General features: G+C 62.5%; 60 protein-coding genes (2 of these 60 cut by a window edge). 23 read left to right on the top strand and 37 right to left on the bottom strand.

Annotation, left to right across the window (positions count from 1 at the left end; translation table 11 throughout):
- The 3 genes in view from ileS to ACSMXM_RS08210 are tightly spaced (each overlapping or abutting the next) and all read left to right on the top strand, a layout consistent with a single transcriptional unit that may run on beyond the window.
- Positions 1-171, top strand: partial view of an isoleucine--tRNA ligase gene (gene ileS / locus ACSMXM_RS08200; RefSeq protein ID WP_460315427.1) — the final stretch only. 2,643 nt of this gene lie to the left of the window's left edge; the window shows 171 of its 2,814 coding nt (coding positions 2,644-2,814); the start codon falls outside the window, past its left edge; it ends in the stop codon at positions 169-171.
- Entirely contained in the window at positions 168-662 is a 495-nt protein-coding gene (lspA, locus tag ACSMXM_RS08205; protein WP_460315428.1) for a signal peptidase II, read from the top strand. The genes ileS and lspA overlap by 4 nt, the downstream gene beginning before the upstream one ends.
- Complete coding sequence (locus tag ACSMXM_RS08210; RefSeq protein WP_460315429.1) at positions 655-1,089, top strand: DUF3035 domain-containing protein; 435 nt, start codon at positions 655-657, stop codon at positions 1,087-1,089. The genes lspA and ACSMXM_RS08210 overlap by 8 nt, the downstream gene beginning before the upstream one ends.
- A 49-nt stretch (positions 1,090-1,138) precedes the next feature.
- Here the strand turns inward: ACSMXM_RS08210 and ACSMXM_RS08215 are convergent, their stop codons facing one another.
- Both ACSMXM_RS08215 and ACSMXM_RS08220 read right to left on the bottom strand, forming a co-directional pair.
- Positions 1,139-2,788 carry a helicase HerA-like domain-containing protein gene (locus ACSMXM_RS08215; RefSeq protein ID WP_460315431.1) on the bottom strand — a complete coding sequence of 550 codons (1,650 nt, stop codon included), beginning with the start codon at positions 2,786-2,788 and terminating at the stop codon, positions 1,139-1,141.
- 98 nt (positions 2,789-2,886) lie between these two features.
- Complete coding sequence (locus tag ACSMXM_RS08220; protein WP_460315433.1) at positions 2,887-3,600, bottom strand: class I SAM-dependent methyltransferase; 714 nt, start codon at positions 3,598-3,600, stop codon at positions 2,887-2,889.
- 28 nt (positions 3,601-3,628) lie between these two features.
- Between ACSMXM_RS08220 and dapF the strand changes: the two genes are divergently transcribed.
- Genes dapF through ftsY form a run of 3 tightly spaced genes read left to right on the top strand, consistent with a single transcriptional unit; the run spans position 3,629 to position 6,674 of the window.
- Positions 3,629-4,432: a diaminopimelate epimerase gene (gene dapF / locus ACSMXM_RS08225; protein ID WP_460315435.1), complete on the top strand. Its 804-nt coding sequence runs from the start codon at positions 3,629-3,631 to the stop codon at positions 4,430-4,432.
- Entirely contained in the window at positions 4,426-5,655 is a 1,230-nt protein-coding gene (mtaB, locus tag ACSMXM_RS08230) for a tRNA (N(6)-L-threonylcarbamoyladenosine(37)-C(2))-methylthiotransferase MtaB (protein WP_460316381.1), read from the top strand. The genes dapF and mtaB overlap by 7 nt, the downstream gene beginning before the upstream one ends.
- Before the next feature lie 59 nt (positions 5,656-5,714).
- On the top strand, positions 5,715-6,674 hold the full coding sequence (gene ftsY, locus ACSMXM_RS08235) for a signal recognition particle-docking protein FtsY (protein WP_460315437.1): 960 nt from the start codon (positions 5,715-5,717) through the stop codon (positions 6,672-6,674).
- Between the two features lie 39 nt (positions 6,675-6,713).
- Here ftsY and ACSMXM_RS08240 read toward each other — a convergent pair whose 3' ends face one another.
- The 3 genes from ACSMXM_RS08240 to serS form a co-directional block, all read right to left on the bottom strand.
- Positions 6,714-7,823, bottom strand: a complete 1,110-nt coding sequence (locus ACSMXM_RS08240) for a peptidoglycan DD-metalloendopeptidase family protein (protein ID WP_460315439.1) — start codon at positions 7,821-7,823, stop codon at positions 6,714-6,716.
- Between the two features lie 4 nt (positions 7,824-7,827).
- The gene (surE, locus tag ACSMXM_RS08245; protein ID WP_460315441.1) at positions 7,828-8,595 is read right to left on the bottom strand and encodes a 5'/3'-nucleotidase SurE; all 768 of its coding nucleotides are present in this window, start codon (positions 8,593-8,595) and stop codon (positions 7,828-7,830) included.
- Positions 8,596-8,685: 90 nt separating this feature from the next.
- Positions 8,686-9,969 (bottom strand): serine--tRNA ligase, encoded by a 1,284-nt coding sequence (gene serS, locus ACSMXM_RS08250; RefSeq protein WP_460315443.1) that lies wholly within the window; start codon positions 9,967-9,969, stop codon positions 8,686-8,688.
- Positions 9,970-10,057: 88 nt separating this feature from the next.
- Between serS and ACSMXM_RS08255 the strand changes: the two genes are divergently transcribed.
- A complete protein-coding gene (locus tag ACSMXM_RS08255; RefSeq protein WP_460315445.1) occupies positions 10,058-10,498 on the top strand; it encodes a host attachment family protein in 441 nt (146 codons plus the stop codon).
- Between the two features lie 94 nt (positions 10,499-10,592).
- Here ACSMXM_RS08255 and ACSMXM_RS08260 read toward each other — a convergent pair whose 3' ends face one another.
- Positions 10,593-11,459, bottom strand: a complete 867-nt coding sequence (locus ACSMXM_RS08260) for an NAD(P)-dependent oxidoreductase (protein WP_460315447.1) — start codon at positions 11,457-11,459, stop codon at positions 10,593-10,595.
- 81 nt (positions 11,460-11,540) lie between these two features.
- Between ACSMXM_RS08260 and ACSMXM_RS08265 the strand changes: the two genes are divergently transcribed.
- Together ACSMXM_RS08265 and lpdA are read left to right on the top strand one after the other, a co-directional pair.
- Positions 11,541-12,320, top strand: coding sequence for a hypothetical protein (locus ACSMXM_RS08265; RefSeq protein WP_460315449.1), 780 nt, complete (start codon positions 11,541-11,543; stop codon positions 12,318-12,320).
- Positions 12,321-12,360: 40 nt separating this feature from the next.
- On the top strand, positions 12,361-13,752 hold the full coding sequence (gene lpdA / locus ACSMXM_RS08270) for a dihydrolipoyl dehydrogenase (RefSeq protein ID WP_460315451.1): 1,392 nt from the start codon (positions 12,361-12,363) through the stop codon (positions 13,750-13,752).
- Between the two features lie 61 nt (positions 13,753-13,813).
- On the opposite strand, the gene ACSMXM_RS08275 is transcribed toward lpdA, so the two are convergent.
- The 7 genes from ACSMXM_RS08275 to rph form a co-directional block, all read right to left on the bottom strand.
- On the bottom strand, positions 13,814-14,401 hold the full coding sequence (locus tag ACSMXM_RS08275) for a fasciclin domain-containing protein (protein ID WP_460315453.1): 588 nt from the start codon (positions 14,399-14,401) through the stop codon (positions 13,814-13,816).
- 75 nt (positions 14,402-14,476) lie between these two features.
- A complete protein-coding gene (locus ACSMXM_RS08280; protein ID WP_460315455.1) occupies positions 14,477-15,022 on the bottom strand; it encodes a hypothetical protein in 546 nt (181 codons plus the stop codon).
- A 71-nt stretch (positions 15,023-15,093) separates the two neighbouring features.
- A complete protein-coding gene (locus tag ACSMXM_RS08285) occupies positions 15,094-15,717 on the bottom strand; it encodes a fasciclin domain-containing protein (protein WP_460315457.1) in 624 nt (207 codons plus the stop codon).
- 109 nt (positions 15,718-15,826) lie between these two features.
- A complete protein-coding gene (ppa, locus tag ACSMXM_RS08290) occupies positions 15,827-16,363 on the bottom strand; it encodes an inorganic diphosphatase (protein WP_460315459.1) in 537 nt (178 codons plus the stop codon).
- A gap of 72 nt (positions 16,364-16,435) precedes the next feature.
- Positions 16,436-17,602, bottom strand: a complete 1,167-nt coding sequence (gene hemW / locus ACSMXM_RS08295) for a radical SAM family heme chaperone HemW (protein ID WP_460315461.1) — start codon at positions 17,600-17,602, stop codon at positions 16,436-16,438.
- Positions 17,587-18,195, bottom strand: a complete 609-nt coding sequence (gene rdgB, locus ACSMXM_RS08300; RefSeq protein ID WP_460315463.1) for an RdgB/HAM1 family non-canonical purine NTP pyrophosphatase — start codon at positions 18,193-18,195, stop codon at positions 17,587-17,589. The genes hemW and rdgB overlap by 16 nt, the downstream gene beginning before the upstream one ends.
- Positions 18,196-18,198: 3 nt before the next feature.
- Entirely contained in the window at positions 18,199-18,912 is a 714-nt protein-coding gene (gene rph / locus ACSMXM_RS08305) for a ribonuclease PH (RefSeq protein ID WP_460315465.1), read from the bottom strand.
- Positions 18,913-18,989: 77 nt separating this feature from the next.
- On the opposite strand from rph, the gene hrcA reads away from it, so the two are divergent.
- The 3 genes from hrcA to ACSMXM_RS08320 all read left to right on the top strand — a co-directional run bounded on the left by hrcA (position 18,990) and on the right by ACSMXM_RS08320 (position 21,020).
- Positions 18,990-20,039, top strand: a complete 1,050-nt coding sequence (hrcA, locus tag ACSMXM_RS08310; RefSeq protein ID WP_460316382.1) for a heat-inducible transcriptional repressor HrcA — start codon at positions 18,990-18,992, stop codon at positions 20,037-20,039.
- Positions 20,039-20,623, top strand: a complete 585-nt coding sequence (gene grpE / locus ACSMXM_RS08315) for a nucleotide exchange factor GrpE (protein ID WP_460315467.1) — start codon at positions 20,039-20,041, stop codon at positions 20,621-20,623. Before hrcA ends, grpE begins: the two co-directional genes overlap by 1 nt.
- A 97-nt stretch (positions 20,624-20,720) precedes the next feature.
- Positions 20,721-21,020 carry a hypothetical protein gene (locus tag ACSMXM_RS08320; RefSeq protein ID WP_460315469.1) on the top strand — a complete coding sequence of 100 codons (300 nt, stop codon included), beginning with the start codon at positions 20,721-20,723 and terminating at the stop codon, positions 21,018-21,020.
- A gap of 44 nt (positions 21,021-21,064) precedes the next feature.
- Here ACSMXM_RS08320 and ACSMXM_RS08325 read toward each other — a convergent pair whose 3' ends face one another.
- Together ACSMXM_RS08325 and ACSMXM_RS08330 are read right to left on the bottom strand one after the other, a co-directional pair.
- The gene (locus ACSMXM_RS08325) at positions 21,065-21,493 is read right to left on the bottom strand and encodes a vgr related protein (RefSeq protein WP_460315470.1); all 429 of its coding nucleotides are present in this window, start codon (positions 21,491-21,493) and stop codon (positions 21,065-21,067) included.
- A gap of 31 nt (positions 21,494-21,524) precedes the next feature.
- A complete protein-coding gene (locus ACSMXM_RS08330) occupies positions 21,525-22,067 on the bottom strand; it encodes a copper chaperone PCu(A)C (protein ID WP_460315472.1) in 543 nt (180 codons plus the stop codon).
- Positions 22,068-22,231: 164 nt separating this feature from the next.
- On the opposite strand from ACSMXM_RS08330, the gene dnaK reads away from it, so the two are divergent.
- Both dnaK and dnaJ read left to right on the top strand, forming a co-directional pair.
- On the top strand, positions 22,232-24,160 hold the full coding sequence (gene dnaK / locus ACSMXM_RS08335; protein WP_460315474.1) for a molecular chaperone DnaK: 1,929 nt from the start codon (positions 22,232-22,234) through the stop codon (positions 24,158-24,160).
- A gap of 171 nt (positions 24,161-24,331) precedes the next feature.
- Positions 24,332-25,480 (top strand): molecular chaperone DnaJ, encoded by a 1,149-nt coding sequence (gene dnaJ, locus ACSMXM_RS08340; protein WP_460315476.1) that lies wholly within the window; start codon positions 24,332-24,334, stop codon positions 25,478-25,480.
- A gap of 157 nt (positions 25,481-25,637) precedes the next feature.
- Here the strand turns inward: dnaJ and ACSMXM_RS08345 are convergent, their stop codons facing one another.
- The 8 genes from ACSMXM_RS08345 to ACSMXM_RS08380 form a co-directional block, all read right to left on the bottom strand.
- Positions 25,638-27,974, bottom strand: coding sequence for a TonB-dependent receptor (locus tag ACSMXM_RS08345; protein WP_460315478.1), 2,337 nt, complete (start codon positions 27,972-27,974; stop codon positions 25,638-25,640).
- Between the two features lie 139 nt (positions 27,975-28,113).
- Positions 28,114-29,226 (bottom strand): flavodoxin-dependent (E)-4-hydroxy-3-methylbut-2-enyl-diphosphate synthase, encoded by a 1,113-nt coding sequence (gene ispG / locus ACSMXM_RS08350; protein ID WP_460315480.1) that lies wholly within the window; start codon positions 29,224-29,226, stop codon positions 28,114-28,116.
- A gap of 136 nt (positions 29,227-29,362) precedes the next feature.
- Positions 29,363-29,899 carry a peptidoglycan-associated lipoprotein Pal gene (gene pal / locus ACSMXM_RS08355; protein ID WP_460315482.1) on the bottom strand — a complete coding sequence of 179 codons (537 nt, stop codon included), beginning with the start codon at positions 29,897-29,899 and terminating at the stop codon, positions 29,363-29,365.
- Positions 29,900-29,982: 83 nt separating this feature from the next.
- Entirely contained in the window at positions 29,983-31,269 is a 1,287-nt protein-coding gene (gene tolB / locus ACSMXM_RS08360) for a Tol-Pal system beta propeller repeat protein TolB (protein ID WP_460316383.1), read from the bottom strand.
- A gap of 33 nt (positions 31,270-31,302) precedes the next feature.
- Positions 31,303-32,130, bottom strand: a complete 828-nt coding sequence (locus tag ACSMXM_RS08365) for a hypothetical protein (protein WP_460315484.1) — start codon at positions 32,128-32,130, stop codon at positions 31,303-31,305.
- Entirely contained in the window at positions 32,127-32,567 is a 441-nt protein-coding gene (locus ACSMXM_RS08370) for an ExbD/TolR family protein (protein WP_460315486.1), read from the bottom strand. The genes ACSMXM_RS08365 and ACSMXM_RS08370 overlap by 4 nt, the downstream gene beginning before the upstream one ends.
- A gap of 5 nt (positions 32,568-32,572) precedes the next feature.
- On the bottom strand, positions 32,573-33,277 hold the full coding sequence (tolQ, locus tag ACSMXM_RS08375; protein ID WP_460315488.1) for a protein TolQ: 705 nt from the start codon (positions 33,275-33,277) through the stop codon (positions 32,573-32,575).
- Entirely contained in the window at positions 33,267-33,755 is a 489-nt protein-coding gene (locus ACSMXM_RS08380; RefSeq protein WP_460315490.1) for a YbgC/FadM family acyl-CoA thioesterase, read from the bottom strand. Before ACSMXM_RS08380 ends, tolQ begins: the two co-directional genes overlap by 11 nt.
- A 156-nt stretch (positions 33,756-33,911) precedes the next feature.
- On the opposite strand from ACSMXM_RS08380, the gene ACSMXM_RS08385 reads away from it, so the two are divergent.
- A complete protein-coding gene (locus tag ACSMXM_RS08385; protein ID WP_460315492.1) occupies positions 33,912-34,553 on the top strand; it encodes a bifunctional 4-hydroxy-2-oxoglutarate aldolase/2-dehydro-3-deoxy-phosphogluconate aldolase in 642 nt (213 codons plus the stop codon).
- Between the two features lie 17 nt (positions 34,554-34,570).
- Here the strand turns inward: ACSMXM_RS08385 and der are convergent, their stop codons facing one another.
- From der to ACSMXM_RS08415, 6 genes are all read right to left on the bottom strand, one after another.
- Positions 34,571-35,917, bottom strand: coding sequence for a ribosome biogenesis GTPase Der (gene der / locus ACSMXM_RS08390; RefSeq protein ID WP_460315494.1), 1,347 nt, complete (start codon positions 35,915-35,917; stop codon positions 34,571-34,573).
- A 7-nt stretch (positions 35,918-35,924) separates the two neighbouring features.
- The gene (locus ACSMXM_RS08395; RefSeq protein ID WP_460315496.1) at positions 35,925-37,244 is read right to left on the bottom strand and encodes an outer membrane protein assembly factor BamB family protein; all 1,320 of its coding nucleotides are present in this window, start codon (positions 37,242-37,244) and stop codon (positions 35,925-35,927) included.
- Entirely contained in the window at positions 37,241-38,026 is a 786-nt protein-coding gene (locus tag ACSMXM_RS08400; protein WP_460315498.1) for a tetratricopeptide repeat protein, read from the bottom strand. The genes ACSMXM_RS08395 and ACSMXM_RS08400 overlap by 4 nt, the downstream gene beginning before the upstream one ends.
- A gap of 93 nt (positions 38,027-38,119) precedes the next feature.
- Positions 38,120-39,001, bottom strand: coding sequence for a 3-methyl-2-oxobutanoate hydroxymethyltransferase (gene panB, locus ACSMXM_RS08405; RefSeq protein WP_460315500.1), 882 nt, complete (start codon positions 38,999-39,001; stop codon positions 38,120-38,122).
- Positions 39,002-39,012: 11 nt separating this feature from the next.
- Positions 39,013-39,873, bottom strand: coding sequence for an EamA family transporter (locus ACSMXM_RS08410; protein ID WP_460315502.1), 861 nt, complete (start codon positions 39,871-39,873; stop codon positions 39,013-39,015).
- A gap of 36 nt (positions 39,874-39,909) precedes the next feature.
- On the bottom strand, positions 39,910-40,266 hold the full coding sequence (locus ACSMXM_RS08415) for a Spx/MgsR family RNA polymerase-binding regulatory protein (protein WP_460315504.1): 357 nt from the start codon (positions 40,264-40,266) through the stop codon (positions 39,910-39,912).
- Positions 40,267-40,523: 257 nt separating this feature from the next.
- Here ACSMXM_RS08415 and ACSMXM_RS08420 point away from each other — a divergent pair, with 257 nt between their 5' ends.
- From ACSMXM_RS08420 to ACSMXM_RS08440, 5 genes are all read left to right on the top strand, one after another.
- Positions 40,524-41,444 (top strand): ABC transporter ATP-binding protein, encoded by a 921-nt coding sequence (locus ACSMXM_RS08420; RefSeq protein ID WP_460315506.1) that lies wholly within the window; start codon positions 40,524-40,526, stop codon positions 41,442-41,444.
- Complete coding sequence (locus ACSMXM_RS08425) at positions 41,444-42,196, top strand: ABC transporter permease (protein WP_460315508.1); 753 nt, start codon at positions 41,444-41,446, stop codon at positions 42,194-42,196. The genes ACSMXM_RS08420 and ACSMXM_RS08425 overlap by 1 nt, the downstream gene beginning before the upstream one ends.
- 1 nt (position 42,197) lies before the next feature.
- Positions 42,198-43,301, top strand: a complete 1,104-nt coding sequence (locus tag ACSMXM_RS08430; RefSeq protein ID WP_460315509.1) for a sensor histidine kinase — start codon at positions 42,198-42,200, stop codon at positions 43,299-43,301.
- Positions 43,298-43,903, top strand: coding sequence for a response regulator transcription factor (locus ACSMXM_RS08435; protein ID WP_460315510.1), 606 nt, complete (start codon positions 43,298-43,300; stop codon positions 43,901-43,903). Before ACSMXM_RS08430 ends, ACSMXM_RS08435 begins: the two co-directional genes overlap by 4 nt.
- 97 nt (positions 43,904-44,000) lie before the next feature.
- On the top strand, positions 44,001-45,077 hold the full coding sequence (locus ACSMXM_RS08440) for an acyl-CoA thioester hydrolase/BAAT C-terminal domain-containing protein (protein WP_460315511.1): 1,077 nt from the start codon (positions 44,001-44,003) through the stop codon (positions 45,075-45,077).
- 200 nt (positions 45,078-45,277) lie between these two features.
- Here the strand turns inward: ACSMXM_RS08440 and ACSMXM_RS08445 are convergent, their stop codons facing one another.
- Together ACSMXM_RS08445 and ACSMXM_RS08450 are read right to left on the bottom strand one after the other, a co-directional pair.
- Positions 45,278-46,096 carry an SDR family oxidoreductase gene (locus ACSMXM_RS08445; RefSeq protein ID WP_460315512.1) on the bottom strand — a complete coding sequence of 273 codons (819 nt, stop codon included), beginning with the start codon at positions 46,094-46,096 and terminating at the stop codon, positions 45,278-45,280.
- Positions 46,093-46,422 (bottom strand): nuclear transport factor 2 family protein, encoded by a 330-nt coding sequence (locus ACSMXM_RS08450; RefSeq protein ID WP_460315513.1) that lies wholly within the window; start codon positions 46,420-46,422, stop codon positions 46,093-46,095. Before ACSMXM_RS08450 ends, ACSMXM_RS08445 begins: the two co-directional genes overlap by 4 nt.
- Before the next feature lie 140 nt (positions 46,423-46,562).
- Between ACSMXM_RS08450 and ACSMXM_RS08455 the strand changes: the two genes are divergently transcribed.
- Positions 46,563-47,462: a LysR substrate-binding domain-containing protein gene (locus ACSMXM_RS08455; protein ID WP_460315514.1), complete on the top strand. Its 900-nt coding sequence runs from the start codon at positions 46,563-46,565 to the stop codon at positions 47,460-47,462.
- Positions 47,463-47,512: 50 nt separating this feature from the next.
- Here ACSMXM_RS08455 and guaA read toward each other — a convergent pair whose 3' ends face one another.
- From guaA to ACSMXM_RS08475, 4 genes are all read right to left on the bottom strand, one after another.
- On the bottom strand, positions 47,513-49,072 hold the full coding sequence (gene guaA, locus ACSMXM_RS08460; RefSeq protein WP_460315515.1) for a glutamine-hydrolyzing GMP synthase: 1,560 nt from the start codon (positions 49,070-49,072) through the stop codon (positions 47,513-47,515).
- Between the two features lie 50 nt (positions 49,073-49,122).
- The gene (locus ACSMXM_RS08465; RefSeq protein ID WP_460315516.1) at positions 49,123-49,731 is read right to left on the bottom strand and encodes a hypothetical protein; all 609 of its coding nucleotides are present in this window, start codon (positions 49,729-49,731) and stop codon (positions 49,123-49,125) included.
- A gap of 69 nt (positions 49,732-49,800) precedes the next feature.
- The gene (locus ACSMXM_RS08470; protein ID WP_460315517.1) at positions 49,801-50,235 is read right to left on the bottom strand and encodes an acyl-CoA thioesterase; all 435 of its coding nucleotides are present in this window, start codon (positions 50,233-50,235) and stop codon (positions 49,801-49,803) included.
- Complete coding sequence (locus ACSMXM_RS08475; RefSeq protein ID WP_460315518.1) at positions 50,232-51,374, bottom strand: iron-containing alcohol dehydrogenase; 1,143 nt, start codon at positions 51,372-51,374, stop codon at positions 50,232-50,234. The genes ACSMXM_RS08470 and ACSMXM_RS08475 overlap by 4 nt, the downstream gene beginning before the upstream one ends.
- 207 nt (positions 51,375-51,581) lie before the next feature.
- Here ACSMXM_RS08475 and ACSMXM_RS08480 point away from each other — a divergent pair, with 207 nt between their 5' ends.
- Complete coding sequence (locus tag ACSMXM_RS08480; protein WP_460315519.1) at positions 51,582-52,067, top strand: hypothetical protein; 486 nt, start codon at positions 51,582-51,584, stop codon at positions 52,065-52,067.
- A gap of 22 nt (positions 52,068-52,089) precedes the next feature.
- Here ACSMXM_RS08480 and ACSMXM_RS08485 read toward each other — a convergent pair whose 3' ends face one another.
- Positions 52,090-53,571 (bottom strand): glycine betaine ABC transporter substrate-binding protein, encoded by a 1,482-nt coding sequence (locus ACSMXM_RS08485; protein WP_460315520.1) that lies wholly within the window; start codon positions 53,569-53,571, stop codon positions 52,090-52,092.
- The gene (locus ACSMXM_RS08490; protein WP_460315521.1) at positions 53,568-54,275 is read right to left on the bottom strand and encodes an ATP-binding cassette domain-containing protein; all 708 of its coding nucleotides are present in this window, start codon (positions 54,273-54,275) and stop codon (positions 53,568-53,570) included. The genes ACSMXM_RS08485 and ACSMXM_RS08490 overlap by 4 nt, the downstream gene beginning before the upstream one ends.
- A 106-nt stretch (positions 54,276-54,381) precedes the next feature.
- Here ACSMXM_RS08490 and clpB point away from each other — a divergent pair, with 106 nt between their 5' ends.
- A protein-coding gene (gene clpB / locus ACSMXM_RS08495; RefSeq protein WP_460315522.1) for an ATP-dependent chaperone ClpB crosses the window boundary here: on the top strand, positions 54,382-54,638 show its start. It continues 2,329 nt past the right edge of the window; only the first 257 of its 2,586 coding nucleotides appear in the window; the start codon lies at positions 54,382-54,384; its stop codon lies off the right edge, out of view.

Consider the following 54,638-nt stretch of genomic DNA (forward strand, 5'->3'; position numbering starts at 1 on the left):
GCCCGCACGGACGCCGTCGGGGGAGCCGCCGCGTCAGAGGCGTATCCGGACGCATGGATAAGGGTGGACCGTACCGAGCTGGAAAAATGCGCCCGATGCTGGCGCCACACGCCGGACGTGGACACGGGACCGCAGCTATGCCGCCGCTGCAGCGAGGTCGTGCAATCATGACGGCCCGTACCGCCTATGTCGTTGCATTCATTGTTTTCATCGCCGACCAACTGTCGAAATGGTGGATCGTCGAGCGGCTGCAACTGGAAAGCCTGGGCTCGATCCCGCTGCTGCCGTTCCTGAATTTCACCTGGGTCGAGAATGTCGGCATCGCCATGGGGCTGATGCAGGCGGGCAGCGATCTGGGGCGCTGGCTGCTGGTCGCGTTGACGGGCGGTATTGCCATTGCGATCGTCTGGTGGATCAATTCGGAGCGCGACCGCACCGACCTGATCGCCATGGCGCTGATCCTGGGCGGCGCGATTGGTAATATCATCGACCGGGTGCGTCTGGGCTATGTTATAGATTTCGTTCACTTTTATGTGGGCGAGTGGAGCTTTTATGTTTTCAATGTCGCCGACGCGGCCATTACGATAGGCGTGGTCCTGCTATTATTACGTGCGTTTTTCGGGCAGAATGCACATGCCAAAAAGGAAGAAAATCATGCGTAACCTGATTGCCATCACCGGGGCAGCTCTTGCCCTTAGCGCTTGCGGCGGCGGCGGGGACGGTGTGTTTGGCGGCGACCGGGGTGCACCGGACGAGTTCGCCATCAGCCGCAACGCCCCCCTGGTCGTGCCGCCGGATTTCAACATGGAGCCGCCGCGCCCCGGCGCACCGCGCGCCATCGAATCCGATGCGCAGACGCAGGCGATGGAGGCGCTGTTCGGTCCCGGCGTGCGTCCCCCGGCGAAAAGCCAGTCGGAACAGATGTTGCTGAACGATGCCGAGGCCACGAGCCCTGAACCCAGCACCCGTTCGACCGCCGGAGACCCCGATACTTTGGTGATCGACAAGGGCGCGCAGGTGAAGGACATCGTCGCCGCACCCGCAGGTTCACAGGACGCCGATACTGCCCGCGCGAGCGTCAGCGGCTAAGCGGTTGAGGATGCGGCAGGGCTGACAGCGCTGTTAGCCCCGCCGCCTCCTACAAGCTGAAGTTCTTCGCCACGCTGCGGCTGAAGGAACCGAGTACGCCGCGACCTATGCGAGCGCCGGTGGTGCCACCGATTGAGCGGCCGATTTCCGCGCCCAGCGTGCTGCCCGCCATTCCCACAGATTTTGCGGCTGTCGACTGGCGAGCGCGTCCGCTCGGCTGTCGGCCCGCAAGCTTTTCGCCCAGATTGCGCGCCTGATCCGCGACGACGGCGCCCGCAACACTGGCTGCGACCTTGCCAAATATCTTTCCCAGCCACCCACCTGCGGCGGCGGAGCGGTCATTGGTTTTCCTGGCGGCGCGTGCTTCTGCCTCCGCCTGCTCCATTTCCTCCGCCTGAGCGGCGTCGGCCGCGCGTACAGCGAGCAATTCATAGGCAGATTCGCGATCGATCCCCTGCCGGTATTTGATGCCGAGATCGCTGGAGGCGATCACCGCGATCCGCTCCGCCCCCGTCAGCGGGCCAAGGCGAGAGGCGGGCGGGCGCACCATCGTCTTTTCAACCGGCGTCGGGGCGCCATCCTCGGTCAGCATGGAGGTCAGCGCCCAGCCGGTTTTCAATTCCGTCACTTCGCTGCGCACATCGACGTCGGGATTCGGCCTGAATGTGTCCGCGACGGCGCGAATTGCCTTTTGCTCCTTTGGCGTGAAGGCGCGCAGGGCATGTTGGACGCGGTGCGCCAGCTGGCCGGAGACTTCGTCAGGCACATCGGCGGGATTTTGGGTGATGAAATAGACGCCCACGCCCTTTGAACGGATCAGGCGCACGACCTGTTCGATCTTGTCGACCAGCGCCTTTGGCGCCTCATCGAACAACAGGTGCGCCTCGTCAAAGAAGAAGACGAGCCTTGGCCTGTCCGGGTCGCCCACCTCTGGCAGCATCTCGAACAGTTCCGACAGCAGCCACAGGAGGAACGTGCCATAAAGGCGCGGATTTTCCATCAGCCGGTCGGCAGCGAGAATGTTGACCACGCCGCGGCCATCGTCCGCCGTTCGCATGAAATCGGAAATGTCGAGCGCGGGTTCGGCAAAGAACTGCTCCCCGCCCTGCTCCTCCAGTTGAAGCAGGCGACGCTGGATGGCGCCGATCGATGCCGTTGAGACATTGCCGTATCTGGTCTTCACCTGGCCGGCATTGTCGCCCAGCCAGGTCAGCATGGCGCGCAGATCCTTCAGATCGAGCAGCAGCATCTTTTGCTCGTCGGCAATTCTGAAGGCGATGGTCAGAACGCCCTCCTGCGTGTCGTTCAGGTCGAGCAGGCGCGCGAGCAGAAGCGGTCCCATCTCGCTGATCGTCGCACGGACGGGGTGCCCCTGTTCGCCGAACAGGTCCCAGAAGGTGACGGGCATGGGTTCGTAACGATAATCGTCGAGGCCGATTTCCGCCGCGCGCTCCAGCAGTTTTTCATGATGTTTGAACTGAGGAGAGCCCGGCATGGCGAGGCCGGCAAGATCGCCCTTCACGTCCGAAAGAAAGGTCGGCACGCCCGCGCGGGAAAACCCCTCGGCGAGGATTTGCAGCGTCACCGTCTTTCCCGTGCCGGTGGCGCCCGCGATCAGACCGTGGCGATTGGCCCGCGACAGCAGCAGTTCCTGCCGCGTTTCGCCGCCCTTTCCCAGAAATATGCCCTCAGATGTCATGATCCCCTCCCCCCTGACGCGCCGCACCTTTAGCGGCGGTCATGCAGATCGACAAAACCGGTAGCACCTGCCCATTGCCGTCAGTCGCGAACAGGCGTTCAGGAAGGCGGATTTTCGCAGGGGACGATCTCTTCGGGGGCAGGACGAGGCCCCGTGGCGCGAAAAACCGCGACATAGGTGCGCCCCTCCTCAAGCGGGGCCTGTGCGACCTGGGTAAACTTCATCGCCTTGAGCTCGCATTCCAGCAGCGCGGGGGGCGTGCCATGCTGGCTGGTAATCCGGTCCGCATCCACGATGGCGATGGTACCATTCGGCTTCAGGCTGGACCGCAAATGCCACAGAAATGCGTAAGGGTTTTCGATTTCATGATACATGTGGATCATCAGGGCGTGATCCAGGCTGTTTTCGGGCAGGTCGGGGTCCGCCGGGCTGCCCAATATTGCCTCTACATTGCCAAAGCCGTTTGCACTGGCGCGCACGCTGAGATCCTGAACCACGTCCGGGAAAATATCCTGCGCATAGACCTGCCCGTCGGGGCCCACGGCCTCCGCCAGTTTTTGCATGTAGAAGCCGAGACCGGCGCCGATATCGGCAACCGTCTCTCCCTCCTCTACACCCAGCACGGAAAGGACGGTTTCCGCCTCGCCCGTGCCCTCCCGGCTTTCCTCATCCGAATATTGGTTGGAGGTGATGGCAGATACGGGCCGCTCCACCGGCGGGAAGGGCGTGATATCGGCGCTCGGCTCCGCTTTTCCGTTGTCGCATGCCGCAAGACCGAGAAGGCAGATGGAAAGAAGCAGTTTCGTGGACATGGACACCATCTAAACCTACTTGGCAGGAATGGCACGACCCTTCTTCAAAATGCATGGCCTTGGCAATGATTTCGTCATCTTTGACGCGCGCAGCGAGGAACTGACATTATCGCGCGCGCAGATCCGCGCCATCAGCGACAGGCGTACCGGCGTCGGCTGTGATCAGCTGTTCATCATGGAGCCGTCCGAACGCGCCGACGTCTTCATGCGCATCTACAATGCGGACGGCAGCGAGGTGGAGGCGTGCGGCAACGGCGCCCGCTGCATCGCGCGGCTGGTTGCGGAGGGCGACGCGCCCGTGCGGATCGAAACGGTGGCCGGGATCATCGAAGGGCAAATGGAGGGCGCGCTGGCCGCGCTCGATATGGGTCGTCCCGCATTCGACTGGGACCGCATTCCGCTGGCCTATGCCATGGATACGGTCGAAATGCCGGTCGGCTGGGAAACGCTGCAGGGTCCGGGTGCGGTCAATGTCGGCAATCCGCACGTCGTCTTCTTCGTGCCGGATGCCGCCGCTGTCGATCTGGAACGCCTGGGGCCGCTGATCGAGACCGATCCGCTGTTTCCCCAGCGCATCAATGTAGGCGTGGCCCAGATCAACGCTCGTGACGACATTGTGCTGCGCGTCTGGGAACGCGGTGCCGGCCTGACACAAGCCTGCGGTACCGGCGCATGTGCCGCCGCCGTCGCCGCCATGCGGAGAAGGCTGACCGACCGAAAAGTCAGCGTGCACCTGCCGGGTGGTACGCTGCGCATCGAATGGCGCCCCGACGACCACATCCTGATGACCGGCGATGCCAATATCGCCTTTACCGGCGAAATCGCATTGTGACGGCGGACATCATCAACATGGGATGCCGCCTGAACATTCACGAGGGCGAGGTTATCCGCGCGCATCTGGCGGGGCGGCCCGACATGGTGGTCGTGAACAGCTGCGCCGTTACCAATGAGGCGGTGCGTTCCACCCGCCAGACGCTGCGCCGCCTGCGCCGCGAGCGGCCGGACGCCACCATCGCCGTCACCGGCTGTGCCGCGCAGATCGATCCCGATAGCTTTGCCGCCATGCCGGAGGTGGACCGCGTCATCGGCAATGCCGACAAGCTGTCAGCGGCAGCATGGCGGGACGAAAAGGACAGCGTTTCCGACATCATGTCGGTCAAGGAAACCGCACCGCACCTGGTCCCCGGCATGAGCGCCAATACGCGCGGCTTCGTCGAGGTTCAGAATGGCTGCGACCATCGCTGCACATTCTGCATCATTCCCTATGGCCGGGGCAATTCGCGCAGCGTGCCCGCCGGACTGGTCGTGGAGCGGGTAAAGGCGTTGGTCGATCACGGCCACCGGGAGGTCGTACTGACCGGTGTCGACCTGACCAGCTATGGCCCCGACCTGCCGGGCAGGCCAACGCTGGGCAGCCTGATCGCGCGCATCCTGAAGCACGTCCCTGCACTTGAACGGCTGCGCATTTCGTCAATCGATTCCATCGAAGCGGACGCTACGCTGATCGACCTGATCTGCCAGGAAGGCCGCATCATGCCGCACCTGCACCTGAGCCTGCAGGCGGGCGACGACATGATCCTGAAGCGCATGAAGCGCCGCCACACGCGCGACGACGCCATCCGCTTTGTGGAAAGCGTGAAGGCGCGGCGGCCAGAGGTCGCCATCGGCGCCGACATCATCGCCGGCTTTCCCACCGAAAGCGACGCCATGTTCCACAACAGCCTGGCGCTGATCGACGAATGCGACATCGTTTTCGGCCATATCTTTCCCTATTCCGCACGAAGTGGCACGCCCGCGGCACGGATGCTCCAAGTGCCGATGCCGATCAGGAAGGCACGCGCCAAGGAATTGCGCGTTGCGGCGGCGGCGCGGCGCGACCGCTGGTATGCTGGACTATCGGGCGCGGCGGCGTCCGTGCTGGTCGAACAGGGCGGCGGCGGACATACGGACCAGTTCGCGCCGGTGCGCCTGACCGGGCGGGCAGCTGCGGGCGATGTCGTGACCGCGCGTATCCTGGGCCATGCCGACGGGCGATTGCTGGCCGAGGTCGCATGATCCATTGCCAGCCCGTAAAGGTCCGCCTGTTGCGGAATGACGACTGATCTAGGAAACACATGAGCGAAACAGACGCCCCCACCCCGAAAACATCCTGGCTTGGCCGGCTGCGGTCCGGCCTTGGTCGATCGTCGAGCAAGCTGACGGAGAATCTGGCCGTTCTGTCGCGCCGGCCCCTGGACGATGAATTGCTGGAGGAGATCGAGGACGCGCTGATCGCCAGCGACCTGGGCCCTGCCATGGCAGCCCGCATCACCGCAAAGCTGGCGGCGGAGAAATATGACCGGCAGGTCACCGACATGGACGTGAAACGCCTGGTCGCGGACGAGGTCGAGGCGGTCATGACCAAGGTGGCCAAGCCGCTGGACATCACCGCATTTCCGCGCCCGCACACCATATTGGTGGTCGGCGTCAACGGGTCGGGCAAGACGACGACGATCGCGAAGCTGGCGCATCTTTATCAGGAACAGGATTATCGCGTCATGCTGGCGGCGGGGGATACTTTCCGCGCCGCCGCCGTCGAACAATTAAAGGTCTGGGGCGACCGGTTGGGCGTAGAAGTCATATCCGGACCCGTCGGCGGGGATGCCGCCAGCCTGGCCTTCGACGCGCTGACCAAGGCGTGGGAACTGGGTTCCGACGTTCTGATCATCGACACGGCGGGGCGCCTGCAAAACAAGCAGGGCCTGATGGACGAGCTGGCCAAGATAAAACGCGTGTTGAAGCGCCGCATGGAGTCGGCGCCCCACGATGTCGTGCTGGTGCTGGATGCGACGACGGGTCAAAATGCACTGACGCAGATCGATGTCTTCAAGGAGGTGGCGGGTGTCACCGGCCTGACCATGACGAAGCTGGACGGCACGGCGCGCGGCGGCGTGCTGGTGGCGGCGGCGGAACGATCCGCCCTGCCCGTGCATGCCATCGGTGTCGGCGAGAAGCTGGGCGACCTGCGCCCCTTCGATCCGCGCGCATTTGCAGAGGCGCTTGCCGGGATCAGCGATGCAGAGGAGCGGACCTAGCCCCGCCTGGAGCCCACATCTGCCAGGCGTCTGAGGCGCCTAACTTGCCGGCAAAAAGCCGCGCGGATCGACCGCCTTTCTACCGCGCCGCAACTCGAAATGCAGCTGCGGCTCCGTCACCGAGCCGGTCTGCCCCACTTCGGCGATGACCTCACCGCGGCCCACGCGGTCACCGCGTTCCACATAGAAGGCGTCGGCGTGGGCATAGGCGGAGACCCATTCGTCGTCATGCTTCAGGAGGACCAGATTGCCCCAGCCCTCCACGCCATTGCCGGCGTAGATGACCGTCCCGGTGCCCGCCGCGCGGACGGGGGTTCCTGTGTCCGCCTTTATATTGAGGCCGTCATTATAAAGGCCGCCTGCCTTTGCGCCATAGCCTGACAGGAGGCGACCCTCGACAGGCCAGATGAAGCGGCCGTCAAAAGGCGCGGGGGGTGGCAGCTCGGATGCCGCCGCCTGCGGGGCAGAGGCATCGGCGACGGCGGGCTCTCCGCCAGTGATGATATCGTCAATATCGATATCGAAGGCCGCCTGCTGCGAAAGCGGGACATCTGCGGGGGGTGCGGTGTCAGGAGGGGAGGTATTGGGCGTTGCAGCCTCCGTCTCGGCCACTTGCTGGGGCGGGGCACCGTCTGGCAGCAGCAGTCGTTCGCCTACCCGCAAAAGGTAGGGCGGCTGAAGATTGTTCGCGGCGACGATGCGGTCCCATGCCACGCGATAGGCGAGCGCAATGGCGATGCCCGTTTCACCGCGATTGACCCGGTGATAGCGCCCGCCGGGAATGCGGAGCCGTTGCTGCGGGAAAATGACATAGGGCGGCGACAGGCCGTTGGCGTTCGCGATTGCACGCGTACTGGCCCCGGTCCGCTCCGCGATTCTTGACAGCGCATCGCCCGGCTGAACGACATAATCCTGTGCCGGGACGGCTCGCGCGTTCGTCTCGACATCGCGCGGTTGCCAGCGTTCGCGCGCCTCTGGCGGCTGCGGCTGCGCGACCTCCGAAGCCGCCGGTTGCGGGGCCGTGGCGAAGGGCGGGCTGCTGCTGCGCGGTGCGACGCAGGCAGTAAGTGCAATCGGAACGGCAAGGAGGGCGGCGCGGCGCATTGGCGAGGAATAACGCAGCCGCAACCGGCGCGACAAGGGCGGCATCGGGCTAGTCGAAGTCTCGCACCGCAGTACGCAACCGCTCCATCGTGGGATAGTGGGTCATGTCGAGATGCAGCGGCGTTACCGAAATCCGCCCCTGCCGCATGGCGGTCAGGTCGGTCTGGTGCCCAGGCTGCGGCGATTCCCGGCCAAGGCCGAACCAATAATAGTTGAAACCGCGCGTATCCGTGCGCTGTTCGATGCGGGTGTGGCCGTAGTCGCGGAAACCCTGTTCGCAGATGCTGATGCCCTCCACCTTATCCGGCGCGACGGGCGGAAAGTTCACGTTCAGCAGCGTGCCCCGGTCCCAGTCCATGTCGATCAGCGGTCGCAGTACCTTCGCACCCCAGGCCCGAGCAGTATCGAAAGCACTTTCGTCGCGCAGCGCCGCCATTTCCTGACTTAGGGCGATGGAGCGGATACCGTAGAGCGTTCCCTCCATCGCGGCGGACACGGTGCCGGAATAGGTGACATCCTCCGCCAGATTGCCGCCACGATTGACGCCCGACAGCACGAGGTCGGGCGGCGAGTCCTTCATGATATGGCCCAGCGCCATCATCACGCTGTCGGTCGGGGTGCCGACCACGCTGAAGCGGCGTTCCTCATGCTTCCTGAGACGCACGGGCACGGTCAGCGTCAGCGAGTGTCCGGCGCCGGACTTCTCCTCCGACGGTGCCACGATCCAGATGTCGTCGGAAACCTGCCGCGCGATCTCCTCCAGCACGGCAAGGCCGGGGGCGTGATAGCCGTCGTCATTGGTCAGGAGAATGCGCATAAATGTCCTTTACTCACTCATCATTGAACGCCGGCATGTGGCGTGCGGGCGAACGCCGCCCCCTCCGCACGACCCGCCGGTCAGCGGCGCCTAATCATTAGCGGGTGTCAGCTCTGTGACACCGCCCATATAGGGATGCAGCGCCTCCGGCACCGCAACCGAACCGTCTGCCCTCTGATAATTTTCCAGGACGGCGACCAGCGTTCGTCCCACCGCCAGGCCAGAGCCGTTCAAAGTGTGCAGGAACTCCGTCTTCTTCTCGCCCTCCCGACGCATGCGCGCGTTCATTCGCCGCGCCTGAAAATCGCCGAATTGCGAAATGGAGCTGATCTCCCGGTACATGTTCTGCCCGGGCAGCCACACCTCCAAGTCGATTGTCTTGCGGGCGGTGGCGCTCATGTCGCCGACCGACAGCAGCATACGGCGATAGGGCAGGTTCAGACGCTCGAGGATGGTTTCGGCGGCGCGGACCTTTCGCTCCAGCTCCGCCTCCGACTGGTCGGCCGCGACGACCGAAACGAGTTCCACCTTCTCGAACTGGTGCTGGCGGATCATGCCCTTCGTATCGCGCCCGGCGGAGCCAGCCTCCGACCGGAAACAGGGGGTCAGGGCGGCAAAGCGCAGCGGCAGCGTTTCCGCCGCCACGATCTGATCGCGCACCAGATTGGTCAGCGGCACCTCCGCCGTCGGAATCAGCCAACGGCCATCCGTCGTGCGGAACAGATCGTCGGAGAATTTCGGCAATTGCCCGGTGCCGAACACCGCCTCGTCACGCACGAGCAGCGGCACATTTGCCTCTAAATAGCCGTGGTCCCGCGTCTGTACGTCAAGCATCCACTGACCCAGCGCACGGTGCAGGCGCGCCACCTGACCGCGCATGACCGCGAAGCGGGCGCCGGAAATGGCGGCGGCAGCCTCGAAATCGAGACCGAGCGGCGCGGCGATGACATCATGTTCGCGGGCATCGAAATCGAAGCGGGGCGGATCGCCGACAGTCTTTACGACGACATTGTCATCCTCCGTCAGCCCCTCGGGAACATCGTCCGCCGGATGGTTGGGAAGGGCAGCAAGCATGTCGGCGAGTTCCGCCTTCAACACGCGTTCGCGCTCTTCCATTTCGGGAATGCGCGTCTTTAGCGCCGCAACCTCCGCCTTAAGCCTTTCGGCCTCATCCTTGTCGCCTGCGCCCATGGCGCGGCCGATCGCCTTTGATGCGTCATTCCGGTGGGCCAAGGCCGACTGAAGTTCCGTCTGAACGGCGCGTAATTGTGCGTCACTGGCCACGATGCCGGTCGCAGCAGGCTCGTGGCCCCGGCGCTTTAGCTGGCGGTCGAACGCGCTGGGATCGTCGCGAATAATTCTGATGTCATGCATGACGCTTCATCTGCCGCGACGGGAGAACCTTCGCAACCGTCACGCGCGCGCCGCGTTGATGGCAAAACCACAATAAACTGGAGACCCCATGGACCTTCCCAACAAATGCGAAATCTGCGTCGTGGATGGAGAAAAGCTGCTGCTGCTCGTGAATCAGGGCGATAGCGATTATCCGAATCTGGAGGTGATCCGGAAGGATACGCAGGACAATCCCTCCGATGGGGAACAATCCGCCAACCGCCCCGGACGCCAATCCGAATCTACGGGGCCGCGCAGTTATGCGTACAGCGATACCGATTTTCACCAATTGGCCGAAGATCGTTTTGCAGCTGATGCAGCAGATATTCTTTATAAACGCGCGCATTCAGGGAAATTCGACCAGCTGATCGTGATTGCCCCGCCAAACACGCTTGGCGAACTGCGCAAACATTATCACGTTTCCGTCAAGAACAAGCTGTTGGGTGAAATCGACAAGGAGGCGACGAACCTGCCCCCGGACGATATTTCCAAAATGGTGAAGGCCGCCTAGCGCCGGACGGCCCGCGCTGTCCGGCAGGAACAGCGTGGGCCGCCGATGCCGGATTATTATGCTCGACATTTACACAATTTGGCGAACGCGCCCGCTATCCCCGGAAGCGCCGTAGCAACGAAGATGTGTCCTGGCGCCCGCCGCCGAGACGCTGGACGTCCTTATAGAATTGATCGACGAGCGCCGTCAGCGGCAGGGAGACGCCGCGCGCCTCCGCCTCTGCCAGCGCAATTCCCAAATCCTTGCGCATCCAGTCGACAGCGAAGCCGAAATCATATTCCCCCTTCGCCATGGTGCCTGCACGGTTGTCCATTTGCCAGCTTTGCGCCGCCCCCTTGCCGATCACGTCAAAGACCGCATCAGGATCGAGGCCCGCCTCCATGGCAAAGTTCACCGCCTCTGACAGGCCCTGAAGCATGCCTGCGATGGCGATCTGATTCACCATCTTGGTGGTCTGACCCGCGCCCGCCGGACCCATATGGCCGACCCGCTTTGCATAGGCCTGCATGATCGGCTCGCCGGCTGTAAAATGCGCTGCGGAGCCGCCGACCATCACGGTTAGCTGACCATTTTCCGCACCGGCCTGACCGCCAGAAACAGGCGCATCGAGCACACCGAAGCCGTTTTTGTGCCCCTCCGCCGCCAACTCTCTGGCGATGGCGGCGGAGACGGTCGTATGATCGATAAACAGGCTGCCCGCCTGCATCGCCGCGAAACAGCCATCTTCGCCCAGCGTGACCGCGCGCAAATCATCGTCCCGGCCGACGCAGGTCAGCACGAAATCCGCGCCCCTGGCGGCCTCGGCAGGCGTTGCCGCGAATGTACCCCGATGTTCGGCGGTCCAGGCCTTCGCACGTTCCGAAGTCCGATTGTAAACGACAAGCTCGTGTCCGGCGGCGGCCAGATGGCCGGCCATGGGATAGCCCATGACGCCGAGGCCCAGAAATGCAATCTTGCTCATGCAGCGGGGGTATAACGGTGCGGCCGGGTACGTGAAAGGCGCTCATTGTCCCTTAATGCCGAGGGCCTTAGATGCAGCGCGATGCCCGCACTGAAATTCCTGTTGATCGCCATTCTCGTGGTCGGACTTGCCGTCGGCGCGTGGTTCGGCTGGCAGCGCCACCAGGAGCAGGCGCTGTTTCGTGAAACCATCGCAGCGAATATCACCGCGCCGACCGGCACCGGCCTGTTCGTCGAGCAGCTGAACCACTGGGTTTATAACAAGGAAGGCTTTGAACAGTGCCAGGCGCGCTATGTCTGGTCGCCGCTGGGCGCGACGCCGCTGCAAATCTATCAGCAGGGCGGCGATTGTTCGGACAAATCGCGGCTGCTGTCCGCCATGCTGGACAGTGTCGGCATGGATTCGACGCTGGTGATGCTGTCGCCCTGCCGAACCTGCGCATCGACGCATACCATCGTGAATGCGGAGGTGAAGGGAGACGTGGTGGCCGCCGATCCCGTCTATGACATCGTATGGCCTGACCCGGCAGGCGGCTATCGCGGCGTCGCCGAAATCCGCGACGATCCCGCCATTCTGGCCGAGCGTCTGGCCGAGCTGAAGCGCCTGCGGCCCCTGCCCGACAAGATTCACTTCCACAGTCCCGACGAGATGAAATACGGCTTTCCAAAGACCGTGAACTGGGACCGCGACGCGGTCTTTGCAGGCATTGGCGGCTTGGTTGGACAATTTACCGATGAACCCTATCTGGTTCAGCGGCCCCGCATCTTTGAGGATCCGAAACTGTTCCTTATGTGGGTCGGCCTGGTGCCCGCCGGAGTGGCGGCCATTCTGCTGGTGCTTTTGCGTCGCCGTCTGCGCTAAGGCGCTCTCGACTCGTATCGATAGAAGAGGAATTCCCCCCATGTCCGACTTTGACCTGATCGTCATTGGCGCCGGTCCCGGTGGCTATGTCGCCGCCATTCGCGCCGCGCAGAACGGCCTGAAGGTCGCCTGTGCCGAAAGCCGCGAAACCCTGGGGGGAACCTGCCTGAACGTCGGTTGCATTCCATCGAAGGCGTTGCTGCACGCATCCGAATATTATGAGCAGGCGAAATCCGGCGCGCTGGAAAAGTTCGGCGTGAAGCTGGGTTCCGTAAAGCTGGACTGGGATGCGATGCAGCAGGAAAAAACGAAGGCCGTCGGCGAGCTGACGGGTGGTATCGAGTTCCTGTTCAAGAAGAACAAGGTGGAATGGCTGAAGGGCCGCGCCGCCTTCACCGACGAGAATACGGTGGAAATCGGTGGCAAAAGCTACACGGCCGACAAGTTCGTCATTGCGACGGGCTCCAGCGTGACACCGCTGAAAGGCGTTGAAATCGACGGCGAGGTCGTGATTTCCTCAACCGAGGCGCTCTCCCTGCCAAAGGTGCCGAAGCGCATGATCGTCATCGGCGGTGGCTATATCGGCCTGGAGATGGGGAGCGTCTACAGCCGCCTGGGGACCGAAGTGACCGTCGTCGAATATATGGACACGATCACGCCGGGCCTGGACGCGGAAGTCACCAAGGCATTCGCCCGCATCCTGAAGAAACAGGGCCTGGAAATGAAGACGGGCACGAAGGTCACCGGCGTAGAACGTTCCGGCAAGGGCGCGAAAGTTACCGTCGAACCGGCAAAGGGCGGCGATGCGGAAGTCCTGGAAACGGACATCGTCCTGCTGTCCATCGGCCGCGTGCCGAACACCGAAGGTCTGAACCTGGAAGCGGCGGGCCTGTCGCTGAACGATCGCAAGCAGATCGAGGTGGACGAGCGGGGGCGCACAGCTGTCGAGCATATCTATGCAATCGGCGACGTTACGCCAGGCCCCATGCTGGCGCACAAGGCCGAGGATGAGGGGGTTGCCGTCGCCGACTGGGCGGCGGGCCGCACCGGCTATGTCAATCACAAGGTGATCCCCGCCGTCGTCTACACCCATCCGGAAGTCGCGAGCGTCGGCCTGACGGAGGAACAGCTGAAAGAAGCCGGTACCGCCTACAAGACCGGCAAATTCCCCTTCGCCGCCAACAGCCGCGCGAAAACGAACCGGGATATGGACGGGTTCGTAAAGGTACTGGCGGATGCGGAAACGGACAGGGTTCTGGGCGTCCACATCCTGGGCACCATGGCCGGAACGATGATCGGTCAGGCGGCACAGGCCATGGAATTCGGTGCGTCATCGGAAGACATCGCGCTGACGTGCCATGCGCATCCGACCCATTCGGAAGCCCTGAAAGAGGCCGCCATGGACGTGGAGGGCTCGCCCATTCACGCCTGATCGGCAATATAGCACCTTTGCCGGGGTCGGGCCGATCCGGCCCGACCCCGGCGCATAATGCCTAATTCTGCGGCGGCATCAGCACCGTGTCGATGATGTGAATCGTGCCATTTCCGGCGGCGACATCGCTTTCGACGATCGCAGCCTCGTCGCCATCCGCATCAACCAGGACGGGAACGCCCTCTTCGTTCATCTTTCCGGTGATCTGAAAGCTGTTGCTGGTCGTCATGGTGGCTTCCGAATCGGAGCCGCCCTCTATGGCCGCCGTCAAATCCGCTGCTTTCATGTCATTACGCAACAGATGATAGCCGAGAACCTGCCGTAACGAGGAGGCATTTTCGGGGTCGGTCAGATATTCCAACGTCGATGAGTCGACCTTTTCAAAGGCTTCATTGGTAGGCGCGAAGAGAGTGAAGGACTCTGCCCCGTCGATGAAGGGACCCATATTAGCCCCCTCCACGAGACCGTTCAGTGTCGAAAGATCGGGATTGCCGGCAAGCACTTCACTGGCGGTTGGGCCAGCCGGCTCTGCGGCAACAGCTTCCTGCTCCTCGACCTCCACGGCGGGCTCGGGCTGCGGCGAATCACACGCAGCGAGCCCCAATATTGCGGAGCTGCAAAGAAAAACGGAAAATGCGGTACGTTTCATAAACTCTCTCCCCAGAGGTTTTAACCGCGAAAACTATATCAAGCCGCACCGAATATTAAACCCCTCATGTAATTCTTAGCGGGGAGGCAGACCCAGAGCTTCCTTGACCAGTTCAGTCACACGGTCGCGCGTCTCGAATTCCTCGAACAACCATTCCGCGCGGTCGGTCTGTTCGGGGGCAAGTGTTTCCTCCGTTCGCTCGCCATCAAGAACGGTGGTGCGCACGCCGCGGCGGCGCACACAATCAGTCTCTTCGCAAATCAGCGTCATTCCCCATGCCTGGCGCGAAATACTGGCAGGCACATTGCTGCCGAGGGCGGCAGGGTCGATAGAGATGGACCAGCGCGTCGTCACGGCCTCCGCACCTTCCGCATCGCTACGGGCGATCACTTCGATTTCGGTCCAGGACCATTCATCGTCTTGCAGCGAGACGTCCTGTACGTCCCAGCGAATGGCGATCACGGCATCCCCATCCCGCCGGCTTTGTGCCACGCCTGTCAGAAGCGGCGCGATCGCGGCGCGGGCCTGCTGCTGCTGTTCGGGCGAGGGGAGGCTGTAATTGCCGCAGGACGCGAGCGCACCGCAAAGGATCGAAATGATCGTGAGATTCAGTTTCCGCATTGAGATGCCCCCAAAACGCGAACGGGCCACCCGCAAGGGCAGCCCGTTCCGTTGATTGTGATCATTGTATCTTATGCAGCGGGGGTCGGCAGCAGTACACCATTGATCTCGTGAACCACGCCATTGCTGGCCTTTGCATCCGCCGTCGTAACATAGGCGGCATTTCCGCGTACGTCGGTCAGCTTCACATTGCCGGCCTCGAGGCTAGCAGTAAGTTCTGCACCGTTGACGGTGCCAATGGTCGCTTGGCCGCCACCTGCTTCAATCTGTTCCATCAGATCCTCAGCCGTCACTTCGCCCGCGACAACGTGATATTTTAGAATCTCACCAAGCTGCTGGCTCATCTCCGGCTGCATCAGGCTGTCGATCGTCGCCTGACCGAGGCGCGCGAACGCGTCGTCCGTGGGAGCGAAAACGGTGAAGGGTCCGGGCCCGGAAAGCGTCGCGCCGAGTCCAGCCGACTCTACCGCAGCGACCAGTGTCGTGAAGTTATTCGCCAATTTGGCGTTTTCGACGATGTTGTTCGTGGGCAGCATTGCTGCGCCGCCAACCGTCACGGGTGCGCTTGCGGGCGTCGATGCAGATGCATCCGCTCCGGCCGATGCGCCCATTCCACCATCCGTCGATGCGCAACCGGTCACTGCCAATGCGGCTGCAGCGCCCATGCTCATCAATATATTCTTCGACTTGATCATAATTCTCACTCCCATTTTGATTGTGTCAGCCCCCTTATAGTGACTGATCCCGAGAAATGTTCCCTCCCTGACCTTAAGGACAATTTGACGCAAAAACGAGGGCGCGCCTTTATTTCCGCGCTGCCTCTGCCCTTTCCACGGATTCCATCACAATGCGTTCGGCGACATCGCGATCTTCCCACTTGCCGACGCGCACCCATTTCTCGCTCTCGAGATCTTTGTAGTGCGTGAAGAAATGTTCGATCTGCTGCATGACGATGTGGGGCAGGTCGGACCGCTCTCCGACGCGATTATAGTAGGGAAACGTCGTGTCGACCGGTACGGCGAGAATTTTCTCATCGCCGCCCATCTCATCTTCCAGCATCAGTACCGCAATAGGCCGACAGCGAACGACGCAGCCAGGAATGAAGGGCGATCGTGCGACCACCATGGCGTCCAGCGGATCACCATCTGGGGACAGCGTATGCGGAATAAACCCATAATTCGTCGGATAGCGCATCGGCGTATGGAGAATGCGGTCAACGAACAAAGCGCCGGACGCCTTGTCGAATTCATATTTGACCGGTTCTCCACCGACGGGAACCTCGATGATGACGTTGATGTCCTGGGGCGGGTTTGTGCCAATGGCAATCTTCGAAATGTCCATGCGGCGGCTCTCTAGGCGCTGAAAACTCTGATGTCATCAACTAGGATGCGCGCTGCATTAGAAGAGAGAAGATCACGACGGAGCGCCCACCAATAATTCGGGAAGGATCGCGTCGAGAAGCGGCCGCGCCGCCGGAGTGAGGGCAATGCCGGATGCGTCCATCCGCAGAAGCCCCTGATCCACGAGCCAGTCCGCACGAGCATTATCAATCGTTTCATCGAGGGAGCGTCCGGTCCGGCGCTCGAATGTTTCCCGATCTATGCCAGCCGACAGCCGCAGGCCCATCATCAAGGCTTCCACTGCCCTTTCGGCAGGCGGGAGCGGCGTCGCCTGCCGCCCCCCCTGATGCGTTGCGGCCATGCCCCGCAACCAGCGTTCGGGCAGGCGTTCCCGCATGGTCGCCTTGCCGCCGATGCGGCCATGGGCGCCCGGCCCCACGCCAATATAGTCGCCATAATTCCAGTAGATCAGATTATGCCGGCTTTCCTGACCCGGGCGCGCGTGATTCGAGGTTTCATAGGCGGGCAGCCCCGCCCCCTCTGTCATCTGCTGCGTCAATGCGAACATGTCGGCGGCAGGATCTTCGGCGGGCAAGACCAACTCGCCGCGTTTATGCCGTGCCGCAAAGTTCGTACCGGGCTCTATGGTCAATTGATAAAGCGAGATGTGGCCGGTGCCGAAGGCCAGGGCGCGGGTCAGTTCCGCCTGCCACGCAGCCTCCGTCTGCCCTTCGCGTGCATATATGAGGTCGAAACTGACACGGGTGAAGTGCCGTTGCGCGATATCGAGGGCGGCAAGGCCCTCCGCAACGCTGTGTTGCCGCCCGAGCGCCTTTAGATCCCTGTCATCGAGCGCCTGCAGGCCCAGCGAAACGCGGTTGACGCCCGCATCGGCAAAGCCTGCAAACCGGGCCGCCTCCACGCTGTTCGGATTCGCCTCCAGCGTTATTTCGATATCTTCCGTGGCGCGCCATAATATCATGGCGCGCTCGATAATCTGCCGAACCGTCGACGGCTGCATGAGCGACGGGGTGCCGCCGCCAAAGAAAATGCTGACAAGCGGTCGCCTGCCCGTAGACGCGGCCTCGAATTCCATGTCGGCAAGCAGGGCGCCCAGCCACTCCTCCTCGGGCATTTTCGCCCGAACATGGCTGTTGAAGTCGCAATAGGGGCACTTGGACAGGCAGAACGGCCAGTGCACGTAAAGCGCCAGCGGCTCTTGATCTATCGTTTCAGGCAAGCCCGCACCAATTGATCGAATGCCGCCGCACGATGGCTGATCGCATGTTTTTCGTCCGGGTCCATTTCGGCAAAGCTGATGTCGTCACCATCCCGCTGGAAAATGGGGTCGTAGCCAAAACCCCGCGATCCCCGCGGCGGCCACACGATGGTGCCGAAGACCTTGCCTTCGAATGTTTCCGCATGCCCATCGGGCCAGGCGAGCGAGAGGGCGCAGGTGAAATGGGCCGCCAGACTGTCGCTGTCCGCTGCCGTCATGCGCTCATGCACCTTGCGCATCGCAAGATCGAAATCCTTTGCTTCGCCGCCCCAGCGCGCCGAGTAGATACCCGGCGCCCCGTCCAGCGCGTCCACCGATAATCCGCTATCGTCGGCAAGGGCAGGCTTGCCGCTGGCGATCGCCGCAGCGCGAGCCTTCAGTTCCGCATTGCCGATGTAGGTCGCTTCGGTCTCCTCGGGCTCCGGCAGGCCCAATTCGCCGGCAGACACCGGCTCGACACCGAACGGGCCTAGCAAGGCACCGATTTCGCGGACCTTGCCCGGATTATGGCTGGCGATGACCAGGGGGCCGGGATCGAGCCTTCGGTGCGCCATCGGTCAGCCGATCGCCCGGCGCTGTGCAGCGAAAATATCCTCGCACCCCATGCGGGCAAGGCGCAGCAGGCGCAGCAGCATTTCCTCGTCGAACGGCTCCTTTTCGGCGGTGCCCTGAATTTCGATGATCCCACCACCGGGAATCATGACGAAGTTCGCGTCCGTGTCGGCATTCGAATCCTCGTCATAATCCAGATCGCAGACAGCCGCGCCATTATAGACGCCGCAGCTGATGGCGGCGACCTGGCCGTGGATCGGGTCCTCCATGCCGGGATTTTCCGCCATGATGCCGTTCACCGCCAGGCGAAGGGCAACCCATGCGCCGGAGATCGCGGCGGTCCGTGTCCCGCCATCCGCCTGAAGAACATCGCAGTCGAGCGTGATCTGACGCTCCCCCAGCTTTTTCAGGTCGACAACGCCGCGAAGCGAGCGTCCGATCAGACGTTGTATTTCCTGGGTGCGGCCGGACTGCTTGCCGCGCGCTGCTTCCCTGTTGCCGCGCGTGTGCGTCGCCCGAGGTAACATGCCATATTCGCCGGTGACCCAGCCTTCGCCCTTGCCGCGCAACCAGGGCGGCAGGCGGTCCTCTACGCTGGCGGTGCACAGCACCTGCGTCGCGCCGAACTTGATCAGCACGGAACCTTCCGCATGCTTCGTGAAGTTCGGAATGATTTCGATGGCGCGCATTTCGTCGGGCGCGCGTCCTGATGGGCGCATGAAAAATCCTTATGGCGAATTGTCTGCCCCCACATAGACCGGTGATTGGCATGGGCAAGCGGACTCCCTACATCGCCATTGACATGCCCACGCTCGCCGATCTTTCCGACCGCGCACGGTCCGTGTTCCAGCAGGTGGTCGACGAGTATCTGGAAAGCGGCAATCCCGTTGGTTCCAAGACGCTGGCGCGCTTGCCCGGCGGCCTGGGCCTTAGCGCCGCGTCGATCCGGTCCATCCTGGCGGAACTGGAGGGCGCGGGTCTGCTCGCCAGTCCCCACACCAGCGCGGGACGGATGCCGACCGATACCGGACTGCGCCTGTTCGTCGACGGCATGATCGAGTGGTCCGTACCGGGCGCGGATGAGCGTGCCGCCATAGAGGCGCAATTGCAGGATGCCGACCGGTCCAGCGCCGCCGCCATCGAGCGCATGACCGGCGCGCTGTCGGGTCTTGCCGCCTGCGCCGCCGTCGTGATGGTGCCCAAGGGCGAAGTCATACTGAGTCAGGTGGCATTTACGCCGCTGACCGACCGGCGCGCACTGGCGGTTCTGATCGGATCGGACGGCAGCGTCGAAAACAGGGTTATCGAATCCGATCATCCGCTCGATCCCGCCCAGCTTACCCAGGCCGCGAATTACATGAATGCGCGCTTTTCCGGCATTTCGCTGGCAGAGGCGGTTGCGCGCATTGAAAAGGAGATTTCCCAAGGACGCACCGCGCTGGACAGCGCCGCACGGGATATTGTCGCCCGCGGCCTGGCAACATGGTCGCGCGACGAACGCGATCGTGCGGTCCTGATCGTGCGCGGGCAGGCGCACCTGATCGACGATGCGGCGGCAGCGGACCTGGAACGTGTTCGCCAGCTGCTGGACGACATCGACGGCAAGGAGGACCTGCTGGACGTTCTCGACCTGGCGCGGGAGGCGCGCGCCATGAAGATTTTCATCGGGAGCGAGAACAAGCTCTATTCCCTGTCTGGATCGAGCGTTATCGCTTCCCCATATCAGTCCGCAGAGGGCAGAATCTTGGGCGTGGTCGGGGTTATCGGACCTACGCGCCTGAATTATGCCCGGATCATTCCCATGGTCGACTATACGGCCAAAACGCTTTCGAGGTTGATGAAATGATGAGTGACGAGGATCGTTTGGCAGAGGAACAGGCACAGGCCGATTTCGAGGCGGAACAGGCAGCAGAAGCCGCCATGGCGCAGGATGAAGACGCGGTTCAGCCCGAAGAAGAAGCTGAAGACGTCGAAGATCCCCGGGTCGACGCCCTGATGACGGAAATTGCCGACCTGAAGGACAGGCTGGTACGACAGGCGGCGGAAACGGAGAATGTTCGCAAGCGTGGCGAGCGCGAGCGTAGCGACAGCGCGAATTATGCCATTACCGGATTCGCGCGCGATCTACTTTCGGTTGCCGACAATCTTGCCCGCGCTCTTGAGGCGGCGGAAAAGGACGAGGTGGTCAATCAGGGCCTGCTGACGGGTGTGCAAATGACCCAGAAGGAATTGATGAAGACCTTTGAAAAGCACGGCATCGCGCGGATCGCCGCCGTTGGCGAGAAGCTGGACCCCAATCTGCACCAGGCCATGATGGAGGTAGACGCGACCGAAGAGACGCCATCGGGGATCATCGCGATGGAGCTTCAGGCGGGTTATACCATCAAGGACCGCCTGTTGCGTCCGGCGATGGTCACCGTAGCAAAGTAATCGCTCCGACGAACCGTGTCTGGCGCGCGGCGGCCTTTTGGAACGGAATGGCGTTTCACGGCTTAAACCCTTGGGACCTTCATCAAGGAGTAGGCTTATGAAATCGCGTTTCCTGATCGCAATTGCGCCGCTGGCGGCCCTTACCATGACAACTGCTTGTGCAGAAAATTATGCTGTCGAGGGTGCTGCAGCAGGCGCTGCAGCCGGTGTACTGGCAGACGAGACCGGTATCGTTGACACGGACACAGGAACTGCCGCCGCAGTTGGTGCAGCCGTAGGCGCGGCAGCAGGCTATTTTCTGGACAAGAATGACAAGTGCGACGGGTATGACCGCAGGGGCCGCCTCGACGATGATTGCTACGGCACGCGGGGGTACCCGGTAAATCGCCCCAATTAAGGGCTAAATCGCCACCACACGACCGTTCGCCGCGTTTCCGCCGTTCAGCCCACATCCGGCCCGAATGGCAGAAGCGCGGCGAACGTGTGTTCGTCGGGCTTTCCATCAATCGCCCGTCCCTCTTTCGCCAGAAATGCATGGCGAACAATCTCCGCCTGCTGCTCCAGCCCATAGCCAGCGAAGGATTTTCCCGGAATGTACCGGTATTGATACCGGCAGAAGGGATGTCGCCTTAGGGGCAGAAAAACCCCCTGCTGATGCTGCCACACATGGGTCAATTCGTGCATGATATGCGCGCGAAGGCCCAAGGGGGCCTTGCTGTAATCGTCACGCCATAATCCGCTGTTCGGGTGCAACCAGATATTCCCGTCCGGCGACATGGTGATCCATGCCGGTTGCAGGAAATACCATTTTCCCAGGCAAAAGTGCATTGCATCCATATCCAGCGCAGCGCCGAAGACCGACGCCGCCATGCCGCGCTCCCCCAGGGTGGCGGGCCGCCGCTCAATCGCCCGCGGAATGCTTCATCCCCGCCTCTGTCGCCTGAGATCCGCCCATGGAGGTGGGCATGGTCCCCGGTGCGAGCGTTTGCACCGCGATGGTTTGCTCGCCTGCGTTTTCGAAGATCAGCACCACGTCGAGCGACGAACCGGGCACCAAAGTGGGCGGCAGATCGAACGCCATGCCGTGCAGGCCCCCCGGCGAAAGCTCGACGGTACTTTCCGCAGGAATGGCGAAGTCTGGCCGTTCGATCATCTGCATCCGCCCGCCCTCACTGAGGGTTTCGTGCAGTTCGACGCGGGCGTCGTCGATCCTGATCGCGGTCAGCGTATCATCCTGGGATCCACCCCGCATCGATCCGTACAGCGCCCCTGGACGACCGCGCACGGCGGGCAGGACCAGATAGAACTGCCCCAGCGCAATACCCTCGGCGCGCATGGTGAGAGCCTCCTCATTTGTCGCTTCGCTTTCCGGCTGCGCGGGCTGTCCGCATGCCGTCAGGGCGGCCAGCGAAAAAATGGCAGTCATGGCCATGCGTCTCAACATGTTTACTTCTCCTGTACGGGTGCGCCGGCTCGGGTGCCGGCGCCCTTGTATGGCAAATCGCCTCTTCCTACATCGGCCTCCGTACTCACGGAAGCTGCGGCTTTATGAAGCGCACATGTCCGTGGACCATTGTTTTGCTTAGGAAAGTTAAAGAGGAAACATAGATGGCAAAGGTTATCGGTATCGACCTCGGCACCACCAACAGCTGCGTTGCAGTCATGGATGGCAGCGCGCCGAAGGTAATCGAGAATTCAGAGGGCGCGCGCACGACGCCGTCGCAGGTTGCATTCACCAAGGACGGCGAGCGTCTCGTCGGCCAGCCGGCGAAGCGCCAGGCAGTGACCAACCCGGAAAATACCCTGTTCGCCATCAAGCGCTTGATCGGTCGTCAGTTTGACGATCCGATGACCCAGAAGGACAAGGATCTGGTTCCCTATACCATCGTCAAGGGATCGAATGGCGATGCATGGGTCGAGGCAGGCGGCGAGAAATACAGCCCGTCGCAGGTGTCGGCCTTCATCCTGCAAAAGATGAAGGAAACGGCGGAAAGCTATTTGGGCGAAACCGTTTCGCAGGCCGTCATTACCGTGCCCGCCTACTTCAACGACGCACAGCGCCAAGCGACGAAGGATGCAGGCAAGATCGCCGGTCTGGAAGTGCTGCGCATCATCAACGAGCCGACGGCGGCCGCGCTGGCCTATGGCCTGGACAAGGACGCCAACAAGACGATCGCCGTTTATGATCTGGGCGGCGGCACGTTCGACGTTTCCGTCCTGGAACTGGGCGACGGCGTGTTCGAGGTGAAGTCGACCAATGGCGACACGTTCCTGGGCGGCGAGGATTTCGACGCCCGCATCGTCGAGCACCTCGCCAATCACTTCAAGAAGGACCAGGGCATCGACCTGACGAAGGATCGTCTGGCCCTGCAGCGCCTGAAGGAAGCAGCCGAGAAGGCGAAGATCGAGCTCAGCTCCGCTCAGTCGACGGAAGTGAACCTGCCGTTCATCACCGCCGACCAGAACGGTCCGAAGCATCTGGTGCTGACCATGTCGCGCTCCGATCTTGAAAAGCTGGTCGGCGATCTGGTCGAACGCACGCTGGAGCCTTGCAAGAAGGCGATCCAGGATGCGGGCGTTTCCAAGGACGAGATCGACGAGGTCCTGCTGGTCGGCGGCATGACCCGCATGCCGCTGGTGCGCGAAAAGGTGCAGAAGTTCTTTGGCAAGGAGCCGTCCACGGGTGTGAACCCGGACGAGGTCGTTGCCATGGGCGCCGCCATTCAGGCAGGCGTGCTGCAGGGCGACGTCAAGGACGTGCTGCTGCTGGACGTGACGCCCTTGTCGCTGGGCATCGAAACGCTGGGCGGCGTGATGACGAAGATGATCGACCGCAACACGACGATCCCTACGAAGAAGTCGCAGACCTATTCGACCGCGGACGACAATCAGAATGCGGTGACCATCCGGGTTTTCCAGGGTGAGCGCGAAATGGCGCAGGATAACAAGATGCTGGGCCAGTTCGATCTGGTCGGCATCCCGCCTGCCCCGCGCGGTGTTCCGCAGATCGAGGTCACGTTCGACATCGACGCCAACGGCATCGTCAACGTCAGCGCGAAGGACAAGGGCACGGGCAAGGAACAGCAGATCCGCATCCAGTCCTCTGGCGGCCTTTCCGATTCCGAGATCGACCAGATGGTCAAGGACGCCGAGAAGTTTGCCGATGACGACAAGAAGCGTCGCGAGGTGGCGGAAGCCCGCAATCAGGCGGACAGCCTGGTTCACCAGACCGAGAAGCAGCTTTCCGAGCATGGCGACAAGGTCGACGCTTCCGTGAAGTCGGATATCGAAGGCAAGCTGACCGAGCTGAAGGACGAGTTGGGCAAGGATTCGCCCGATGCCGACGCGTTGAAGACCAAGTCTTCGGCGCTTGCCGAGGCGGCCATGGAACTGGGCAAGGCCATTTACGAGGCCGAGCAGCAGGCCAATGCCCCCGACCCCGAAGCGACCGCCGAAACCGGCGCGAAGCCCGCGGACGATGTGGTGGACGCCGAATTCTCTGAAGTCGACGACGAAGACGAGAACAAGGCGGCGTAAGACAGAATTGGTGGACAGAGCGGCGCCGTTTCAGGTCGCCGCTCTGTCCCGTCTGTACCGCCCCTGGATCCGTTGCGCGTTCTGCGGTCCGCCCGCTGAAGGCCCGACGCTCAGACGCTGGATGTTGGAAACCGGGTTCAGCAGGACGATTATTGGGGAAATTTGCTGACCATGGCCGAAGCCGAATATTACGAAACGCTCGGAGTGGCGCGCGACGCGGACGGCGCGACCATAAAGACCGCTTATCGCAAACTTGCGATGAAGTTCCATCCCGACCGAAACCCCGGCGATGCGGTCGCCGAAGAGAAATTCCGCGCCTGCGCCGAAGCCTATGAGTGTCTGAAGGACCCGCAAAAACGCGCCGCCTATGACCGCTATGGCAAGGCGGCGTTCGAAAACGGCGGCGGCGGCGGTGGGCGTGGCGGCTTCCACGCCGGCGGCGGTGACTTCTCGGACATCTTTGACAATATTTTCAGTGAGTTCATGGGTGGCGGCGCGCGTCGCGGCCGCCAGCAGCGCAGCCAGGCAATTCGCGGCGGCGATCTACGCTACAATATGGAACTGAGCCTGGAAGAGGCGTTCACTGGTGCCCGCAAAGAGATCGTCATCGACGTGGCGGCGACCTGCGACAGCTGCGCCGGATCCGGCGCGGCGCCGGATGCGACGGTAGAGGCATGTTCTACTTGTCAGGGCCACGGCCAGGTGCGCGTACAACAGGGCATGTTCGTGATCGAGCGTCCCTGCCCCGCCTGCCACGGTGCCGGTCGGGTTACGTCAAAGGTATGTGACGATTGCCTGGGTGCCGGACGTGTCGACAAGGAAAAGTCGCTGGATGTGAAGGTTCCGGCCGGGGTCGATAACGGTACCCGCATTCGCCTGTCCGGCGAGGGAGAGGCGGGCGCCCGTGGCGGGCCTGCCGGCGATCTTTACATCTTCATTCACCTGATCCCGCATGAGGTATTCGAGCGGCAGGGCACCAATCTGCACGTCAAGGTGCCCGTATGCTTCACCGACGCTGCGCTCGGCGGCACGATCGAGGTGCCTTCCATCGACGGTTCGCTGGACGAACTGGCGATCCCCGCCGGCACTCAGAGTGGGCGCGAAATACGGCGACGGGGCAAGGGCATGCCAGGATTGAACGGCGGCGGTCGCGGCGATCTGGTGGTTGAGGTCGAAGTGGAAACACCGACGCGCATGTCGAAGCGCCAGAAGGAATTGCTGGAAGAGTTCCGGATGCTGGAGGTCGACGCCCGCAGCTCTCCCAAATCGGCGAACTTCTTTTCGAAGATGCGCGAAAAATGGGACGAGTTGGCAAGCTAGGAGAAAAGCGCGCGGCGTTAGCGAATGGCCGCCGCGCGTTCAGCTTGTGAAGAGACCAAGCACTTCCATCACTGGCAGAAGAGCAACGAGCAGGATCACGGGCGAACAGCGCATGTCTGCACTCTTCGCCCGCAAATCCTAATAACGGGTTACGCGGTCAGAACTTCGCGGAGACTTCCACCCCGTAGAGTGCCGGCTCGCCAGGAATGAACGTCGGCAAGCCGAAGCCGCCGCCCGTATTGCCCGCGTCGATGATGAACTTTTTATCGAGGAGGTTCGTGGCAAACCCCATGATCGAATATTTTCCCTCGCCGAAGCCGACACCGCCGCGCAGGTTCACAAGTGTATAGCCACCCTCGCTGATGGCGGGGTCGTTGGGGATCTCGTAAAAAACGCGGCTGCGATAGCTGGCCGTGGGGGTAAGCGTCAGGTTCATGCCATTACCCAGATCGTAATTCACGTCGATCCCGGCAGAGGCGGAATGCTTGGGCTGCAGACGAAAGCGACTCCCAACGAAATCCACACCGGGAAAGGTCTGATCGCTGGGCGAGTCGATCTGCGCGTCGATATAGGCATAATTGCCGAAGATCCGCACCCAGGGGGCAAGGGTGGCCGCAGCCTCCACCTCCACACCGAAATTGGATGCCTGGCCGGCGTCGACCGGCTGTACGATGCCGCCTTCGTCGATGAAGCTGGTCTGGAAGTTGGAATAATCCTGATAGAAGACGCCGACGCTGCCCGACAGATTGCCGACGGCGCCCTTTATGCCGCCTTCGTAATTCCAGACTTCCTCCTGGCTGATCAGCGTCAGATCGGCGACCGGTCCATTCGGTCCGGCCTGCGCGCTGAGGTCGAGCACCGGCGCCCGCCGCCCCTTTGAGATGGTGCCGTACACGTTGATCGCATTCGTGATTTCAAACAGCGCGTTGAAGCGGGGCAGCCAGGCATGGAACGTGTCATCAGCGGTGAAGATCTGACCCGCAGTGTCCACGATCGGAAGCAGCGGCGCGGGCGCGCCGAGCAGCCCGAGCAGCACCGAATCCGGCTGTACGGCCGAATAGGAGGAACGGCGATATTCGGAAACCCAGCGGACGCCGGCGGTCAGTTCCAGCCGTTCAACCGGGGCGAACGTGGCGTCCGCGAATATGGAATAGGCGCTGTTCTTGCCGCCATTTGTGAACACGGATCGGTAGGGGATCGCCGTTACGGCCCCCATGGTCGCCTGCGAGGTAAAGAGCGGCGCCTGCGTCAGCGCATCCTCGCCCTGGCAGAAGCCCTGAGCACAGAACAGGTAGATCCCCTCCTCGGACGAAAACGGCGCCGCCTGCGTGCCCTCCTCGTGGAAGAGATTGAATCCGACGAAGCCGCGAAGCGGGCCTGCATTGTCATAGGCGAGCCGCAGTTCGGTCGACATCTGCTCGCCCTCGGCGTCTTCCGAAAATTCCAGGAACGGCAGCGCCGACCCATCTGCATCGAACGTTTCCAGGCTGTCGAATTCACGATAGCCAGTGACAGATGTCAGGGACAGTGCATCCGAAACCGGAATGTTGATCGTCAGGTTCGCGTCGAAAACCTGCCGCTCCAGCTTCAGCTTGCGGGTACCCAGCGTCTCCTCGCTGTCGGCGACGCCGCCCAGTTCGGCAAAGCTGAAGGGGCTGGTATTGCCGCCGGTCGCCGGAATCGTGCCGGATATGAATGCGGTGCCCGGATTATCCTGCTGCTCGTAGGTAGCGATCAGATCGATCGTGCCGTCGCCCGCCTCAATGCGTGCCGAGCCCCGGACGCCGAACTGGTCGATGCCGTTCAAATCGTCCTGTTCGACCCCCACCAGCGCCGCGCTGGTCGTGCCGGGTTCGCCGGCAATGTTGCGGACATAGCCGTCGCGCTGTTCGTAATAGCCGGCAATGCGCCCCGCCACGCGCTCGCCCGCCAGATTGACCATTCCCTCGACCTCCATGGCGTCGAAATTGCCATAGGAGGCTCTGATTGACGCCTGATTCTCAAATTGCGGCTTGTTGGTGATGACCGAGATCGCGCCAATGGTCGCCGCGGTGCCGAACAGGGTCGCCTGCGGCCCCTTCACCACCTCGACGCGCTCAAGATCGAACAGTTTGAAATAGGACCCACGCGACCGCGATACGTCGACGCCATTATAATAGATCGTGACGCGCGGCGCGACCTGTGCGCTTCCCGAATCCGACGTAATGCCACGAATGACAAAGCCGGGGTTGTTCGCGCTCTGCTCCTGAACGTTCAGCCCGGGAACGAAGGCAGACAGTTCGTCGAATTCATTGACGTTGATTCGCTGCATCTGCTCGCCGGAATAGGCCGTGACGGTGACGGGGACATCGGTGATCAGTTCGGAGCGTTTTTGTGCCGTGACGACAATGACATCGTCGGGCAGCCCGTCAGTGACGGGAGCGGCGGTCTGGGCAATGGCGGGGGAGGCGACGAACAGCGTCGCAACGGTCATAAGGCGACGAGTGCGGATCATGATAACTTCCGGCTGAATGTTGGAATTCGCGCCATTTACGCTTTGCTGCGGTGCAGCGGCGTGAAGTTTATACGCAGGAAACGTTACGAAGATGTCACATCTGCGATGAGTATTGCGCTTCTGCTGCAATACCGCCCGGCTACGCCGCCTCGGACAGCCCCGCCTCGATTTCCGCCGCCTTGGCCTCGACGAGGCCGACGATGTGGTCGATCATATCTGCACTTGCGACATGGTGATCGGTAACGCCGGACAAATACACCATGTGCTTGCCCTTGCCGCCGCCCGTGAGTCCAATATCGGTCTCTCGCGCCTCGCCGGGGCCATTGACGACGCAGCCCAAAACCGACAGCGACATGGGCGTTTTGATGTGCTCCAGGCGCTTTTCCAGCGTTTCCACGGTGCGAATGACGTCGAAACCCTGGCGCGCGCAACTGGGGCAGGACACCACCCTGACACCGCGGGTGCGAAGGCCGAGCGCCTTCAGCATCTCGAAGCCGACCTTCACCTCCTCGACCGGTTCCGCGCTGAGCGACACGCGGATGGTGTCGCCGATACCCGCCCACAAAAGACTGCCCATACCGATGGAGGATTTGACCGTGCCGCCGATCAGACCGCCGGCCTCTGTAATGCCAAGGTGCAGGGGGCAGTCGACCGTTTCCGCAAGCGCATGATAGGCCGCCACCGCCAGGAACACGTCGGACGCCTTCACCGCGACCTTATATTCGTGGAAATCATGATCCTGCAGCAGCTTGATATGATCAAGCGCGCTTTCGACGAGCGCCTCCGGACAGGGCTCCCCGTATTTTTCCAGAAGGTCTTTCTCCAGGCTGCCCGCATTGACCCCGATGCGGATGGAACAGCCATTGGCCTTGGCGGCGCGCACCACCTCTGCCACGCGTTCCGACGAACCGATATTGCCGGGATTGATGCGCAGACACGCCGCGCCCGCATCCGCCGCCTCGAGGGCGCGCTTATAGTGGAAATGAATATCCGCGACGAGCGGCACAGCCGCCGCCTTGGCGATCAGCTTGAATGCCTCGGTCGAGTCCGTGTCGGGGCAGGATACGCGGACGATATCGGCCCCAACCTCCTCGCAGGCGCGGATCTGATCGATCGTGGCGCGCGCATCGGACGTGGGTGTGTTGGTCATTGTCTGAACGGCAATCGGCGCATCGCCGCCGATTGGTACATTGCCGACCATGATCTGGCGGCACTTGCGGCGTTCGATATCTCGCCAGGGGCGAACGGACATGAGAGATTTTTTCCAGCAACTTCTGTTACCGGCAATATAGCGACGCCAGGTGACGAACGTAAGGCGCAAGCGAAGCGTCAAAAAAAAGGGGGCTTGTCCCACGGACAGGCCCCCTTCCTATTTACGCTTAAGCGGCTTAGCTGGCAGCGGCGCCAGACAGGACCGTCACACCGCGACGGTTCTGGGCGTAGGCAGCCTCGCTCGATCCTTCGACTGCCGGGCGTTCCTTGCCATAGCTGATCGTGGTGACGCGACCGGACGTGACGCCCTCTTGCTGCAGATAGGTTGCAACCGCGTTGGCGCGGCGCTCGCCCAAGGCAAGGTTATATTCCCGCGTACCGCGTTCGTCTGCATGTCCTTCAACCGAAATGCGGACGTCGGGATACTGCGTCAGCCAAGCGGCCTGCTTACCAAGCGTTGAGCGCGCTTCATCATCCAGCGATGAACTGTCATACGCGAAATAGATCGTATCGCTGCCGACCTTCTCCATGAAATCTTCCATGCTGCCGGGAACAACCGTGTTCGTAACGCCGGTGCTGGGGGTTGGAGTTGGCGTCGGTGTCGGTGTGGCGGTTTCCTGCGGCGGCGGCGGCGGCGGCAGGTCATCATTATTCTTCGAACAGGCCGAAACGCCAAGTATCAGGCCAATGGATAGAACACTCGTCAATTTCATATTCATCGTTTTACCCCGTTTGTTATTAGTGGTCGTTGCCGAGGCAACAGTTGGAAGCATGATCCGGTTCCGTTGCGACTTGGTTACGGTAACAATGCTGACCATGCCGGATCCGAGCCTTCCAAGGGAGTCGGAATCCGCCGTTCGTTGATTCCCGTCAGGTCGATGGAGTGGAGATCCGCTCCCCCGCCCTGACGAGAGCGGAAAAACATAATGACGCGGCCATTAGGGGACCATGTCGGCCCCTCATCCTGCCAGCTGTCCGTCAGCAGCCGTTCTCCGGAGCCATCGGGACGCATGACCCCAATTCGGAACTTGCCACCGCCGATTTTCGTCATCGCGATCAGGTCGCCGCGCGGGCTCCACACGGGCGTGCCATAGCGGCCATCGCCGAAGCTGATACGCTGCTGGTTCGATCCATCGACGTTCATCGTATAGATCTGCTGAGAACCGCCCCGATCGCTTTCAAAGGCGATTCGGCGCCCGTCCGGGGAAAAGCTGGGCGCCGTGTCGATGCCCGGCGACGTGGTCAGCCGGCGCACATTGCCGCCATCTGAGTTCATTATATAGACATCGGTATTGCCTGCACGGCTCTGGCTGAAGGCAAGCTGGCGACCATCGGGCGAAAAACGCGGCGCAAAGCTCATATTCGGGAAATCGCCGATCAGCCGCTGCTGGCCAGAGGCGATGTCGTAGGAATAAATCCGCGGACGGTTCTGCGCATAGCTGAGATAGGCAACCGTCTGATCGTTTGCGGAGAAACGCGGCGTCAGCACCAGATTCTGACCATTGGTCAGGAAGCGGTGATTGGCACCATCCTGGTCCATCACGGCGAGGCGCTTGATCCGGCTTGTCGCCGGTCCGGTTTCCGAAACATAGACGATGCGGCTGTCGAAATAGCCTGCCTCTCCAGTCAAACGGGAATAGACCGCGTCCGCGCACTTGTGCGCCGCCCGCCGCCAGTTGCGCGGCTCGGTATTGAAACCTTCCCGCACCAGAACCTCTTCTGAAAAGACATCGTACAGATAGCAGCCCACCGTGATGGAGCCATCGGCCTGCCGCTCGGCAAAGCCGGTCACCAATGCCTGCGCAGCGACTGTACGCCAGTTCGCGAATTGCGGGCTCAGAACGTCGGGGTAACGAACCGTGGTCGTGAAAGCGAGCTTGTCGATAGGACGGAACAGGCCGGACGATTTCAGATCGTTCGTAACGACCTCTGCCACGCGTACACCTAGTTGCGCCGTCGTTCCGGCGGGCGTTTCCACGTCGGTGCGTGTGGTGAAATCGGGAATCGCGATGGGAAGCGGGCGCGACACACCCTGATTGATATCGACGCTAAGATTTTGCGCGACCACCGGCGCGGAGATCATCAGCAGGAAGGTCGCGAAAAGCGTTCTGAGCATCTAAAAATCCTTCGGATCGAAATTCAGCGTAAAGTCTTCCCAGCCGCCTGCATAGAGTTCAGCTGGAAGACCCTTTAGCGAGCAACTGGGGTTCATCACCGCCCGAATCGCGGCATCGCGCGCGGCGCGCTTATACCCGGCACTGCCCGATCCGGTTTGTTTCACCATCGTCGGGCGTCCGATAATCTCACCGGACTTCGCCGCCTTTACCCGCAGCGTGGTGACGATGGACCCCGAATCGGGTCCGCCAGCAGAGGGGTCCCAGCATTTATAAATGCGATCGCGAATCGCACCCGCGAGCGTTGTCTGCTGGACCGACGACAGCGCCACCTGTTCAGGCAGCGCATCGGTAATCATCGAGGCGAAATCCTGTTCCGTCCGCACCTTGTCAGATTGCTTTTTCGACAGATCCACCGCCTCGGTCAGCTCCTGCTTCTTCGGTGCGGGCTTTGCCTCGGGCTTGGGCTTTGGCTTTGCAGGCGCCTTGGCGGCAGGCGGTTTTTTCTCCGGCTTCGGCTCGGGGGGCTTCTCGACCGGCGGCAGCTCCGATTCGGTGCTCAGCTCGGGAAGTTCGGCCGCTTCCATCTCAAGCTCGGCCACCTCTGGCTCGACATCCGGCGCGTCCACGGTTTCCCGCGGCTGGGTCGCCAATGTGGGCTCCAGCCGCTCAGTTACCGTCGGCATGTCGCCAATTTCGACGAATTCCACCGATACAGGCTCATCGTACAGCGGCTCGTCATCGCCGAACAGGCTCCAGCTAAGCGATAGTGCGGCAAACAATGCAATATGTGCCACACCTGCAAGAGTGAGAGCCCGACCCTCCGTCATTGGGAACCTGAGTCCGCCTCGCTGACCAGCGCCACGCGGCGAAATCCGGCCGCATTGACCTCTCCGAGCACGCGCATGACGAGGCCATAGTCGAGCGCTCGGTCGGCACGAATATAAACGCGCGGCTCGTCCGGACCCAGACGGGCCTGCCGGATCGCGGCGAGACGCGCAGGGAAAGTCTCGGCATCCTGCAACTGCTCGTCGATGAATACGCCGCCCTCTCCATCCAGCGAGATCTGGATGGGCGTGTCGTCAGTGTTTAGGGAACCAGCGTTCGAATCCGGCAAGTCGACCGGTACGCCCGCCACCAGCAGCGGCGCCGTGATCATGAAAATGATCAGCAGGACCAGCATCACGTCGACCAGCGGCGTTACGTTGATTTCCGCCATGGGCGCGCGCCGGGCACGTCCACGTGAAGAGACGAGACCCATTGCCATGCCGCCTAGCCCCGCTCGTCAAGTTCGCGGGAGAGGAGGTTCTGAAATTCTTCAGAAAATCCGATCAGGCGGCTTTCGATGGAGCCGATACGATGCAGCAGGCGGTTATAGCCAATGACCGCGGGAATTGCTGCAAACAGGCCCAGGGCGGTTGCGAACAGCGCCTCCGCAATGCCGGGGGCGACGACCGCGAGCGTTGTGTTCTGGCTGGCGGCGATACCGGTGAAAGCGCGCATGATACCCCACACAGTTCCGAACAGCCCCACGAAGGGGGACACGGAGCCGATGGTGGCCAATACGTTCAGACGGTCGGAAAGCTGGCCAATCTCGCGATCGATCGTCACCTGCATCGTGGATGCGAGCCGGGTCCTGAGACCCTGTGCCTGCACCTTCCCGCCCCGTTTCGAACGCCGCCATTCGGTCATGCCGGCGTTGAATATCGCCGCGCTCGGGTGCGTCAGCTTCGATTGGCTGCCGTGAAAATCCTCAAGGCTGTCCGCCTTCCAGAAGCGATCCTCGAACGCGTCGGCCTGTTTGGCAACGCGCCGCATGCGGCCGGACCGGTCGAAAATAATGGCCCATGACCAGATCGACGCCGCCAACAGGCCCACCATCACCGATTGGACGATGATATCCGCCTGCAGAAAAAGCGCGAGTGGAGACAGATCGGTTGCGGCGGCCATTCCCACCTCTACGCTGTCAGACTGCATGATCCCCTTTCGCCTGTTCCATCAGGCTCGTGAATGTTTTCCGCCAATCGGCAGGCTGCCGAACCGGACGCTGTACGCCATTTGTATCTGGCGCAATCAGTGCAGCCGTAACAACCGCCCGCGTGACGAGTTCCCGCTTTTCCGCGTCGGAACGCATGATCGACTGCTCTATATCGGTGGCGGCGGCGCGGACACGGCTAACCCGGCTTTCGACGATCAGGACATCGTCCAGCTTCGCCGGTCGCTTATAGGCAATTTCCAGATTGGCCAGGGCATAAACGCCCTCACCCGCCTCGAATGTGCGTCGCTGGTCGATGCCCGCCAGCATCAGCATGTCGGACCGGGCGCGCTCCATGTACCGCAGATAATTTGCGTGATAGACAATACCCGACAGATCCGTGTCCTCGAAATAAACGCGGACGGGAAAGCGGTGTACGCCGCCTTCAAAGATACCGGACGCTGGTTGAGGATGGGTCATGGGTGGCCCATCTACTTGCCGTGCCGGGAACAGGCGAACGAAAAGTTCGTACCCGATCCGGGCACCTGACATCCGTGCCCATTGTGATACACATTTCCCCACACGCGCTCCGCCTTTGTGGAAGCGAAATCGCCCCGGCGACGAAGGAGCAAACCCATGACCGATCAAATCTTGGATAAAATTGGTGCGGCGGGCCTTTTGCCGGTCATTACGATAGAGGATGCAGGCCGGGCCGCCGATTTGGGCGCGGCGCTGGTGGCTGGTGGCCTGCCACTGGCGGAAATCACCTTCCGCACACCCGCAGCGGCGAAGGCCATTCGCGCGATGAGGGATGCGAATCCGGACATGCTGATTGGCGCGGGCACGGTCCTGACGGTGGATCAGGCGCGCGCCGCGATGGACGCTGGCGCCACATTCCTTGTCGCACCGGGGCTGAACCCCGCCATGGTCGAATGGTGCCAGGACAATGACATCCTGATGATTCCAGGCGTCGCCACGCCGAGCGACATAGAAGGCGGGCTGTCCCTTGGTGTGAAACACATGAAGTTCTTTCCTGCCGAGGCCTTTGGCGGGCTGACGACGCTGAAGGCGATTTCCGCGCCCTATGGCGATGTGCGCTTCATTCCGACCGGCGGGATTGGCCCGAATAATTATGCGGATTATCTGAAATTCGACCGGATTCATGCCTGTGGCGGCAGCTGGATGGTGCCGGCCGACGCCATAAGCTCCGGCGATTGGAAACGCATCGAAACCCTGACGCGCGAAGCCGTGGACCTGCGTAAATCCGTGCGCGGATAAATACCCGCATCCCGCCTTTAGCTGGCGTAGGGGTTTTCCTTCGATCGCATGGTCAGCCGCAGGGGGACACCCTCCAGCCCGAATTCCGCCCTTAACGAATTCAGCAAATAGCGTTCATAGCTGCCGGGCAGCATGTCGAGCCGATTGCCGAAGACGACGAAACTGGGCGGGCGGGTCTTTGCCTGCGTCACGTACCGCAGCTTTATGCGCTTTCCCTTGGGTGCGGGCGGGGGATTGCGCTCCTGCGCCGCTTCGAACCAGCGGTTCAGCGCGCCCGTGGTGACGCGGCGGCTCCAGGCGTCGCGCTGTTCGAAGGCGACGTCCATCAGCACGTCGATGCCCTTGCCCGTCAGGCCGGACACGGTCAGCAGCGGGACGCCGGAAATCTGGCTGAGGCCATCGGCAAGCGCCGCCTTCACGCCGTTGAAGAGGCGCGACTGGTCCTCCGCACTGTCCCATTTGGAGAGGGCGATGATCAGCGCCCTGCCCTCCTGCAGAACCTGATCGGCGATCTTCAGGTCCTGCGCCTCAAGGCCCAAGGTCGCATCAAGCAGAAGGACGACAACTTCGGCGAAGTCGATGGCGCGCCGCGTATCGGCGACAGACAGCTTCTCCAGTTTTTCGTGTACCCTGGCGCGCTTTCTGACACCTGCCGTGTCGATCAGGCGTACCTCCCGGCCCTGCCACTGCCACTCGATTTCGATGGAGTCGCGGGTAATGCCAGCCTCCGGGCCGGTGACGAGGCGTTCTTCCTCCATGATCTTGTTGATAAGCGTCGATTTTCCTGCATTCGGACGACCGACGATGGCGAGCCGCAGCGGCCCCTCCTCCTCCTCACCATCTTCACCCTCCCACACGTCGGCGGCATCGATATGGGGCGACAGAGCCTCAAACAGATCGCCCATGCCCTGACCATGTTCGGCGGAAATCGGAACGGGGTCGCCCAGACCCAGTTCATAGGCTTCGTAAACAGAGGTGGAATTGGCGTCCTGCTCGACCTTGTTGGCGACCAGCACGACCGGCACCTTCGTCGTTCTCAGCCATCCCGCGAAATGACGGTCGGCGGGCGTGATCCCCGTGCGTCCGTCGATCACCATCAGGGCGGCGGCAGCATCGTCGAGCGCCGCCTCCGTCTGCAGACGCATACGACCGGCGAGCGTTTCCGGCCCTTCATTTTCCAGACCTGCCGTGTCGACGGCGATAAAGTTCAGGTCGCCCAGCTCCGCCGCCCCCTCCCGCCGGTCGCGTGTAACGCCCGGCGTATCATCGACGATCGCGATGCGCTTGCCGACCAGCCGGTTGAAAAGCGTCGACTTGCCGACGTTCGGCCGCCCGATGATGACGACCTTTGGAAGGCGTGCCACGAGGCTTCTAACGCCAGGCGCTAAGGCGCCCGTCCTCGGACAGGAGGTAAAGCGTTCCACCGGCGACGACAGGCGGCAGATAGAAGGTTTTGCCGGCCTCGATCACCGTTTGCACGCTCCCGTCATAAGGCGAGGCGGCGATCAGATCACCTTCCGACGAGGTTACCCACAGGCGGTCGCCAGCCAGGATCGGACCGCGATAGGAAATGGGGTTCTTCCGCTTTTCCATGTTGCGATATGCCGGCAGTTGCGACACCCACCGCAGGCGCCCATCGGCACGCGATACCGCGACCAATTCCCCCTTCAGGGTAACGGCAAACAACCACTCGCCAGCGACGACCGGGCTCGTGACACCCGCAAGCGACTGCTCCCAGACGCGCTCACCCGTATTGAGGTCGACGGCGACCATCCGACCACCATGGCCGATCGCGAAAACCCAACCATCCTGGATAACAGGCGGCGCATCGATATCGCTAAGCGCAGCGAGCGAGGTGGAACGCCCCGTTCGCGCCAGAGCATCCTGCCAAACCGTACGGCCATTCTCTATACGTACAGCCGTCAGCTCGCCCGAAGAGAAACCAATAATCGCGGTCCCCTGCGCGACAGCAGGCGACGCGGCCCCCAGAAGGCCCGCTGGCTCGATCGTCCCGATGACTTCCCATTCCCGCTCCCCGTCCACGGGGTTGAGCGCGATGAGCTGGTTGTCCTGCGTCATGACGAGGAGACGGCTCTCCGCGATGGTAGGGGAACCGCGAAGCGGGATGCCGAGGTCCTTCCGCCAGATTTCCCGGCCCGTGCCCGCATCGAATGCCGCGACGATGCCATAGCCGGACGTCGCATATACCCGTCCCGCAAAAGTGCTGACGCCACCGCCAAAGGCGGCGCGTTCCTTCTCGCCCTCCTTGGTGAGCGTTGCGGACCAAATCTGCGCGCCATTATTGGTGTCGAAGGCACGGATTTCCGACTTCGTATCGATCGTATAGATCCGCTCCCCATCAATGACGGGGGTGGCGACCAGATAGGCCGCCCCGTCCGACCCGGCGCCGATTTGCGAGGACCAGACTTGTGACGGGCTGTCGGCAAGGGCGAGATGCCCGGTCGCCTTCGTGGCGCTGCCACCCGGCTGGCCCCAATCATTGTTACGGGCCGCCGGCGGCAGAGTAATTTGCGTCGATGCGAGCGCAGGATCCGCCTCGATCGCGGCTTCACCCGGCAGAACGGACAGGCGATTGCCGATCGTCGGCGTCCGGTCCTCGTCATCACCACCGAATATTCCGCAAGCCCCAAGGGACAGAAGAAGCGGAAAGATAATCAGACGCCGCATCATTCGGCGGGCTCCTGTTGCTGAGTGGGTGTGACGGCATCACCGTCCGCTATTGGCTCGTCGAGCGCGGCTTCGCTTTCAAGTGTGGCACCGCCATCCGACCCGCCCAGCATCGCCGCCAATTGGCTCATGCGGCCGCGAAGAGACGGCGGAATCGTTTCCGATGCAGCCATCGCGACATACAGATCGCGTGCCTTCGCAGTGTCCCCCGCCTTCAAATGTGCCGCCGCGAGGAGTTCGCCGGCAACGCCGAACCAGGCGCTGTCTTCGGTCGCCAGCGGCGCAAGATCCGCCATCAGGGTTTCCGGTTCGACAGTATCAAAGCTGAGGCGCGCCGCCTGTACCGTCGCCAGGTCGCGAAGGGGCTGCTCGACGGAGGCATCGGCGGCGACCGCGCGATAATTTTCCACCGCGCCCTCTATCTCGCCATCTTCTGCCAGAAGGCCGGCCTCGACGAGCCGCGCGAGGGATGAATATCCTTTAATATCTGACGCAGCGAAGCGCTCGATTTCCGATCGCGCCTCTGGATCCCCCAGATCAAGCCCGCGAATGGCCTGGTCGAAGGCTTCGGCATTTCTGCCGCGCTCCGCCGCCTGCTCCTGCTGCCACCACAGCACGCCGGCCAGCGCGATCAATACCGCACCGATCGCGATCAGCAGCCACCTTCCATATCTTTGCCAGAAGGATGACATGCGATCCTGGCGATAGGCATCGTCGACCTCTCGCAGAAATGCGTCGGACTCCGGGTTTCCTTTGGAATCAGGAAGGACTGGCGCTTTTGCCAAGGGTGGGCTCCAACAGGTCGGGAATGTAGGGTCGCGTCATAGCGCGACATGAAGGAATGGGAAAGCGGCGTTGCTGTACCCTACGCGCGCCCGTCAGCTCTTCCCTTGCTTGACGCCATAAAGCTGCGCGTCTGTCGGAAAGCTGCGGTCCCTAACGTCGCTGGCATAAGATTCTGCCGCCTTGGAAATTCGGCCTGCAAGGTCATCGAAGCGCTTCACGAAGCGCGGCGTTCTCTCGAACAGACCCAGCATATCCTCTGCGACCAGAACCTGTCCGTCGCACGCGGCGGAGGCGCCGATGCCGATGGTCGGGATCGCCACCGTCTCGGTTATTTCGCGTGCGATGCCCTCCATCACACCCTCTATGACCAGTGCGAAGGCACCCGCATCGACAGTCGCCTTGGCATCCGCGACGATCTTTGCACGCTCGCTGTCGTCGCGCCCGCGCGCGCGATAGCCGCCAAGCGCGTTGACCGCCTGCGGCGTCAGTCCGACATGCGCCATCACCGGGATGCCGCGCGCGCTGAGGAAGGAGATCGTCTCCGCCATGACTTCGCCACCCTCCAGCTTGACGGCGGCGCAGCCTGTTTCCTTCATGATGCGCGCGGCGCTCTCAAACGCCTGCTGCGGCCCCGCCTCGTAACTGCCGAAAGGCATGTCGACGACAACCACGGATTTATAGGAACCGCGCGTGACCGCCGCGCCGTGCGCGCACATCATGTCCAGGCTGACCGGAACGGTGGAATCCAGCCCATAGATAACCTGCCCCAGCGAATCGCCCACCAGCAGAATATCGCAATGGGCATCCAGCAATTGCGCCATGCGGGCCGTATAGGCCGTCAGCATGACGATGGGCTGTTCGGTGCGGCCATCCACCTTGCGTCCCTGGATTGCGGGAATGGTCAGGCGTCGCACCGGCTCCGGCACAGGATGAGAGCGGGACGTCGATGTGTTCAGCGTGAAAGTAGTGGACATGGCACCACCCCTTAACGTGAAAACTGCAAAAGGGCGAGACCGGCGGACAGGATGCACGCAGCAAGGATACGCCGACGGCCCATTTGCTCCTTAAGGAACCAGGAACCGAAAATCGCTGCAAAGACGACCGCAGTTTCCCGCAGCGCCGATACCCGCGCAGTTTCAACGAGCGTGAACGCATAAAGCGCCGCCCCGTAGCTGAGGATCGACAAGAGCGCGCCGGCCACGCCATAGCGCCATTTCTGCCGGACGATGGGCAGATACAGGCGCCCGCGCCGCCACAGCGCCAAGGTGGTGACGCCGATACAATCAAGCAGGAACAGCCACGCGATGAAGGTAAATGGCGATGGCGCAACACGCACACCGCGGGCGTCAGTGACATTATAGGCCGCGATGAAGGCGGCGGTCAGCACGGCAAAGCCCAGCGCCTTTGCATCTGGATGCGCAAGGAGCCGGGTTCCCGCCTTCGGCAATGCGAACCAAAATACGGCAGCGGTAGAAATCAAAAGACCAGCCATTGCCAGGGGGGACAATGCCTCCCCCAGAACGGCCCAGGCCAGCAGTCCGGTCAGCAGTGGCGCCGCCCCGCGCATGACGGGAAAGACAAGCGAAAGATCGCCATGTTTCAGCGCACCGATCAGCGCCAGCTGGTAAATGAAGTGCACCGGCACTGCGAATAGCAGGGCATACCACGTCGCCAGATCGGGCGGCGGCAGAAGGAAAATGGCCGGCAGAACCAAAATCGCCGCGCTCAGCTGCAGGATCGAACGCGCCATCAGAATGTCGCTGCCCGCCTTTACGCTGAGGTTCGCCGCCGCAAGCGTGACTGCTGAGAACAGGCCCAGCAGGACGGCAAGCAGAGCGACGCTCATGCCCGCCCCCTGGGTAGATCGTTGCTCACCGCCCGATCACAAAAGCCCGGCGGCCTGCCACTCCGTCTCGTCAAAGCCGACCAGCACGACGTCTCCATGCTCGACGACGGGCCGCTTTATCAGCGATGGATTTTCCGCCATCAGCGCCGCCGCGGCCTTGTCGTCCTCTGCAGCACGCTTGGCATCGTCGTCCAGCTTGCGCCAGGTCGTCCCGCGACGATTCAGAAGACGGTCCATCCCTTGCGTCTCCGCCCAGCCCAGGATCCGGTCGACCTCTATGCCCGCCTTCTTATAATCGTGAAATTCATAGGCGGTTCCGGCCGCGTCCAACGCCTTGCGCGCCTTCCTGACCGTGTCGCACGAAGCGATGCCATATATTTCGATCTTAGTCATTGTAATTCCTATTAACTTCGTCTGCGGCATTCGGACATGCGCCGCAATCGCGTATGCCAAAAACCATGTCCGGTTTTCGAGGCACCTTAGCAAAAACCGGACATTCCGCTAACGACCCAATAACGGTCATGCGCAGATCCGCCGCCCGTGCCGCTTCTGCGCCGGGGTGACATCCGTCATGTCGGCATCCTGACGCCGGGCACTGCTGTGCGGCAGCGCGGCGGGATAGATCGGGCTCCAGAGTCAGGAGAACGAACATGCCATCCACTGCTTTACCAACCATCGCCTTTCTCGAAGGAGCGGCTAAGGCTTACGGCGCGCACCGCGTGCTTGAAGGTTTCGACTTCGCGCTGGAGGGCGGATCGGTCACCGCGCTGCTTGGGCCGAATGGCGCGGGCAAGTCTACCGTCGCTGGGTTGCTGACCGGCCGCCTGCTGCCGGATGAAGGCCGGGTGAGGCTCTTCGGGCATAACCCGTCCTATCAGTTGGCCCGGGCGCGTATGGGGATCATGCTTCAAACGGGCGGCTTGCCCGAGACGCTGACCGTGGCCGAGGCGGTCGATCTGCACGCGGGCTATTTCGCCCGCCGCTTGCCAACCACTGCGGTGCTCGAACAGGCGGGTCTCACCGCGCTGGCGAGCCGCCGCTGCGACCGGCTGTCGGGCGGCGAGGCGCGCAAGGTGCAGTTCGCAATGGCGATCGCCGGGTCGCCGGATCTCCTTGTGCTGGACGAACCGACTACCGGCTTCGACCCCGAATCCCGCCGCGCGATGTGGGATGTGGTCAGGGCCAAGGCCGCTACCGGCAGCGCCGTGCTGCTCGCCACGCACCACATGGACGAAGCCGAGGCGCTGGCCGACCGGATCGTGGTGATTGCAGGTGGCCGCATCATCGCCGACGGCGCTCCGGCAGCGATCAAGGCGCAGGTAGCGGCGACTGTGATCCGGCTGCGCACGCGCCTGCCTGCCGACCGCTTCCGTGCTCTGCCAGGCGTGGCCAAGGTGGAGACCTTGGGCGCCGACCTGTCGGTGCTGACCACCTCCCCGAGGGCCAGCCTAGAGGCCGCTTTCGCGATCGATCCGGCGCTCCAGCACTTCGAAGTCACCGGGGCAAGCCTTGAAGATGCCCTCGCCAATCTTGTCCAGTCGAACCGCGCTGTCCTGAAGGAGGCCGCATGATGTCCGTTCTGATCGCTCCCGCGCCCGCCGTCTATGCCCGCGAAAGCTGGGCGGAGATCATCAAGTCGGCGCGGATGCCGCAATTCATCATCCCCACCATCGCTCTGCCGCCCGCCTTTTATGCGCTGTTCGCGCTCGCCATGGGGCAAGGCAGCGCCGAGATGGCGACCCGCACTCTGGCGACCTTTGGCGTGTTCGCTGTGATGGGGCCGGCGCTGTTCGGCTTCGGCGCGAACATCGCCGCTGAGCGCGAAAGCGGCCAGCTCGAACTGAAGCGCCTCTCGCCCATGCCCGCAGGCGCACAGATTGCCGCTAAGCTCGCCGCAACCACGGTGTTCAGCATGGTTGCCTTCGTGCTGCTCTATGCGCTGGGCCTTGCCGGGGGCGTCGAGCTTACGCCTGCGCGCTGGGCGATGCTGGCGGGGGTGCACACCCTGGCGATCATTCCCTTCGCGCTGATCGGACTTGGCATCGGCTACCGGCTTGGCCAGAAAGGCGCGATCGCGATTGCCAATATCGTGTTTCTGGCGATGGCCGTGCTGGGGGGGCTGTGGATGCCGATTGCTGTCTTTCCGGAGGCTATGCAGTCCATCGCCTGGGCGTTGCCGTCCTATCACCTGGGCGAAATGGCCCTGATGGCCGCAGGCCAGCGCGAGGCGGCGAACCTGTGGCTCCACGCCGGGCCGCTCGCGCTGATCACGCTCGCTGCCGCCCTGTTCGCCTGGACGGGCGAACGTCAGCAGGCGCGGTAGGATGGCTGAGGCCGACACCAGTGCGCGCCGCGGAGGCCGGGCGGTCCGATGGGAAGCCCTCGATCATCCGGCCATCTGGCTCGCCTATCTGCCGCTGTTCTTCATTCCGTGGGCCATCAAACTGCCGAACCCGGCGCAGATGGTCTGGGCGGGGATCGGACTGGCGGTGTTTCTCGGGATTTATTTCCTTTCATTGAAAGCGGCGGGTTGGCGGCTGATCGCTCTGGCCGTGGCCGCGCTGCTGCTGTCCTTCGCGCTGGCATTCACGAACAGCAATTGGACGGTGATTGCGGTCTATGCAGCAGCGATGATTGCCGAACTGCGCCCCGCTTGGCGCGCAAGCCTTGGGGTGGGCGCCTTTGCCGCAGCCAGCGCCGGGCTGGCTTTGGCGACCGGGCAGCCCGCCATCTACTGGGTTCTGGGGGTGTTCCTGATGATCATGGTCGGCATCGGCAATATCTCGCGCGCTGCCTTACAGGACAAGAACGCCGCGCTTGCTGCTGCGCAGGGTGAGGTGCGCCAGTTTGCGGCCGCGGCCGAGCGCGAGCGGATTGGGCGAGATCTGCACGATTTGCTCGGCCGCACGCTGACCCTCATTGCGCTCAAGGCAGATCTTGCCGCGCGCCTTGCCGACAGCGCCCCGGACAAGGCCGCCGACGAAATGCGCGACGTTGCCGCGGCCGCGCGCGAGGGGCTGGCCGAAGTCCGCGCCGCTGTCAGCGACATGACTGGCGCGAGCCTCGCGCGGGAGATCGCGGGGTCGAAGGCCGCGCTCGCCACCGCCGGCATAGCCTGCGAGGTCGAAGGCGATGCCGAAGCAATCGACCCGGGCACCAGCGCGGTGCTCGCCATGGCCTTGCGCGAGGCGGTGACCAACGTGATCCGCCATTCGGGCGCACGCACCTGCCGCATCGCGCTGACTCGGCAGTCGGGCGGCCTCGAACTGAAGGTCAGCGATGATGGCGATGGGCAGGCGGTCCGTCCCGGCGGAGGGCTCGCTGGCCTCACCTCGCGCCTGACAGCAGCGGGGGGCGAACTGGGCATCGAGGGTGATACACGCGGCACACGGTTGACGGCGCGTGTGCCACAGGGGGCGCTTGCATGATCCGCATCGTGATCGCCGAAGATCAGGCATTGGTGTTGGGCGCGCTGGCGACCTTGCTTGGCCTTGAAGGCGATATCGACATCATTTCCCGCGTCGGTGACGGTGCCGCTGCGCTCGATGCGGTGCGAGAACATAAGCCCGATATCCTCCTGTCCGACATTGAGATGCCCCAGATGACCGGCCTTGATGTGGCAGAGGCGATTACCCGCGAGGGGCTGGCAGCGCGGGTGCTGATCGTCACCACCTTTGGCCGTGCGGGCTATCTGCGGCGCGCGATGGATGCGGGCGTGCGCGGCTACCTGCTCAAGGATACGCCTACCGACGCCCTTGCCGCCGCGATCCGCAAGGTTGCCGCAGGGGGGCGCGCGATTGCGCCGGAACTGGCCGAACTCGCCTGGGATGCCCCCGCCAACCCTCTGACAGACCGCGAGCGTGATGTGCTGCGGCTGGCTGATGAAGGCCGATCAAACAAGGAAATCGCCCGCCAGCTCGACCTTTCGCCCGGGACGGTGCGCAATTACCTCTCCGAAGCGTCCGCAAAGCTGTTCGCCGCGAGCCGGATCGAAGCCGGGCGCATCGCCCGCGAGAAAGGCTGGCTGTGAACCGCACCATGACGCTTGTCACCCCGGCCCGCTGACAGCCTGCACTGCCGCCGCCGCATTAGATGCGGCACTCCCCTAGCAACAAGGGAGTTCGCGCATGAAATGGAAGAACACAGCTATGGTGTCCGTCGGGCTCGCCATCTTGCTGGGCGGGGCGGCGCTGTTCAAGGAGCTGGCGCCGGATCGCTACGGCCTGCCGGAGATCGAGGTGCTTGCCCCTGGCGCGACCGGCAAGCGGGTCGCGCAGGGCGAGCTTTTCGGCAACTACTTTCCCGCGCAAGGCCTGGATGCCGGCCCCGGCCCTAACCCGGCGGTGCTGCTGCTCGGCGGGTCGGAAGGCGGGCTGGGCGGCGGGGCGCATCAGATGGCGCTGGCTTTGCAGAAGGAAGGCTTTGCCGTCTTTCATCTCGCCTATTTCGGCGCGCCGGGCCAGTCCGACGCGCTGGAGGGCGTCCCTCTGGAACTGTTCGACAAAGGTCTGGACTGGCTCAAGACACACCCCGATGTAGACCCGGCGCGGGTGGCGGTGATGGGCGCATCCAAGGGCGCAGAGGCCGCGCTGCTGGTCGCGTCGCGCCGCCCCGATTTGACAGCTGTGGTCGCCGGGATGCCGACCAGCGTTGCCTGGAACGGCGTCAATTGGGCCAGCGGCGGGCAGAGCGAACGCGCTTCCTGGACCGCAAACGGCAAGGAAGTGCCGACCATGCCGTTCGGGGAGTGGCATCAGGCCGATGGCATCATCAGCGTCTATCGCACGATCGAGGACCCTGAGCGCCAGGCCGCAACAGAGCGCGCCGCGATCCCGATCGAACGCGCCCGGGCCGAAGTGCTGCTGGTGTGCGGCGAGGCGGAAACCATGTGGCCCGCCTGCCCGATGTCGTGCCAAGTCGCCGCGCGCAGCACGGCGCGTTCCGGCCCACCTGTCACCGTGCTGTCCTACAAGGATGCCGGCCATTTCGTCTTCGGCCCGCCGATCGCACGCAATCACCGCTTCTACCGACGGCTCGGAGAATATGGCGGTAGCGTGGAAGGCAATGCCGCTGCGCGTGCCGATAGCTGGCCGCGGGTCATCGCCTTTCTTAGGCGCGCTATGGTGGATAATCGCGCTAGGCGTAGTGATCCTGGCTTACACCCTGTTCGCGATCTTCGTGTGATGTCCGCTTCCCACCCCTAATCGGACATTCGCAGGTTCATCGTAGTTCGCCTAAAGCGGCTGTTCAGCGTGCTTTTCTGTCCACAAACGTTACGGATCGCTCGGAATTCGGAATACCGTACAGGACGGTCACTGTTCGTCTCCAATCGATACGAATGACGGTTGCCGCCTATTGGTATCGTCGAGGAATTTCGACCGATTTTCCGAACCCGGACACAGAATCAGACCGTCGGCACGGTTCCGCCGTCAATCACATATTCGGTGCCCGTGATGCTGGCCGCACGGTCGGACGCCAGGAAGGCGATCAGACTTGCCACTTCGTCGGGCATTGACGGGCGACCGATCGGTATCCCGCCAAGCGGTTCCATGATCATCCTTTTTCCCAGCTCGACATCCCCGCCATGTTCCGCTGCCAGCCGGGTCGCAAGGTCAACGGACGCCTCCGTCTCGATCCAGCCGGGGGATACCCGCACCACACGGACACCTTTCGGCGAGACCTGCTTTGAAAGGCTCTTGCTGTACGTCGATAGGGCCGCCTTGGCTGCCGCGTAGGCCGTCGTTGCATCCGGCAGAGGCAATTGACGCTGAATCGAGGTCACGTGGATTATGACGCCCCTACCCCGCGCCACCATCGCTGGCACCAGTGCGCGGTCGAGGCGCACCGCAGGCATCAGGTTCAGATCGAGTTCCTGGCGCCATATTTCGTCGCTCAAGCTTTCGAATCCACCGGCCGGGGCGGAAGAGCCGCCCAACATGTGGACAATTATATCCACGCCTCCCATCCGCTGCTCTACGGCGGTCGCCAAGGCCGCGCAGCCATCGCTGCTTGTCAGGTCGGCAGCGACAAATAATGACTCGGACAAACCGGCTGGTCTGGTACGCGCGGCGGTCAGGACGTCCGCGCCGAGTTCGCGAAATAGAGCGACTGTCGCCGCACCAGCGCCACGGGTACCAGACGTGATCAACGCTCTCTTCCCCTGCAGGCTGAGAAACGGAGCGATGCTGTTGTCCAGGTTCCCCTGCCGGACGTCGACAGTCATGGCAGCACCTCCAACTCTGCGATCTTTTCGCCAGCCACAACGAAAAAATAGCGCAGGTCGACCGGGCTTCCGGGGAAATTGCCGACCAGATGGCTCGTGACGACGGTCTTGTCGCCCTGAAGTGCCACCGACACAGGCTCCACGCTATAGTCATATTTTTTTGAGGACTCCGACTTCCACTGCCGAATCGCATCGCGCCCGGTGTAAACATTTCCCTCGTCGCGCACCACCGCATCGGGGGTGAAGCATTCGGAAACAGCATCCGCAGCCAGCTTATTGTCGGCGGTGAAATAATCGGCGATTGCCTTGGGGAGTTCGACGGCCATCTTTCTTCTCCATGATCAGGTGCGATCGGCTTTACGGATCGTTTGCAAGGATCCGTCCTCGCCTGATTGCCTAGGTAAGGATGGACGGCACCTTCGGTAATCGGGATAAAGCGCCATGAGGCATTTCGAAAATGAGAATAATGGCAGGCCGTAGCCTGATCGAGTTCGACGCTGTGCTGGCCATTGCCCGCCGTACCTCTTTCCGGGCGGCCGCACTGGACCTCGGGATGTCCACGACGGCGCTCAGCAACACCATCGGCAAGTTGGAGCGGAAGCTGGGCGTTCGCTTGTTCAACCGTACGACCCGAAGCGTTTCGCTGACGGATGCTGGCCAGAAATTCGTCGATCAGATCGGCCCGCCGCTGCAGGACATTCACGATGCGATGGAGGCCGTGCGATCACAGCAGGAAACACCAACGGGAACGCTTCGCATAAACAGCTATGCGACTGCGGCGCGCGAAATTCTCTCCCCGCTTCTCTTGCGGTTCGTTCGACGCTACCCGGAGGTGCAGATCGACCTCGTTACCGAGGGCAGGCTGGTCGACATCGTCGCCGACGGGTTCGATATGGGCATCCGGAATCTGGATGACGTTCCCAGCGACATGATCGCAATCCCCTTGGGTCGACCTCGCCGCTATGCAGCCGTCGCTTCACCCACATATTTCGAGAAGCATGACAGGCCGCGTGTTCCTCCCGACCTCAGGGGGCATTCCTGCATTCGCGTCAGGCTGCCCAATGGGGCGCTTTATCGATGGCATTTCGAGAAGGAGGGGCAGCCCTTTCAGGTTGATGTCGACGGCCCCATCACGCTGGATGAGGCCAGCCTTGCAAGGATCGCTGCACTGGAAGGGGTCGGCATCGGCTTCTTCATGGAGTCCGACGTGCGCGAAGACATTGCAAAGGGCCGCCTGGTGCGCGTCCTGGACGACTGGACGCCGCCACTTTCCCCCTTATGCCTCTATTATCCCAGTCGCAGAAACCCATCGGCGGCATTCCGGGCCTTTATCGACCTTGCCCGCGATGTGGCCAATCGGGGATAGCGACTTGACCGAGGCGATGGCGAAATTTTGCATCGCGCTCCGCTTATACCTCATTCCCACTCGATCGTGCCGGGGGGCTTTGATGTATAGTCATAGACGACGCGGTTGATGCCGCGCACCTCGTTGACGATGCGCGTGGCGACGTTCGACAGAAATTCCGACGGGAAGGGATAGACGTCGGCTGTCATGCCGTCGGTACTGGTTACCGCGCGAAGGCCGCAGACGCGGTCATAGGTGCGGCTGTCACCCATGACACCGACCGTCCGCACGGGAAGCAGAACCGCAAAGGCCTGCCATATGGCGTCGTAAAGGCCGGCCTTCCTGATTTCCTCGAGATAGATGGCATCGGCCTTTCGCAGGATGTCACATGCCTCCTTCGTCACCTCGCCGGGAATGCGAATGGCGAGGCCGGGTCCGGGAAACGGATGGCGGCCGACGAACTGTTCCGGCAGACCGAGCTCGCGGCCCAGTTCCCTCACCTCGTCCTTGAACAATTCCCGCAGCGGCTCCACCAGCGCCATCTTCATGCGTTCGGGCAAGCCGCCGACATTGTGGTGCGACTTGATCGTCACGCTGGGGCCGCCGGTGAAGCTGACGCTTTCGATCACGTCGGGGTAGAGCGTTCCCTGTGCCAGGAAATCCGCCCCGCCTACCTTCGTCGCCTCTTCATCGAAGACGTCGATGAAGGTCTTGCCGATGAATTTGCGCTTCTTTTCGGGATCATCGACACCAGCAAGACCGGAAAGGAAGCGCTCCTCCGCGCGGACATGCACCAGTGGCATGTCGTAATGGCCGCGGAACAGGCTGACCACCTGTTCGGCTTCGCCCTGCCGCAGCAGCCCATGATCGACGAAGACGCAGGTCAGCTGGTCGCCGATGGCTTCGTGGATCAGGACAGCCGCGACGGAGGAATCGACACCACCTGACAGGCCGCAGATAACGCGCTTGTCACCTACCTGCTCGCGAATTTCCGCGATCTTCTGCGCGCGGAATTCGGCCATGGTCCAGTCCTCGGCAATGCCGCAGACATGGCGCGCGAAGTTCGCGATCAGTTTTGCGCCGTCGGGCGTGTGCACGACCTCTGGATGGAATTGCGTGCCGTAAAATTTGCGCTTCTCGTCGGCGATGACGGCAAAGGGCGCGCCATCGGAAATGGCAACGATCTCGAATCCCGGCGCGAATTGCGTGACCTTGTCACCATGGCTCATCCACACCTGGTGACGTTCGCCGACCTCCCACAACCCATCGAACAGAGCGCAGTCCTGTGTCACGGTCAGGAAGGCGCGACCGAATTCGCCGCTGTCGCCAGGTTCTACCCGGCCGCCCAGCTGATGCGACATCACCTGCTGGCCATAGCAGATGCCCAGAATCGGAACGCCCGCATCGAACAGCATTTGCGGCGCGCGCGGGCTGCCCTCCTCTGGCACGCCGGAGGGCGACCCGGATAGGATGATGCCACGCGGCTTCAGCCGGTGAAACGCTTCCTCCGCCTTCGTGAAAGGCGCGATTTCAGAATAGACGCCGGCCTCCCGCACACGGCGGGCGATCAGCTGGGTGACCTGGCTACCGAAATCGACGACCAGAATGGTTTCCATGGGGGTGACGCTCATGCCGGGCGAGATATGCCCGGCAGCGCGCCGAGTCTAGCGGGTGCCGCAGGTCAGCGGGTCGCAAGCTGCTCGGCAAAGCGGAAACCGGTCACGGAACCATCCTCGGCAAAGCAGGTAAAGCCGGGCGAATCGATCCGCCCCTCGCGCCGATTGTCGATACGAACAGTACCGGTCACGCGCATCTCGCCGCCATCATAGCCAACCTCGTCGATGCGGCTGAGGCGCGCGTCGGCACCATATCTGCCGCCAAGCGATTCAGCCTCTCGCGCGCAGGCGTCGATTGCCCTGCGTTCAGAGGGGAAGCGGCTGGCAAAACCGGGATCGGCGAATGCCCAGTCCGCCAGATCGGGGTCGTTCCGCGCATCATAGGGTTCGTTCGAAGCAGCCGGATAAGCATCGCCGGGATAGGCATCGTCCGGATAGGGCGCCGGTGGCAGCGGCCGCCCCTCCGGCATGTCGCGATCCTTTTTGCCTGCATTGACGATGCCGATGACCGCACCCAGCACAGCGGCACCAATGATTGCATCGCCGACGTCGAAGCCGTCACCACCGCGCCCATGGCGGTGCCGGGATCGCGCATCGGCCCCGGTCGCGAGCGCGGCGGCGAACGCGGTGGTGATCAGGACGAGGATCAAAAGCGCCCGCAGACCTGTGAACATGGCGGAACACCCCCTTATTGCTATCGCGCCTTAGAATGCCGCCGTGCGGCTGTACGATTCATGAACCGTTCAGCGATGCAGTCGCTCCAGTCCGGTGCGCCATTGGTCGGGCAGTGGCACCGGACGCCTGGTTGTTCGGTCGACATAAACGTGCACGAAGAAACCTTCGGCGGCGGCGGCATCGCTGCCGGCGGCAAAGACCCCGACCTCGTACCGGACGCTTGAGGTGCCAATCCGCGCAACGCGGATGCCGGCCTCTATCTGTTGCGGAAAGGCGAGCGACGCGGCGTATCGGCAGCCGGTTTCGACGACCAGCCCGACCATTTCCCCCTTTTCAATGTCGAGAAGCCCCGTTTCGATCAGCCAGGCGTTCACAGCGGTGTCGAACCAGCTGTAATAGACAACATTATTGACGTGCCCATAGACGTCATTATCGGACCAGCGCGTGGCGATTGGGCGGAACGCGGCATAGGCGCTGCGCGGCCTCAATGGTTCGCGGCTCACAACGCCGCCCGATAAAGTCGAAGGGCATCCACACGCGTGATCTCCGCCGGATTGTTGATCAGCAGCCGTTGCTGCTTCATTGCCTCGTCGGCCAACAGGTCCAGATGATCGACCGTTACCCCGACATCGGACAATCGCGGGCTGAGACCGGTGTCCGCCGCAATAGCACGCAATTCCTCGACGAAACCCTGCGCCCGCGCCTGCGTACCGAGCGCACCCAGGCTGGGATCGACCTCTACCGCCAGTTCAGCATAAAGCTCGCGCGCGGCGCCCATATTATGAGTGAGGACATGCGGCAGCATCAGGGCGTTCGACAGTCCGTGCGGCACATGGAAATGGCCGCCAAGCGGGTAGGCTAGCGCATGCACACCCGCGACCGGCGCATTGGAAAAGCACACCCCGGCCAGATGGGCACCGAGCAGCATTGCCGCCCGCGCGTCCCTATTGTCCGGCTGATCGCACACGGTGCGAATATTTGCCGCCAATATCCGCAGCGCTTCCCGTGCCAAGGCGTCAGACAGGGGGTTTTTCAGTCTTTTGGAGGTGAAGGCCTCAATCGCGTGAACCATCGCGTCGATACCCGTCGCCGCAGTAACATGGCGCGGCAGGCCCAGCGTCAGATCGGCGTCCAATATTGCCCAGTCCGCATATAATGCAGGCGAGACGATCCCCTTTTTTTCTGCGCCGCCCACGGTCAGGATCGAAATCGGCGTCGCCTCGGACCCCGTGCCGGCCGTTGTCGGGACCAGGATCAGCGGCAAAGAACGCCCCTTGGCCTGGTCGACGCCGTAAATATCGTCGAGCGCATCACCCGACCCCAGCAAATAGGCCGCCGCCTTGGCAACATCCATCGGACTGCCGCCGCCAAAGCCGATCACGGCGGTGGCACCGATATCATTGCCAGCAGCAACCGCTGCTTCCACCGTACCGGCGCTTGGGTCCGCCTCCACATCGTCGAACACGGTTATTGTCCGATCGGCAAGAGCAGCCAGAGCGCGCTCGGGGAGACCTAGATCGCGGACGCCCGTGTCAGTGATAAACAGAACCGCCCCGTCCGGCAGCAGCCCGGAAAGGTCGGCGGAGGTCCCCGAACCGGAGATTACACGCGGCCCGTAATTAAACTGAAACGTCTGATTCATGGCGCTATTAGTGCGCGGACGCGGCCAATTTCGCAAGGTGTCGCACGCTTCACCGCAAGTATCGCACGATCCCGCGCCTTATCCCTCGACTCTGCTGCGACTCATCATCAACCATAAATTAATGTATGTGTGAGAGCTTCTGCGTGTTGAAGCGAGTCGTTTTGCCGGTGAAACAGGGCCGGGGCGGCGCTGATTTGGGGAACCACAATGCTGGGAACGGGACAATTACAGCACCGGGAGCCGCTGGAAACGGAGGCAAGACATGGATCGCATGTCGACACCGGGATGACCTATCGACGGAATGACGATCAGTGTCTCGCGCTGGTGAAATCCCTGGCGGGCGATATGCCGCTGCGTCTGGCCGCCGCGCATCCCGACGACTGCCCCAATGTTTCTGCCGCGACGATGCGGCTGCGGCGGTTCGTCCGCTTTTATCCCTCCTTCGCGGGCGCCGCATTGTTCGACAATGATGGGAAGCTGCTGGCGAATGCAGATTTCCGCGCTCCCTCGGACGCGCATGTCGATAGCGAGCTGTTCCGGGATGGCAGCATGACGGCTGCGCCGGGTATTACGGAGGATGCCGGACTTGCGCAGGCCGTATCCACCTTTGGCAGCGACACGCTGCTGCATGTCAGCGTCGGATGCCCGCAGAGCGACAAGTCGTGCGGCGTTCTCGTGACGCGGCTGCGCTAGGCAGCCTGTCTTAACCGCTGCGCTAGGCTGCCTGCCGCAACCTGAGGCCGGGCGGCGTGATCAGGCGTTCCGCCAGATCGAACAGACCCTGCATCAAAAGGGCCAGAACCGCCGCCGGGATCGCCCCCTCCAGGATCAACGGAGTGGAGGCTAGACGGATGCCCGTCAGGATCGGCTGCCCATAGCCGCCCGCACCAATGATGGCGCCAAGCGTGGCCAGACCCACAGCGATGACCGCCGCCGTCTTCACACCCGCCATGATTGTCGGCGCAGCCAAGGGCAGTTCCACGCGCCTTAGCCGCGCCCAGCGCGACAGGCCCAGTGCGTCGGCACTGTCCAGCAGGCCCGGCGCTATACCGGTCAGACCCGCATGCACGTTACGGACGATCGGCAGCAGCGAATAAAGAAACAGCGCGAATATCGTCGGCACGGTCCCGATGCCCATCAGTGGGATCAGGATCACGAACAGCGCCAGGCTGGGGATCGTTTGCAGGATACCCACCGCCCCCAGGATGGTGTTGCCGAATTTCGGCAATCTTGCCGCCGCAATGCCGACCGGCACGGCGATAATCATCGCCGCAACCAGCGCAATGCCGACGAGCGCCAGATGCTCCTTCGTGCGCTGCCAGATGCGGGTCGCGGGTCCGTCCTCCGCCTGCGCCTCGATCGTTGATCCCGTCTGCTGTGACACGAACTCTGCCGCCAGCGCGGACGCCGACTCTCCATCGATCTGCGCCCGCTTGTTCAGCCGCTGCATATCCGCCTCGTCCAGCGATCCGGCCAGCGCCGTCAGCGCCGCCTGCGCCTCCGCCGGCAGATCGGCGCGATAGACGAAGACGGCATCATAGGCAGGAAAATGGCCGCGATCGTCCGCCAGCAGGGTCAGGTCATATTCAGCGATCTGCGGGTCCGTAGTATAGGCATCGATGACATCGATCTGTCCCGACACCAGCGCACGATAGGCAAGGTCATGGATCATCCCGCGGACATTCGTCTGGGGCAGATCATAGGCCGCCTTCAGGGCGCGCCAGCCATCCTCACGATCCAGAAATTCGTTCGACACCCCCAGGCTGGCACCGGGGTGCGCGCGCAGATCGCCAATGCTCTGCAGGTCCATTTCCGTAGCCCGGTCCGGCATCAGCGCAATTGCGTAATTGTTGGAAAAGCCGATGCGCGTCATCTTCAACCCGCGTTCTGCCAACGCCGCTTCCAGATCCGCATCGTCCACCGTCCCGTCGCCCGACAGCAATTCGAACCTGAGCGTGCCGGTATATTCGGGATAGACGTCGACCTGCCCGGCAAGAAGCGCGTCGAAGACGATCCGCGATCCGCCAAGCTCCCGCGCATGGCTGGCGGCTTCGCCCGTGCGCGCGGTAATGGCAGCGCGCGCAATCTCTCCCAGTACGACGGATTCGGTAAAGGCCTTGGAAGCCACCTTCACCTCGGCCCGCGCGGCCTGGCCGACGGACATGATCAGCAGGATCAGGCACAGAAACCGGGTCACAGCTTCCTCTCCGCCTCTATGAACTTCGTCACGAAGGGATCGGCGGGCGCCGCTTCGAAGCTTTCGAAACTCCCCTCCTGCACCACATTGCCATCCCGCATCAGTACCAGCCGGTCGGAAAAGAAGCGCGCTTCGGACAGGCTGTGCGTCACCAATACGGCCGTCTTTCCCAGCGTCTCTATGATCGTCTTCAACTCATCCGCCAGTTCGGCGCGAATGATGGGGTCAAGCGCGGAAAGCGGCTCGTCCAGCAGCAGGACGTCGGGGTCCAGGGTCAGCGCCCGAACGATGCCGACACGCTGCCGCTGTCCACCTGACAGTTCCGCCGGATAACGATCAAGCTGGTCGGGCTGCAAATGCGTGAGTTCCGCCAGTTCCCGTGCACGGTCGGCATTGTCGAGGCCCAGTTCCCGGCTCATCAACAGGATGTTCTGACGCGCGGTCAGGTGTGGGAACAGGCCGCCATCCTGAATGACATAGCCGATACGCCGCCGTACCGTGCGCCAGTCCGTGACCGGCGCCCCGTCGAACAAAAGCTGGCCGTCGGAACGCACCAGCCCCGCCATAACCCGCAACAGAGTGGACTTGCCGGATCCCGACGGACCGATCAGCACGAGCGTGCGGCCAGGTTCCACGTCCAGATCCACCGGCCGCAGGGCAACCGTCGAACCGTAATTGACGCTGATGTTTTTAAGGGAAAACATATGCCGCCCCATGGGCTAACCTTGTGAGACTATTTTGCAAGCCGCCACCCTTGTGTTGCCCATATACAACACCCATTTCCTGTGCATCGATTATGGGGATCAAGACATGAACATCGAATCCTTTTCCGACCGTACCAAGGGGTTTCTGCAGGCAGCGCAAACTGTTGCCATTCGCAACAGCCACCAGCGCATTTCGCCGCTGCATCTGTTAAAGGCATTGCTGGACGACGAGCAGGGTATGTCCGCGGGACTTATCTCGAAATCCGGGGGTGATCCGAAAATCGCCGTGCAGCTGACCGATCAGGCCTTGGCCAAGATCGCACAGGTCACGGGGTCCGGCGCGCAAGAGGTGGCGTGGGACAA

The sequence above is a fragment of the Pacificimonas sp. ICDLI1SI03 genome (genome assembly GCF_054740865.1).

Excerpts from the sequence above, each read along its gene's own strand:
- lspA (WP_460315428.1), top strand. The coding sequence starts at position 168 with ATGACGGCCCGTACCGCCTATGTCGTTGCATTCATTGTTTTCATCGCC.
- ACSMXM_RS08210 (WP_460315429.1), top strand. The coding sequence starts at position 655 with ATGCGTAACCTGATTGCCATCACCGGGGCAGCTCTTGCCCTTAGCGCT.
- ACSMXM_RS08215 (WP_460315431.1), bottom strand. The coding sequence starts at position 2,788 with ATGACATCTGAGGGCATATTTCTGGGAAAGGGCGGCGAAACGCGGCAG.
- ACSMXM_RS08220 (WP_460315433.1), bottom strand. The coding sequence starts at position 3,600 with ATGTCCACGAAACTGCTTCTTTCCATCTGCCTTCTCGGTCTTGCGGCA.
- dapF (WP_460315435.1), top strand. The coding sequence starts at position 3,629 with ATGGCACGACCCTTCTTCAAAATGCATGGCCTTGGCAATGATTTCGTC.
- ftsY (WP_460315437.1), top strand. The coding sequence starts at position 5,715 with ATGAGCGAAACAGACGCCCCCACCCCGAAAACATCCTGGCTTGGCCGG.
- ACSMXM_RS08240 (WP_460315439.1), bottom strand. The coding sequence starts at position 7,823 with ATGCCGCCCTTGTCGCGCCGGTTGCGGCTGCGTTATTCCTCGCCAATG.
- surE (WP_460315441.1), bottom strand. The coding sequence starts at position 8,595 with ATGCGCATTCTCCTGACCAATGACGACGGCTATCACGCCCCCGGCCTT.
- serS (WP_460315443.1), bottom strand. The coding sequence starts at position 9,969 with ATGCATGACATCAGAATTATTCGCGACGATCCCAGCGCGTTCGACCGC.
- ACSMXM_RS08255 (WP_460315445.1), top strand. The coding sequence starts at position 10,058 with ATGGACCTTCCCAACAAATGCGAAATCTGCGTCGTGGATGGAGAAAAG.
- ACSMXM_RS08260 (WP_460315447.1), bottom strand. The coding sequence starts at position 11,459 with ATGAGCAAGATTGCATTTCTGGGCCTCGGCGTCATGGGCTATCCCATG.
- ACSMXM_RS08265 (WP_460315449.1), top strand. The coding sequence starts at position 11,541 with ATGCCCGCACTGAAATTCCTGTTGATCGCCATTCTCGTGGTCGGACTT.
- lpdA (WP_460315451.1), top strand. The coding sequence starts at position 12,361 with ATGTCCGACTTTGACCTGATCGTCATTGGCGCCGGTCCCGGTGGCTAT.
- ACSMXM_RS08275 (WP_460315453.1), bottom strand. The coding sequence starts at position 14,401 with ATGAAACGTACCGCATTTTCCGTTTTTCTTTGCAGCTCCGCAATATTG.
- ACSMXM_RS08280 (WP_460315455.1), bottom strand. The coding sequence starts at position 15,022 with ATGCGGAAACTGAATCTCACGATCATTTCGATCCTTTGCGGTGCGCTC.
- ACSMXM_RS08285 (WP_460315457.1), bottom strand. The coding sequence starts at position 15,717 with ATGATCAAGTCGAAGAATATATTGATGAGCATGGGCGCTGCAGCCGCA.
- ppa (WP_460315459.1), bottom strand. The coding sequence starts at position 16,363 with ATGGACATTTCGAAGATTGCCATTGGCACAAACCCGCCCCAGGACATC.
- rdgB (WP_460315463.1), bottom strand. The coding sequence starts at position 18,195 with ATGGCGCACCGAAGGCTCGATCCCGGCCCCCTGGTCATCGCCAGCCAT.
- rph (WP_460315465.1), bottom strand. The coding sequence starts at position 18,912 with ATGCGCCCATCAGGACGCGCGCCCGACGAAATGCGCGCCATCGAAATC.
- grpE (WP_460315467.1), top strand. The coding sequence starts at position 20,039 with ATGAGTGACGAGGATCGTTTGGCAGAGGAACAGGCACAGGCCGATTTC.
- ACSMXM_RS08320 (WP_460315469.1), top strand. The coding sequence starts at position 20,721 with ATGAAATCGCGTTTCCTGATCGCAATTGCGCCGCTGGCGGCCCTTACC.
- ACSMXM_RS08325 (WP_460315470.1), bottom strand. The coding sequence starts at position 21,493 with ATGGCGGCGTCGGTCTTCGGCGCTGCGCTGGATATGGATGCAATGCAC.
- ACSMXM_RS08330 (WP_460315472.1), bottom strand. The coding sequence starts at position 22,067 with ATGTTGAGACGCATGGCCATGACTGCCATTTTTTCGCTGGCCGCCCTG.
- dnaK (WP_460315474.1), top strand. The coding sequence starts at position 22,232 with ATGGCAAAGGTTATCGGTATCGACCTCGGCACCACCAACAGCTGCGTT.
- dnaJ (WP_460315476.1), top strand. The coding sequence starts at position 24,332 with ATGGCCGAAGCCGAATATTACGAAACGCTCGGAGTGGCGCGCGACGCG.
- ACSMXM_RS08345 (WP_460315478.1), bottom strand. The coding sequence starts at position 27,974 with ATGATCCGCACTCGTCGCCTTATGACCGTTGCGACGCTGTTCGTCGCC.
- ispG (WP_460315480.1), bottom strand. The coding sequence starts at position 29,226 with ATGTCCGTTCGCCCCTGGCGAGATATCGAACGCCGCAAGTGCCGCCAG.
- pal (WP_460315482.1), bottom strand. The coding sequence starts at position 29,899 with ATGAAATTGACGAGTGTTCTATCCATTGGCCTGATACTTGGCGTTTCG.
- tolB (WP_460316383.1), bottom strand. The coding sequence starts at position 31,269 with ATGATCTCCGCGCCGGTGGTCGCGCAAAATCTTAGCGTCGATATCAAT.
- ACSMXM_RS08365 (WP_460315484.1), bottom strand. The coding sequence starts at position 32,130 with ATGACGGAGGGTCGGGCTCTCACTCTTGCAGGTGTGGCACATATTGCA.
- ACSMXM_RS08370 (WP_460315486.1), bottom strand. The coding sequence starts at position 32,567 with ATGGCAATGGGTCTCGTCTCTTCACGTGGACGTGCCCGGCGCGCGCCC.
- tolQ (WP_460315488.1), bottom strand. The coding sequence starts at position 33,277 with ATGCAGTCTGACAGCGTAGAGGTGGGAATGGCCGCCGCAACCGATCTG.
- ACSMXM_RS08380 (WP_460315490.1), bottom strand. The coding sequence starts at position 33,755 with ATGACCCATCCTCAACCAGCGTCCGGTATCTTTGAAGGCGGCGTACAC.
- ACSMXM_RS08385 (WP_460315492.1), top strand. The coding sequence starts at position 33,912 with ATGACCGATCAAATCTTGGATAAAATTGGTGCGGCGGGCCTTTTGCCG.
- ACSMXM_RS08395 (WP_460315496.1), bottom strand. The coding sequence starts at position 37,244 with ATGATGCGGCGTCTGATTATCTTTCCGCTTCTTCTGTCCCTTGGGGCT.
- panB (WP_460315500.1), bottom strand. The coding sequence starts at position 39,001 with ATGTCCACTACTTTCACGCTGAACACATCGACGTCCCGCTCTCATCCT.
- ACSMXM_RS08410 (WP_460315502.1), bottom strand. The coding sequence starts at position 39,873 with ATGAGCGTCGCTCTGCTTGCCGTCCTGCTGGGCCTGTTCTCAGCAGTC.
- ACSMXM_RS08415 (WP_460315504.1), bottom strand. The coding sequence starts at position 40,266 with ATGACTAAGATCGAAATATATGGCATCGCTTCGTGCGACACGGTCAGG.
- ACSMXM_RS08420 (WP_460315506.1), top strand. The coding sequence starts at position 40,524 with ATGCCATCCACTGCTTTACCAACCATCGCCTTTCTCGAAGGAGCGGCT.
- ACSMXM_RS08425 (WP_460315508.1), top strand. The coding sequence starts at position 41,444 with ATGTCCGTTCTGATCGCTCCCGCGCCCGCCGTCTATGCCCGCGAAAGC.
- ACSMXM_RS08430 (WP_460315509.1), top strand. The coding sequence starts at position 42,198 with ATGGCTGAGGCCGACACCAGTGCGCGCCGCGGAGGCCGGGCGGTCCGA.
- ACSMXM_RS08435 (WP_460315510.1), top strand. The coding sequence starts at position 43,298 with ATGATCCGCATCGTGATCGCCGAAGATCAGGCATTGGTGTTGGGCGCG.
- ACSMXM_RS08440 (WP_460315511.1), top strand. The coding sequence starts at position 44,001 with ATGAAATGGAAGAACACAGCTATGGTGTCCGTCGGGCTCGCCATCTTG.
- ACSMXM_RS08445 (WP_460315512.1), bottom strand. The coding sequence starts at position 46,096 with ATGACTGTCGACGTCCGGCAGGGGAACCTGGACAACAGCATCGCTCCG.
- ACSMXM_RS08450 (WP_460315513.1), bottom strand. The coding sequence starts at position 46,422 with ATGGCCGTCGAACTCCCCAAGGCAATCGCCGATTATTTCACCGCCGAC.
- ACSMXM_RS08455 (WP_460315514.1), top strand. The coding sequence starts at position 46,563 with ATGGCAGGCCGTAGCCTGATCGAGTTCGACGCTGTGCTGGCCATTGCC.
- guaA (WP_460315515.1), bottom strand. The coding sequence starts at position 49,072 with ATGAGCGTCACCCCCATGGAAACCATTCTGGTCGTCGATTTCGGTAGC.
- ACSMXM_RS08465 (WP_460315516.1), bottom strand. The coding sequence starts at position 49,731 with ATGTTCACAGGTCTGCGGGCGCTTTTGATCCTCGTCCTGATCACCACC.
- ACSMXM_RS08475 (WP_460315518.1), bottom strand. The coding sequence starts at position 51,374 with ATGAATCAGACGTTTCAGTTTAATTACGGGCCGCGTGTAATCTCCGGT.
- ACSMXM_RS08480 (WP_460315519.1), top strand. The coding sequence starts at position 51,582 with ATGCTGGGAACGGGACAATTACAGCACCGGGAGCCGCTGGAAACGGAG.
- ACSMXM_RS08490 (WP_460315521.1), bottom strand. The coding sequence starts at position 54,275 with ATGTTTTCCCTTAAAAACATCAGCGTCAATTACGGTTCGACGGTTGCC.